At 55.6% G+C, this 57,671-nt stretch carries 54 protein-coding genes (1 of these 54 running past the window's edge); 26 read left to right on the forward strand and 28 right to left on the reverse strand.

Annotation, left to right across the window (positions count from 1 at the left end):
- Window positions 1-106: 106 nt before the first annotated feature.
- Entirely contained in the window at window positions 107-802 is a 696-nt protein-coding gene (locus QZ869_RS16865) for a helix-turn-helix domain-containing protein (protein ID WP_367115336.1), read from the reverse strand.
- Window positions 803-820: 18 nt separating this feature from the next.
- Between QZ869_RS16865 and QZ869_RS16870 the strand changes: the two genes are divergently transcribed.
- From QZ869_RS16870 to QZ869_RS16915, 10 genes are all read left to right on the forward strand, one after another.
- Window positions 821-1,183: a nuclear transport factor 2 family protein gene (locus tag QZ869_RS16870; protein ID WP_296106080.1), complete on the forward strand. Its 363-nt coding sequence runs from the start codon at window positions 821-823 to the stop codon at window positions 1,181-1,183.
- Entirely contained in the window at window positions 1,180-1,974 is a 795-nt protein-coding gene (locus QZ869_RS16875) for an alpha/beta hydrolase (RefSeq protein ID WP_296106081.1), read from the forward strand. Before QZ869_RS16870 ends, QZ869_RS16875 begins: the two co-directional genes overlap by 4 nt.
- Window positions 1,975-2,110: 136 nt before the next feature.
- Window positions 2,111-2,425, forward strand: a complete 315-nt coding sequence (locus QZ869_RS16880; protein WP_296106082.1) for an antibiotic biosynthesis monooxygenase — start codon at window positions 2,111-2,113, stop codon at window positions 2,423-2,425.
- Between the two features lie 199 nt (window positions 2,426-2,624).
- Complete coding sequence (locus tag QZ869_RS16885; protein ID WP_296106084.1) at window positions 2,625-3,824, forward strand: diguanylate cyclase; 1,200 nt, start codon at window positions 2,625-2,627, stop codon at window positions 3,822-3,824.
- A 398-nt stretch (window positions 3,825-4,222) separates the two neighbouring features.
- On the forward strand, window positions 4,223-4,684 hold the full coding sequence (locus tag QZ869_RS16890; protein ID WP_296018764.1) for a helix-turn-helix transcriptional regulator: 462 nt from the start codon (window positions 4,223-4,225) through the stop codon (window positions 4,682-4,684).
- Window positions 4,685-4,735: 51 nt separating this feature from the next.
- Window positions 4,736-6,691 (forward strand): hypothetical protein, encoded by a 1,956-nt coding sequence (locus QZ869_RS16895; RefSeq protein WP_296018762.1) that lies wholly within the window; start codon window positions 4,736-4,738, stop codon window positions 6,689-6,691.
- 30 nt (window positions 6,692-6,721) lie between these two features.
- Window positions 6,722-6,940 (forward strand): hypothetical protein, encoded by a 219-nt coding sequence (locus tag QZ869_RS16900; protein WP_296018761.1) that lies wholly within the window; start codon window positions 6,722-6,724, stop codon window positions 6,938-6,940.
- A gap of 44 nt (window positions 6,941-6,984) precedes the next feature.
- Entirely contained in the window at window positions 6,985-8,193 is a 1,209-nt protein-coding gene (locus QZ869_RS16905) for a YcaO-like family protein (RefSeq protein ID WP_296018759.1), read from the forward strand.
- Entirely contained in the window at window positions 8,190-8,909 is a 720-nt protein-coding gene (locus QZ869_RS16910; protein WP_296106086.1) for a TfuA-like protein, read from the forward strand. The genes QZ869_RS16905 and QZ869_RS16910 overlap by 4 nt, the downstream gene beginning before the upstream one ends.
- A gap of 104 nt (window positions 8,910-9,013) precedes the next feature.
- Window positions 9,014-9,265 carry a hypothetical protein gene (locus QZ869_RS16915; protein ID WP_296106568.1) on the forward strand — a complete coding sequence of 84 codons (252 nt, stop codon included), beginning with the start codon at window positions 9,014-9,016 and terminating at the stop codon, window positions 9,263-9,265.
- 774 nt (window positions 9,266-10,039) lie between these two features.
- Here the strand turns inward: QZ869_RS16915 and QZ869_RS16920 are convergent.
- Window positions 10,040-11,917, reverse strand: coding sequence for an AI-2E family transporter (locus tag QZ869_RS16920; protein WP_296106571.1), 1,878 nt, complete (start codon window positions 11,915-11,917; stop codon window positions 10,040-10,042).
- Window positions 11,918-12,983: 1,066 nt separating this feature from the next.
- Between QZ869_RS16920 and QZ869_RS16925 the strand changes: the two genes are divergently transcribed.
- Complete coding sequence (locus QZ869_RS16925) at window positions 12,984-13,751, forward strand: GntR family transcriptional regulator (RefSeq protein WP_296106088.1); 768 nt, start codon at window positions 12,984-12,986, stop codon at window positions 13,749-13,751.
- 133 nt (window positions 13,752-13,884) lie between these two features.
- Here the strand turns inward: QZ869_RS16925 and QZ869_RS16930 are convergent, their stop codons facing one another.
- The 14 genes from QZ869_RS16930 to QZ869_RS16995 all read right to left on the reverse strand — a co-directional run bounded on the left by QZ869_RS16930 (window position 13,885) and on the right by QZ869_RS16995 (window position 27,173).
- Window positions 13,885-14,652 (reverse strand): aspartate/glutamate racemase family protein, encoded by a 768-nt coding sequence (locus QZ869_RS16930; RefSeq protein WP_296106089.1) that lies wholly within the window; start codon window positions 14,650-14,652, stop codon window positions 13,885-13,887.
- Entirely contained in the window at window positions 14,649-15,422 is a 774-nt protein-coding gene (locus tag QZ869_RS16935; protein ID WP_296106092.1) for an aspartate/glutamate racemase family protein, read from the reverse strand. The genes QZ869_RS16930 and QZ869_RS16935 overlap by 4 nt, the downstream gene beginning before the upstream one ends.
- A gap of 55 nt (window positions 15,423-15,477) precedes the next feature.
- Complete coding sequence (locus QZ869_RS16940; RefSeq protein WP_296106094.1) at window positions 15,478-16,878, reverse strand: FAD-dependent oxidoreductase; 1,401 nt, start codon at window positions 16,876-16,878, stop codon at window positions 15,478-15,480.
- Window positions 16,879-16,935: 57 nt separating this feature from the next.
- Complete coding sequence (locus QZ869_RS16945; protein WP_296106098.1) at window positions 16,936-17,829, reverse strand: oxaloacetate decarboxylase; 894 nt, start codon at window positions 17,827-17,829, stop codon at window positions 16,936-16,938.
- 64 nt (window positions 17,830-17,893) lie between these two features.
- The gene (locus QZ869_RS16950) at window positions 17,894-18,595 is read right to left on the reverse strand and encodes an ABC transporter ATP-binding protein (protein WP_296018744.1); all 702 of its coding nucleotides are present in this window, start codon (window positions 18,593-18,595) and stop codon (window positions 17,894-17,896) included.
- Entirely contained in the window at window positions 18,588-19,328 is a 741-nt protein-coding gene (locus QZ869_RS16955; RefSeq protein WP_296106100.1) for an ABC transporter ATP-binding protein, read from the reverse strand. Before QZ869_RS16955 ends, QZ869_RS16950 begins: the two co-directional genes overlap by 8 nt.
- On the reverse strand, window positions 19,321-20,301 hold the full coding sequence (locus QZ869_RS16960; protein ID WP_296078528.1) for a branched-chain amino acid ABC transporter permease: 981 nt from the start codon (window positions 20,299-20,301) through the stop codon (window positions 19,321-19,323). The genes QZ869_RS16955 and QZ869_RS16960 overlap by 8 nt, the downstream gene beginning before the upstream one ends.
- Window positions 20,298-21,164 (reverse strand): branched-chain amino acid ABC transporter permease, encoded by an 867-nt coding sequence (locus QZ869_RS16965; protein ID WP_296106101.1) that lies wholly within the window; start codon window positions 21,162-21,164, stop codon window positions 20,298-20,300. Before QZ869_RS16965 ends, QZ869_RS16960 begins: the two co-directional genes overlap by 4 nt.
- 65 nt (window positions 21,165-21,229) lie before the next feature.
- Window positions 21,230-22,447, reverse strand: coding sequence for an ABC transporter substrate-binding protein (locus tag QZ869_RS16970; RefSeq protein WP_296106103.1), 1,218 nt, complete (start codon window positions 22,445-22,447; stop codon window positions 21,230-21,232).
- Window positions 22,448-22,501: 54 nt separating this feature from the next.
- Window positions 22,502-23,116: a 3-isopropylmalate dehydratase small subunit gene (gene leuD, locus QZ869_RS16975; protein WP_296106105.1), complete on the reverse strand. Its 615-nt coding sequence runs from the start codon at window positions 23,114-23,116 to the stop codon at window positions 22,502-22,504.
- Between the two features lie 12 nt (window positions 23,117-23,128).
- Window positions 23,129-24,550, reverse strand: coding sequence for a 3-isopropylmalate dehydratase large subunit (leuC, locus tag QZ869_RS16980; RefSeq protein WP_296106107.1), 1,422 nt, complete (start codon window positions 24,548-24,550; stop codon window positions 23,129-23,131).
- A gap of 61 nt (window positions 24,551-24,611) precedes the next feature.
- Window positions 24,612-25,535, reverse strand: coding sequence for a polysaccharide deacetylase family protein (locus QZ869_RS16985; protein WP_296106110.1), 924 nt, complete (start codon window positions 25,533-25,535; stop codon window positions 24,612-24,614).
- On the reverse strand, window positions 25,535-26,494 hold the full coding sequence (locus QZ869_RS16990; RefSeq protein ID WP_296106111.1) for a polysaccharide deacetylase family protein: 960 nt from the start codon (window positions 26,492-26,494) through the stop codon (window positions 25,535-25,537). Before QZ869_RS16990 ends, QZ869_RS16985 begins: the two co-directional genes overlap by 1 nt.
- A gap of 1 nt (window position 26,495) precedes the next feature.
- On the reverse strand, window positions 26,496-27,173 hold the full coding sequence (locus QZ869_RS16995; RefSeq protein WP_296106113.1) for an isochorismatase family protein: 678 nt from the start codon (window positions 27,171-27,173) through the stop codon (window positions 26,496-26,498).
- A 479-nt stretch (window positions 27,174-27,652) separates the two neighbouring features.
- On the opposite strand from QZ869_RS16995, the gene QZ869_RS17000 reads away from it, so the two are divergent.
- A complete protein-coding gene (locus tag QZ869_RS17000; RefSeq protein ID WP_296078536.1) occupies window positions 27,653-29,122 on the forward strand; it encodes a sensor domain-containing diguanylate cyclase in 1,470 nt (489 codons plus the stop codon).
- Window positions 29,123-29,143: 21 nt separating this feature from the next.
- Here QZ869_RS17000 and QZ869_RS17005 read toward each other — a convergent pair whose 3' ends face one another.
- Window positions 29,144-29,746 (reverse strand): pyridoxamine 5'-phosphate oxidase family protein, encoded by a 603-nt coding sequence (locus QZ869_RS17005; RefSeq protein ID WP_296106114.1) that lies wholly within the window; start codon window positions 29,744-29,746, stop codon window positions 29,144-29,146.
- A 25-nt stretch (window positions 29,747-29,771) separates the two neighbouring features.
- On the opposite strand from QZ869_RS17005, the gene QZ869_RS17010 reads away from it, so the two are divergent.
- The gene (locus tag QZ869_RS17010; RefSeq protein ID WP_296106117.1) at window positions 29,772-30,134 is read left to right on the forward strand and encodes a hypothetical protein; all 363 of its coding nucleotides are present in this window, start codon (window positions 29,772-29,774) and stop codon (window positions 30,132-30,134) included.
- Between the two features lie 114 nt (window positions 30,135-30,248).
- Here the strand turns inward: QZ869_RS17010 and QZ869_RS17015 are convergent, their stop codons facing one another.
- Entirely contained in the window at window positions 30,249-30,878 is a 630-nt protein-coding gene (locus QZ869_RS17015) for a TetR/AcrR family transcriptional regulator (RefSeq protein ID WP_296106119.1), read from the reverse strand.
- A gap of 144 nt (window positions 30,879-31,022) precedes the next feature.
- Between QZ869_RS17015 and QZ869_RS17020 the strand changes: the two genes are divergently transcribed.
- Complete coding sequence (locus QZ869_RS17020; RefSeq protein ID WP_296106122.1) at window positions 31,023-33,059, forward strand: NADH:flavin oxidoreductase; 2,037 nt, start codon at window positions 31,023-31,025, stop codon at window positions 33,057-33,059.
- Window positions 33,060-33,169: 110 nt separating this feature from the next.
- Here QZ869_RS17020 and QZ869_RS17025 read toward each other — a convergent pair whose 3' ends face one another.
- Genes QZ869_RS17025 through QZ869_RS17035 form a run of 3 tightly spaced genes read right to left on the reverse strand, consistent with a single transcriptional unit; the run spans window position 33,170 to window position 35,744 of the window.
- Entirely contained in the window at window positions 33,170-33,697 is a 528-nt protein-coding gene (locus tag QZ869_RS17025; RefSeq protein WP_296106124.1) for a flavin reductase family protein, read from the reverse strand.
- A complete protein-coding gene (locus tag QZ869_RS17030; RefSeq protein WP_296106127.1) occupies window positions 33,697-34,587 on the reverse strand; it encodes an aldo/keto reductase in 891 nt (296 codons plus the stop codon). Before QZ869_RS17030 ends, QZ869_RS17025 begins: the two co-directional genes overlap by 1 nt.
- Window positions 34,587-35,744 (reverse strand): LLM class flavin-dependent oxidoreductase, encoded by a 1,158-nt coding sequence (locus tag QZ869_RS17035; protein ID WP_296106129.1) that lies wholly within the window; start codon window positions 35,742-35,744, stop codon window positions 34,587-34,589. Before QZ869_RS17035 ends, QZ869_RS17030 begins: the two co-directional genes overlap by 1 nt.
- Window positions 35,745-35,847: 103 nt before the next feature.
- Between QZ869_RS17035 and QZ869_RS17040 the strand changes: the two genes are divergently transcribed.
- From QZ869_RS17040 to QZ869_RS17065, 6 genes are all read left to right on the forward strand, one after another.
- On the forward strand, window positions 35,848-36,552 hold the full coding sequence (locus QZ869_RS17040; protein WP_296106131.1) for a GntR family transcriptional regulator: 705 nt from the start codon (window positions 35,848-35,850) through the stop codon (window positions 36,550-36,552).
- Between the two features lie 188 nt (window positions 36,553-36,740).
- On the forward strand, window positions 36,741-37,817 hold the full coding sequence (locus tag QZ869_RS17045; RefSeq protein ID WP_296018705.1) for an ABC transporter ATP-binding protein: 1,077 nt from the start codon (window positions 36,741-36,743) through the stop codon (window positions 37,815-37,817).
- A 51-nt stretch (window positions 37,818-37,868) separates the two neighbouring features.
- Window positions 37,869-39,095 (forward strand): ABC transporter substrate-binding protein, encoded by a 1,227-nt coding sequence (locus QZ869_RS17050; RefSeq protein WP_296106133.1) that lies wholly within the window; start codon window positions 37,869-37,871, stop codon window positions 39,093-39,095.
- A 115-nt stretch (window positions 39,096-39,210) separates the two neighbouring features.
- Window positions 39,211-40,140, forward strand: a complete 930-nt coding sequence (locus QZ869_RS17055) for a carbohydrate ABC transporter permease (protein ID WP_296106136.1) — start codon at window positions 39,211-39,213, stop codon at window positions 40,138-40,140.
- Window positions 40,141-40,143: 3 nt separating this feature from the next.
- Window positions 40,144-40,998: a carbohydrate ABC transporter permease gene (locus tag QZ869_RS17060; protein WP_296038066.1), complete on the forward strand. Its 855-nt coding sequence runs from the start codon at window positions 40,144-40,146 to the stop codon at window positions 40,996-40,998.
- 60 nt (window positions 40,999-41,058) lie between these two features.
- Window positions 41,059-43,050: an alpha-glucosidase gene (locus QZ869_RS17065; protein WP_296018696.1), complete on the forward strand. Its 1,992-nt coding sequence runs from the start codon at window positions 41,059-41,061 to the stop codon at window positions 43,048-43,050.
- Window positions 43,051-43,101: 51 nt separating this feature from the next.
- Here QZ869_RS17065 and QZ869_RS17070 read toward each other — a convergent pair whose 3' ends face one another.
- A complete protein-coding gene (locus tag QZ869_RS17070; RefSeq protein WP_296106138.1) occupies window positions 43,102-44,127 on the reverse strand; it encodes a hydroxyacid dehydrogenase in 1,026 nt (341 codons plus the stop codon).
- A gap of 194 nt (window positions 44,128-44,321) precedes the next feature.
- Window positions 44,322-45,110: a DUF4394 domain-containing protein gene (locus tag QZ869_RS17075; RefSeq protein ID WP_296038072.1), complete on the reverse strand. Its 789-nt coding sequence runs from the start codon at window positions 45,108-45,110 to the stop codon at window positions 44,322-44,324.
- 206 nt (window positions 45,111-45,316) lie between these two features.
- Between QZ869_RS17075 and QZ869_RS17080 the strand changes: the two genes are divergently transcribed.
- The 6 genes from QZ869_RS17080 (at window position 45,317) to QZ869_RS17105 (ending at window position 51,008) form a co-directional block, all read left to right on the forward strand.
- Complete coding sequence (locus QZ869_RS17080; protein ID WP_296038082.1) at window positions 45,317-45,862, forward strand: sigma-70 family RNA polymerase sigma factor; 546 nt, start codon at window positions 45,317-45,319, stop codon at window positions 45,860-45,862.
- Window positions 45,859-46,563: a VirB8/TrbF family protein gene (locus tag QZ869_RS17085; protein WP_296106140.1), complete on the forward strand. Its 705-nt coding sequence runs from the start codon at window positions 45,859-45,861 to the stop codon at window positions 46,561-46,563. The genes QZ869_RS17080 and QZ869_RS17085 overlap by 4 nt, the downstream gene beginning before the upstream one ends.
- A gap of 272 nt (window positions 46,564-46,835) precedes the next feature.
- A complete protein-coding gene (ugpB, locus tag QZ869_RS17090; protein WP_296106142.1) occupies window positions 46,836-48,140 on the forward strand; it encodes a sn-glycerol-3-phosphate ABC transporter substrate-binding protein UgpB in 1,305 nt (434 codons plus the stop codon).
- A gap of 79 nt (window positions 48,141-48,219) precedes the next feature.
- On the forward strand, window positions 48,220-49,101 hold the full coding sequence (gene ugpA, locus QZ869_RS17095; protein WP_296106144.1) for a sn-glycerol-3-phosphate ABC transporter permease UgpA: 882 nt from the start codon (window positions 48,220-48,222) through the stop codon (window positions 49,099-49,101).
- A gap of 9 nt (window positions 49,102-49,110) precedes the next feature.
- On the forward strand, window positions 49,111-49,959 hold the full coding sequence (gene ugpE, locus QZ869_RS17100) for a sn-glycerol-3-phosphate ABC transporter permease UgpE (RefSeq protein WP_296018684.1): 849 nt from the start codon (window positions 49,111-49,113) through the stop codon (window positions 49,957-49,959).
- The gene (locus tag QZ869_RS17105; protein WP_296018683.1) at window positions 49,959-51,008 is read left to right on the forward strand and encodes a sn-glycerol-3-phosphate import ATP-binding protein UgpC; all 1,050 of its coding nucleotides are present in this window, start codon (window positions 49,959-49,961) and stop codon (window positions 51,006-51,008) included. The genes ugpE and QZ869_RS17105 overlap by 1 nt, the downstream gene beginning before the upstream one ends.
- A gap of 212 nt (window positions 51,009-51,220) precedes the next feature.
- Here QZ869_RS17105 and QZ869_RS17110 read toward each other — a convergent pair whose 3' ends face one another.
- The 5 genes from QZ869_RS17110 to paoC form a co-directional block, all read right to left on the reverse strand.
- The gene (locus QZ869_RS17110) at window positions 51,221-52,114 is read right to left on the reverse strand and encodes an NAD(P)-dependent oxidoreductase (protein WP_296106146.1); all 894 of its coding nucleotides are present in this window, start codon (window positions 52,112-52,114) and stop codon (window positions 51,221-51,223) included.
- 281 nt (window positions 52,115-52,395) lie between these two features.
- A complete protein-coding gene (locus tag QZ869_RS17115; RefSeq protein ID WP_296106147.1) occupies window positions 52,396-54,549 on the reverse strand; it encodes a catalase in 2,154 nt (717 codons plus the stop codon).
- A 260-nt stretch (window positions 54,550-54,809) separates the two neighbouring features.
- A complete protein-coding gene (locus QZ869_RS17120; RefSeq protein WP_296106149.1) occupies window positions 54,810-55,409 on the reverse strand; it encodes a nucleotidyltransferase family protein in 600 nt (199 codons plus the stop codon).
- Window positions 55,410-55,464: 55 nt separating this feature from the next.
- A complete protein-coding gene (locus QZ869_RS17125; protein WP_296106151.1) occupies window positions 55,465-56,388 on the reverse strand; it encodes an XdhC family protein in 924 nt (307 codons plus the stop codon).
- Between the two features lie 43 nt (window positions 56,389-56,431).
- Window positions 56,432-57,671, reverse strand: partial view of an aldehyde oxidoreductase molybdenum-binding subunit PaoC gene (gene paoC, locus QZ869_RS17130; protein ID WP_296106153.1) — the 3' portion only. It continues 959 nt past the right edge of the window; the window shows 1,240 of its 2,199 coding nt (coding positions 960-2,199); its start codon lies beyond the right edge, outside the window — the gene reads right to left on this strand; its stop codon occupies window positions 56,432-56,434.

Here is a 57,671-nt window from a genome sequence, read left to right on the forward strand (position 1 = left end):
AACGGGCCACCTGCTTGCCCGGACGGCTTGGCCGTATGCGTTGGCTACGGCACGCGCCGCCCGGACAATCAGTCGATCCCGTTTGAACCAACAGAACTGTTTCTATTTAACAAGGAAACGCTCTAGCGGGAAAAGAAAAACCGGAGAGTTGGGTGTGGAGCGCTTCTAGTACCGGGTCAGCAGATTGATCGATGTCTCTTCGAAGTCGTGACAAGACATGGTGACGCCATTCGGCGAGGTTCAAAATGCGTGGCGCCAGCCCCTGCGGGTGGAACGTCGCTCTCAACACATTTACGGGAGGCCTCAGCAGCCTCTCATCGATGCCGATCAGCATCTGCCGCGCGGTATCATTGGCAAGCACTAAGTTCCAGTGCCGATCGACGGCCAGCGCCGGAAAGGGCGCATGCGCTCGCAACACCGCTTCCACGGCAACCAAAGCGTTTTCCATGTCTGGAGAGGAGAATGCACGCTCTTCATAGATCGGGGCGAAGCCCGCGGTACGCAGTAGTTGATTTTGCTCTCTCAGCGGTAAGCGAAGTGCTTCCGCAAGACGCAATAGCACATGGCGGCTAGGAGACGCACGACCGCTTTCAATGAAACTGAGATGGCGAGTAGAGACCTCCGCTTCGCCCGCGAGATCAAGCTGGCTAAGTCGGCGTCTTGCCCGCCACATTCTTAATGCCTCACCAAGGGTAGTCGATATTGCTCTCATGTGGAGGAGACTAACGGTCTGGATCGTCGAAGTCATTACCTCGGAGGTAATCGTCTTCGTCCAGCGGCTACGGCATTCTTGGTTCGTCATCTAATATGGAGGCGGACAATGACAAATCCCGAATTGATGGCCAGTGAGTATCTCGCGCTCTGGAATGATCCTGACGCCACATCACGCGACCAGAGACTGGCCAACGCCTGGACACAGGGAGCTCGCTACGCCGACCCGATAATGGCAAGCGAAGGTTGGGAGGGCATCTTTGCAATGATCGCAGGTGTCCGGGCCCAACTTCCTGGCCACACCTTTACAATTCGGGGCGAGCCTGACGGGCATGGCTCATTTGCGCGGTTCTCCTGGACGCTCTCAGGCGAGGACGGAAGGCTGATCGCCACGGGGACCGACATCGTCCGCACAACGCAGGACGGTCAAATCGAAGAGGTCATCGGGTTCCTGGACAAGGAGTTCGTATGATGCCGGCATTTGTTTCACGCGGCGAAGGGCATTTTCTTCACGTCAGCGATTGGGGTGAGGGTCCGCCCGTGCTCTTCTTGGCCGGATGGGCTATGGACGGCCGAATTTGGGGCGAGACTAGGCTTCATCTCAATGACGCAGGTCTTAGGACTATCGCTTATGACCGAAACGGACACGGTCGTTCTACCGATCGAGCAAGCTACTCTTACGACACTTTGGCCGACGATCTCGCTGAGGTGCTGAGGTCTCTCGATCTTTCGAACGTGACACTTGTAGTGCACTCCGGTGCAGGTGGAGAAGCAATACGCTACCTTGCCCGGTACAACGACGACCGGATCAAAAGGCTCATTCTGGTCGGCGCAACTGGACCTAAAATCATTGGCGTCGGCGGGGTCACGCTGGAGACGATGGACAGTCTATGCGGAGAACTTAGCTCCAACCTGTCGGGCTGGATCGACGCCAATCTCGAACTCTTCGCTCCTGGCGCTCCTACACGCGTCAAAGACTGGATGGGCTTGATGGCTATGGATTGCTCTCGCAGAGCTTTAATCGAGTTCCAACGTACGATCGCACTCTGCGACCTCTCGTCGGAAGCCTGTGATTTGAAGCTGCCAGTCACGATGATCCACGGTGACCGCGACGTTTCCGCGCCTCTGGAGTCCAGTGGGCGCGTATACGCTGCAACGATACCCGGCGAGGAACTCGTCGTTTACGAAGGTGTCGCACATGGAATTATGGTCACGCACGCTTCAAAGCTTGCCGACGACATTCGCAGGCGGGTGTTGGCATGATCAATTCGGCCTTTAATTGCGCTAGCTGTCGGCATCGACTGTCAACGCTCTCACGGAATTCGATCCGAATAGGGTCACGCAGATACACTCTGCAAGTCGCCGCGACCATTATCGTCCTGTTTCCGGAGGCGCTAAAATGAGCTCACCCACACAACCTGAAACCTACGTCATCACCTTCCACGTATTCCGTGATCAAGTTAGCCGATTCCGCGCCCTGCTCGACCCGGTGCTGGACGCAATGCGTCATGAGCAGACGTTCGTGCGATCGACGCTACACGTCGATCCGGAGCGGAGAAACGTTTTCCAGCTTCATGAAACGTGGACAGATCGGGAAAACGTGCTGAACGTTCAGCTAAATCGACCCTATCGAGCGGCATGGCATGAGAACCTAGACGCTTTGTTGGTCGAGCCGCGACATATTGCGATATGGACCGTTGCGAGGTCTGACTGACCATCTACTTCTCCAAGCAGGCCTGTCGACGCACGCAGTCGATCATCCGTAAACCCTTTTGTCCGAATACACGCCTAGATTTATTTTCACTATCGAAAGCACGCCTAACGTTACGTCAACCATATCCGCGATATACGAGGCGAAGTAAGGAATCTTATAGAGACCAGCCGGTAAGCTTTGTCGTAAGGCGGACACAGCAATGCAGATCGATTTACAAACCCTTTGGTACTTAACCGTTGGAACGCTGCTGGTGTCAGCGTCCCTTCTCCTATGGGAAAGGCAGGCTCATCCGGTTCGCGCCCGCGTCCTGGGTGTTTTGGCCGCCGCACTCTTCTTGTTCATTTTCGGTTGTATGCTCGCGATGAACCGCAGCCACTTCCCGGTAGCGCTAGGCATGGCAGCTATCAACATCCTGATGATGTCAGGCTATCTTCTCGTCCTCAACGCAGTTGCCGGTCTCGATGGTCGACAATATGCCAGGTCGTCCGTAGCGACGCTAAGCTTTCTAATTACCGTCTGGGCGATCGCTGGAACACATTTTCCCGTCGTATTCTGGAACCACGTTTCTTCTGTCCCCATCGCGCTCACCTGCGGCCTGACAGCATGGATACTGCTACGTAGCGGTACAGTGCAGCAATTGCGCTCACGTCCAATTGCAGTATCGATTTCGGCCTTCCATGCCGCGTTCTATTTTGGCCGAGCCTTCATTGCCCCTGTTCTCATTGAGCGCTACGGGCAAGAAATTGTTTCCATCGTCGCGGAGGTGACGATGTACGAAGCCGTCTTGTACTCGGTGGCGATGCCGATGTCCTTTCTGATGATTATTCGAGAGGAGGAAAAGCTCAACCTGCTCCGCATGTCACAAACCGACCAGTTGACCGGTCTTGCAAACCGCCACGCCTTTTTCGAGCAGGCGGCTCGAATGCTGCGAGAGCGGTGTGGAGGCCCCGTCTCCCTACTTGCCTTCGACCTCGACCACTTCAAAGCGATCAACGACCGTCATGGACATCCAACCGGGGATAAGGTTTTGCAACTGTTCGCCGACGCAGCCCGTAAGGAAGCGGGCCCCGGCGCACTGCTTGTCCGGCTTGGCGGTGAGGAATTCGCTGCGCTTCTTCCGCATTGCGACCATTCCCAAGCTTTTAATCGCGGATCGGCCATCGCAAGCCGGTTCGCCGAGGCAACCGCTCAGGCAGAGGGCTTAAAGACTCGTGCGACTGTCAGTATCGGCCTCGCGGCACCGGACTGTCACGACCTCTCCGGGATGCTTGCAAGCGCCGATAGCGCGCTTTACCGCGCAAAAGCCCTTGGGCGGAACCGCGTCGAAACCGCTAGCCCAAACCAATTGCTGCTGCACTCCTTGGCCGATCCTTTGCGTGATCAGTTGCGGGCAATCTAGGACGAAACCTCACCATGCGATGTAGCGCCTTCGCATATTTAACTTGAGTATACATCAGCCCCTAGCCTATCTAGCGGATAGCCTTCCTACCTGATCTCCACTGGGTTACCACCTGAAAGAGTTTGCCACAGCGGCGCCTGTAACCCTGAGCCTTCGATAAGGAAATTAAGCCTACAGGCGGCCATGAACAGCGCCTCCATCGCCTACGTTATCGTTCGAGAGCGGCAGAGCACCATTTGCTAGACTTAAGTAATCTTGTTGAATTCTTGATCGTCCGCATACTAAAGATTGAAATTCTACCAAACTTCAATACAAGCTGGGGTGTAAAAGCGTGTTACCCCAGGTAGTCGGCCGCGCTTTCAGGCAACATAAAACCCGGTCGTGCGAGGAGTTCATCCATGGTCCCCAAAAGAAGTCCCGATGCGATCGATGTTTATGTCGGTGGACGTATACGAATGCGTCGCATCATGCTGAAGTTGAGCCAGACGCAGTTGGCAAACGAGCTTGGCGTGACTTTTCAACAGGTCCAGAAATACGAGAAGGGCACGAACCGTGTTGGCGCAAGCCGCCTGCAAAGGATCGCGAGTGTGCTCGGCGTCCCACCAAGCTTCTTCTTCAACCAGGAGAGTGAAGAGCGGCTCAATATGGCAGGGATCGGGGACTTTGAGGCGATGAGCTACGTGTCGCAATTTCTTCAATCTCGCGAGGGCATAGCCCTGAACCAGTCGTTCTTGAAAATTCCCGATGCAAACGTCCGCCAAAAAATTGTGGCACTCGTTAAAGCTATGGCTGAGATGGACGAACTTCTACCAGTTGCTCCTGAGGGGCGTTCATCGACTGAAGTCAGGTTGAACAGCTAGATCGCAGGTCCGTTTTTTAGGACAACCATCACCAAACTGTAGTGGGGAGCAATGGCGTTCAGGTTGCAGACACTTGGGGAACTGCGGCTTGTTGATCTTTCGGGGAATGCTGTTGCCTTCTCCGAAAAGGGTTTGATCATTCTTGCCTACCTGTTTGTCCACCCGCAACGCGCTCAATCGCGGACAGCGCTGTCGAAGCTGTTATGGGACGTAGTCGAGCCGACGCAAGCATATACCAATATGCGCAAGTCACTATCGCGGATAGACAGCCGCCAGCAGGAGTTGGGTCACCAATTTGTCGAAATTACCGCTTCCGATGTGAAGCTCAATGTCGAGGCGATTGAATGCGACGCCGAGGGATTGCAAGCTCCTCCTCATTCGGACGCGCTGATTGATTTGCGTGCATTGGTCGGCCTTTTCAGTCACGTCTTTCTCGAAAACATCGACAGCACTGGAGCCGCACTTTCAGCCTGGATTGAACAGCGAAGAGCGCAACACCTGTCCCGCTTACGGGAAGCATTGATCAGTGCGATACCGATAGCAAAATCGGCACAAGATATCGCGCTCGTCAAGGATGCGGCCCTGCGGATATTTCAGCACGACCCGGATGACGAAATGATCGTCAGCTTGCTCGCGGAGACCTATTCCACCGAGGGAAAGGTAGAGACCTTCCGAAACATCTACGATGGCCGAAAGCAAAAGCTGTGGGGCAACCTTACCCTCAGCCCCGACGTCCATGCACTGAACGTAGTCAAAAAGGTCTTTGAGAAGCAGCGCAGTCTCTTCCCTGCCCCGAAAAACGGGCTTGGGGATGCCTTGACCGCAAGCACACAAAACGGTCTTAAGCGGCCTATTCCGAGGCTTGTGCTCCTGCCACCGGCGGAGAGCCCCGCTGGCAGCCAACCTCTCTTTCCTTTAGCGAACGCACTTATTGAAGATGTCACCATCGCGCTTTGCGCCTTAACGTCAGTGTCTGTGGTCGCTCCTTACACGGCTGCCCAAATCGGACGGCATTCGGACAAGGCCAACACAATCGCCCAGCATTCCATCTCATACGTGCTTGATACTAGGCATTCGGGCCGCGGCGCTCAGAGCAGCCTCTTCGTGCAGCTGGTTTACTTTGCAAACGATGAGGTCATCTGGGCGGACCGCTACGACATGGACAACGACAGTCTGGCTGTCCAGCGTCGTCAGATAGCCCGCCGGATCACCATGGCGATCACCGGAGAGATAGAGCGCAACGAGCTGGCACGGGAATATTTCGAGCAAAGCCCGGTCGCATACCACCATTACCTGCTCGGACAGCGACATCTAAAGAACCTCGGTCTTCCAGATATTCGCCGTGCACGCAAAGAATTTCGATCAGCGCTCAATCACGCTCCCTATTTCGCGCCAGCATTGAGCGGTATTGCTCGAACATATTCAAGGGAATGGCTGATCACGGCACGTGGGGATGCTCAACTGCTGAAAGCGGCCGAGAAACATGCCAACAAAGCGATCGCGGCCGGGCAAGACATGGTTGGCGGCTATCGAGAACTCGGTGTTGCTAAGATGCTTTTAGGCGGCATTGATGAAAGTGTTGAGGCCTTAGAGCTGGCCGAGACTTTGAGCCCCCATTATGCCGACGTCGCCGCGGACTACGCCGACACACTTGTCCATGCGTCCAAGCCCGGCTTGGCGCTCGAGAAAATCGAAAAAGCCATTGAGCTTAACCCCCTGAGCCCTGATGTCTACCTTTGGACAGCAGCTGGCGCGAACTACTGCCTCGAAGAGTACGAACAAGCGTTATCCTATATCGAGCGCATGGCCGACAGGGGGCTAGCTAACCGCCTCTCCGCCGCAAGCTGGGCGATGATTGGCGACCAGAAACGGGCAAAAAGCTTCGTGCGCAAAGCTAGGGAAACCAATCCCGACTTCGATGTGGATACCTGGCTGACCGCCGTGCCGTTCAAGGAGCAATGGCAGAAAGATCACTATCGTGATGGCCTGCGAAAAGCAGGTTTTTGAAGCACATGTACCAAAAGAAGGATTTTCAGCATGGCAAGAGTCGTCGTCATCGGAACGCCAGGGGAGTCTGGCCTGTGGGTTGCAGATCTTGATGCGGGAACCGTCAAGCCGTTTCAGGCTCCGGCAGGAAGCGAGCTGGAGGCAGCGGGTAAACTGCGCGCTGGCGGAGCTTCGATCATCAAAGGCGTGGATTTCGCCGTCACCGTGAAATCATCTGACGACGCCTTCTCCGGTCATCTGGACGGATAATCTGGCAAATGACACGGCCTCGGGAGGATAGTGTTAACGATCAGATGCCGAAACTTCCTGAGGCCCCCTCTTCCACTTTTTCGCCCCGTCTCTGCACGCCCGAGGAGACGCTAGAACGCGTTGCATCCTTCCTGCCACGCTACGGGATCACTCGCGTATCTCGATTGACCGGTCTCGACAACATCGGTGTTCCCGTCTGGAGCGCGGTTACACCTAATGCTCGCTCGATCGTCATCCATCATGGTAAGGGCATCACTGATGCTGATGCTAAAGTTTCTGCGACGATGGAGGCGCTTGAACGCGCCATCGCCGGCAATCCATCAATCGCAACGATTACTGCAACACAAGCAACTCTCGAACTCGAAGGACGGGTTGTCGATAGCCTCGAGGGTCTCATCGCCCAAGGTCAGAACGACATAGGCGAGCACGAGATGCTTACGTGGGTTCGGGGGATAGATGTATTGTCTAATGCCGAAACCTGGGTTCCTTATGAGGCTATCATTCTGGATCGCACACCCGAAGTGGTCCGGTTCTGGCAGTCGTCGGACGGCCTTGCATCCGGAAATACGTTCTTGGAAGCAAGCTTCCACGGGCTGTTGGAACGCATCGAACGCGATGCGGAAACTTTGTGGAATATAGCGAACGCGGAACAGCGCCTTACCACCTGCCTCGATCCTCGCAGCTTTCTGGATCCAATCATAGATGGACTCCTCAGCAAGATTGACAACGCAGGTCTAGAACTTCGGCTGTTCGACATGACCAGCGACGTCGGCATCGCCTGTTTCGTAGCATTTTTGGGAGCAGCTTCAGTTACATCAAGAAGCCACTTGCGCTTTTTCGACGTGACCAAGGGAAGCGGTGCGCATCTCGATCCTGCGCGAGCCGCAATCCGGGCGATCACGGAAGCGGTTCAATCCCGCCTTACTTATATCAGCGGCGCAAGGGATGACATCTATCCAAAAACATTCGACCGGCCACTCCCTCGTGAAGTTCGGAACTATTTCAGAGCGGAACCGAGGCCCCTCCCTCCCCGCAAGGCGATAAGCCTTGGACCGATAGAAAACATGTTCCATACCGTGCTCAAGCATCTCAAAGCTGCATCTGTTGGTTCTGTCATCGTGGTTCCGCTGACACCACCGGACCTTCCCTTCTCAGTCGTCAAAGTCTTGGTGCCCAACCTCGAGAATCCGCCAGGAGAGCGGATGAGACGGTTCGGGGCGAGAGCCATATCGAAAGCGTTGTTTTCGCTATGAAGGTCGTCTTCGTCGGCCCCACGCTCCCGAACGCGGTCGATCTGGTTCCGACGAATGTCGAAGTCAGAGGGCCTGCCAAGCACCGAGATATCCTCGCCGCTGTTGGTGAGGGCGCGGCGGTGATCGGCCTGATCGACGGCAATTTTGAAGATGTGGCCCCAATCTGGCATAAGGAAATCCTGTTTGCTCTCTCTCAGGGCGTTCGCGTCTATGGCTCGAGCAGTATGGGCGCCTTGAGGGCTGCGGAATGCGCAGCATTTGGGATGATCGGGATTGGCAATATTTATAACCGTTATGCCAGCGGCGAGCTGTTTGATGATTCAGATGTAGCGCATGTCCACGGCCCAAAGGAGATGAACTATGTGTCGCTGTCTGAGCCCTTGGTGAATGTCTTGGCAACACTCGACGAGCTGTTAATGCGCCATGAGCTTGACCACGCGGAATTTGCGAGCCTCAGGACAAGCGCCGAACTCATATTCTTTAAGGAGCGAACTTACCGGGCGATCGTCGCCAAGGCCAATCTACCTGACCATTCATCGCGAGAAAGCCTGCAAGTGCTTTTGCGGACTAACGCTATCAATCAGAAACGGCGCGATGCGCTCGAATTACTGAACGCCATAGCGACGGCTGATGAAAGGCGACAAAAAGCCCCAACGGACTGGACCTTCGCCGAAACAGAACAGTGGCGAAAGATTCTCTACCGAGGGCGGTTGTAGTCCGATCCCGCACGGCACTCCAAGCTGTGTCACGCCTATGTCACGCGCAATTCCAAAGCTTCTAACCTATCATTCGTAGAAGTTAGATTTGGAATAAAGGCTTGATGATGCTCAACACTTTTGAAGAAAACACTGCCCACAACGGCGATATCGCACCAGAGTTGGTCTCGATTGCACGACTTGTCACTTATGCGCGCAACAGCGCCAAGGATCTTGACCTCGAATTTTCTACCTACTGCCTCGATTTGGCTTTAGGTTCGCTGGTTGAGGAGATCAGAAAACGTGGCGTGGTTGATACTGACCACGGGGACGAGGTCGAGTACACCCCAAGCGTCATCTCTGGGGCATCGCACTAGTTAGGCAGTCCAGGATTCCGGTCGTCCAGTCCGCACTCTCGTAGATCGACTCCGACCAGGGGTTTTTGGATAATACCTCTGGGACAGGAGCCGACAGGTACGAAATCAAAATGATAGCGATGGCCAGCACCGAATGGCCATCCGGCCCAACCCACCACAATCGGCTATTATCTTGCCGTGGCAATCGATGGTCTGATCACGGACATCGAGCATTTGGGTGAGGCCAGACGTATTGTCATTCTGCGCCCTGCGGGGCGCGCTGCCATTACAACTTCCGGGTGCCCATTGCTCGCGACCTTCCGACCGAGCTGCTGGTTTTTCGTCCATCTTTTCAACCTTTGCATAGAAGCTGTTGATTAGGCTAAAAAATTACCCGGCGGCTCTAGAGGCACGTCGAAGTTGGATCGATCCAAGTACCTAATTCCTTGGTGCAGATCTTATCTAGCATGTCCCGACGCGCGACCCTGTCCCAATCGAATAAGCACAACCTCACCAGCCAGACGCTTGTCCATGCTCGAAGCCATGCTGGACACAATGCATAATACCCCGTTCACGGACATTAGCGACGGGCGGCGACGGACGAGACATTAGTAATGAAGTCTTTACGACTGACGGCCGTGTGCTTTTGCCAGCCTCGTCAGCCGGATGATCATAGACCCTACCGGCGTTGACCAGAACATCCGCCTTTTGCGCATCACGAGGCCTCGCATCGCACCCAAAGAACAATCGTAGTTGAGGTACGGCAACCGAACGCGGCAGGCTTGTCGAAACTATTCACGCTACCAGCGGGCTGGACTTTACCTCGCGCGCCCGACCGACGCGTTTCGTAACTCTCAACGCAACCGCGTCTCCATCTAAAAGTGCGCCCCTAACACCATCTTCAATACCCGTCGCCACGAAATCGGCATCGATGTCCTCGGCAGCGATCAGGCTTTCTTTCTCGTCATCGATACCTGGTATGATGATCCCAACCCGCAGCTGCGGCTTCTGTCGTTTCAGGCGACGCACCGCCTGTCGGGCATGCGCCTTTGACTCTGGGTTGAGAAACGCGATGACGACTGTGTCTATGTCTTTAAGCGACAACAAGTTGATAGTTGATCCACTGACCGCCGTATGCTCGGCTTGGGACACTGTGGCGCCTTGTACAGCGAGTACCTGCGCAACCATAGAAGCTGCGGCATCGTCCATCGCACCTCTGCCACCAATGCAGAGAACAGACTTAGGTATTACCTCCGACCGAGCAGGTTTTTCAGTTGCTTCACATTCGGTGGTACCGGTGTTCTCGCGTTCCGCCTGTTCCTCAGTGGCAAGCTCAGCAAGGTTGCCAATAAGTGTCTGGGTTGTGGAGGCAAACAGCGCGATTTGCGCTTCAGTCATTACGCCTCGCTGACGGTCAAGTTCACCGAGTTTAAGCGCTGGAAATCCCACTTTTTCGTAGTAGTCGATGAGGTCCTCCGCTTCTAGAAAATCTTCTGCGTTATCGGTTGCTTCGTTTGGATCTCCGGCAAGAAGTCGCTGATATAGCTTCTCCTGAGGCTGTAGAACTGGCTCATTTCCAAGAAGAACATCCAAAAAGCTGAACTGCGGTACGTGGCGTCCAAGGACCACGAGACAAACTGTAAGGGGTGTCGAGAGCATTAATCCCACGGGGCCCCAAAGCCATGACCAAAATATTGCTGAAACGATGATAGCAAGGGGGGATAGGCCTGTATGGCTTCCATAAAGCCAAGGCTCGACAACATTGTTGCTCACCAACTCGGTTATTATGAATAGCGTTGCGACCCACGCCACCAGAGACCATCCGGGCGCAATCGCGAGAGCCAGAAACATTGGCAAAATCATCCCGATCACGGGACCGATATAGGGAACGAACCTTAGTACGAGCGTCAGCACTCCCCAGAGAATTGCGTTCGGAATCCCGAGCAGCCACAGCCCTATTGCAATAGGGAGTGCGTAGAGCGTATTCACGACAAGTTGCATCAAGAGATATTTGCCAACACGCTTTCCAGCATCCTGAAGCGCGGCTGTCGTTCGGTGCAAATCACCCAAACCGACAAGCCGGATAAACCGATCGCGCAACTCTTCCCGCTCCAATAGCATAAAGATCACGAGCACGATGACCAGACCAGCCGTCGCGAAGGGACTGATGAGCGGAAGAATAAAGTTGCCGAGTGTCTGTACCGGATTGGAACGCGTGATGATTTCCACAGGCATTGGGTCACGCTTGGACGATTGAGGGATCCCGTCTTCCTTACTCTCTTCGGCAGTGTCCTGCATTTCCAAACCGATGCGCTCGACCACCTTGCTGACATGCTCAAGTACACCGTTACCGGATCCCGCGTGGCTTAGAGCCTGCACCTTTGAGACGATGTTCCGTTGATAGGTGGGAATATTGTCCGCCAAGTTCGCAACCTGTCCGGCAACTATAAAGCCAAATACCGCGATAACAAAAAAAGCGCTCGCGACTGCCATGAGAACTGCGGCAATCTTGGGGACACGACGCTTTCGCAGGAAGCTTACGATCGGTGCTAGGGTGAAGGTCAGCAGCAGAGCGAGTGCGAGTGGAATGAATACTTCTTGGCCGACGTAAAGAGTTATAGCGACGCCGATGAGGACGATTGTCGTCCGACCGGAAAGGGTCGGAGCCGCGATCGCACCCGAACTGATTGGGAATGCTGCCTCTGGAACTGCCTTTTTCACAATAGAACTCACGCATTCCCCCTCGTTTGAAAGTGCTACCGTAAATTCCGGCCTAGCGGTAAACGCATCAAAGACAAAACTGATCGGCCACCGTGAAAAAATCTACGAGAGGGAAACCAGCGCTCATATTGTTTCGGAATACACGGCGCTCGTAGACGCTGGCGTTATCCTCGTAGAGGTATCATGAACGAACTGTAACCAGGGCGTGAGTGATTGACGTGATTAGTCAATCCTAATCGTATGGCCAGGCGCGGCACAAGCAAGATTTATCCGCTGCATATCGTCGGCATTAGGTCCCACAGGATTTGAACCAGAGCCGTTGTGTTTCGACACTCTCATACGTCGAGATGTTGACCAATCCGATAGCTCATTTGCAATGCTCCAACCCTCGCTCAATGAAACAGGAGTGATCAGGGGCAGTTTGGCATCAAACGTTTCTGCGCCGATAAACGACCGCTTTCCAGCCGGAACCAATCTCTAGCGCAAATCCCATAACGCCAACTTGCAGCACCCGAAAGAACATCGTCATCTCTCGCATTTGGCAACACTGGCGCCGGGGCCGAAGCACCAAATCGGCGGCGTCGGATTTGCGATGCGCATTCCCCAATTCCCCTCCCCCAAGTCCAAAGTCGGACATCGCGCTACGATGCTGAATTCGCGCATTTGTTGCCGACTTACGGTTCAGACCAAGTATAGCCGCGCAGACTAAGACGACCATCACGGGAAGGTGCGCAGCCGAGCGGTTGCGCCACCAAATGCACCGCTCGGGTACCAGGTTTCATTCAACCGATGACCTTGTGGAAAAAAGCTTAAAGATATATCATTAAGCCTAATAGAACAGTGCGCTTCTTTTGCGTTTAAATGCCAAAATCTCGGCAGACAAACGACAAGAGGGCATCACTTGAATTGCTTCGTTGAGCGCCCTCCGACGCGGCTTCTTTTAAATTTTTGTATCTCGCCGGGCTTCACCGAAGTTAATAGCCTGATATGATTGATACAAGAAAATCGGAATTCCCCCATGGCCAACGCCAATTCGCCGACACCTCTCTACTACCGAGTCTACGCCGTTATGCGAGAGAGAATTATTCGGGGCTATTATCAGAGCGAAACACCAATACCGAGCGAAGCCGAGCTGGCTGAGACTTTTTCTGTCAGCAGAATTACGATCCGAAAAGCAATGGAAATGCTCACCAAGGAGCGCTTGGTCACACGTAGCCGTGGACGAGGTACATTCGTCAGCGACCGGTCGAAGGAAAACCAACTTAACCGCGCCGTTGTATCAAACATCGACGGCCTTTTAACGTACTTGAACACTGTCGGAGAAAGCACAAGACTGAAAGTGGTCAGCCTTGATCGCGGGGAAGCGCCGCCACGCATTTGCGCTAGCATGAATGTAGCACCACAAGCCGAGTTGGTGCGTTCTGCGAGGGTGCGCGCGCTGGATGGTCGTCCATACTCTCTGTCGATAGCCTATCTGTTGCCGGAAATCGGAGGCTCGCTGAAGCGTAAGGATTTGGCGACAACGAACATGATCGATCTCGTACAGCAAACCGGTGCTGTGGTCGAAAAAGTCGAACAGACGCTAACTGCAACGCTCGCGGACGACTATGCTGCCAAGCATCTCAATATCCCCGTAGGTGCGCCACTTATGCTTGTCACGCGCTTGTTTTTCGATAAAGCAGGCAAGGCTTTTTACGCAGCTGAAATTTTTTACTGCGCTGATCGCTACGAATACCGCGTATCGCTCACGCGCGAGGATGGAAAGAACTTCGCCATCGGCAAATAGCACGCTCATAAAGCTACTCTGAGGCGCAGCCATCCACTCCCAGTTTCCGACCCGCACATCGACGCCACGTCGTTATCTGCAAATCAGCCTTATGCGCCCCACCCTATCCAGCGAGCTTGAAAAAAAGACGTCCTCAATTAGCCTCGACAAGGGCTCCCGAATTCATCATCGCGTGAAGCAAGTCAAGGCGCGGCTCCACCGGAGAAGGATATGCCTCGCGACCGTGGGTCAGGCCTAGCGCCAGGAAAGTTTCGACGAGCTTGTAGGTGAGCGGACCAGGGTTAACGACTGGCACGGGAAGGTTGGCGGACAAGTACTCTCCCGCCTGATGCATCGTGGTGGAACCAAGGCAAATAACGTCGGCGCCATCTTCCTCGACGCAACGCATCGCAACATCGCGCATGCGTGGGAAAACCGTATCCGTCTTGCCGTCAAGCAGGTTTGAAAAATCTGGCGGCTGGTCAAAACTGCGGACTGACGCGCATTGCCTCTCGAAGCCATATTCACGAATTGCTTTACGATATCGCGGCAGGGCTGGCTCCCACTGCGCGAGGACAGAGAACTTGGCGCCGAGCGTCAGCGCGTATAGCATTGACGCCTTCCCCGCGCCGATAACGGGAATGGAAAGCACCGATCGCAGCATAACCATGCCGCTATCCGACATCGTATCGATACAGACCGCGTCGAAGCCCTCGGCCTCGGCATTACACCCCGCCTCAAAGATCGCGAGATCCATCAGTCCCCAATCGTGCGGTGACATGAAGGATGAGGGCCCACAAGTGACGGGACGATAAGTAAGTTCCCATTCCTGCGGTAAAGGTACGTATCGCGACTGCGCTTCGCGATTGCGAACGCCTTCCGCATCAAGAGCGAACGGTACAATGACGAGAATACGGGTCATGGCTTGCTCCCCAGAAACGCGGCGCCGGCTGCGCCGATGGCGCGGATCATATCGTATTTGGGTACAAGCGGCGCAGGCCATGTGGCCTTGCTATGAGTGAGCTTGAGATCAAGCGCAATCGCGGCAAGCTTGTAGGTCAGGGGGCCAGGATTGATGACCGGCACGCCAATACGCTCGGAAAGCCAGGAGTGTGCTTCGTGCATGGTCGTTGACCCGAGGATCAGAACGTGCGCGCCATCCTCCTTGACGCAGTTCTGCGCCGCCTCCAGAAGCAGCGGAAACACCGCGTCTTCCTTGCCCGACAGCAGGCTCTTATTGTCTGGGATAACGCCAATGGAGCGCATTGATGCGCATTTATGCTCCATGCCAAGCTCACCGAGCGTCTTGGTGTAGAGCATCTTCCAACGATCCCACATCATCAAGATGGAGAATTTATCGCCAAGCATCTGCGCGACCAGCATCGAATGCCGCCCGGGCGCGATGACGGGAATGGACAAGACAGATCGCAGCATCGACATACCGCTATCCGACATCGTATCGATGCAGACAGCATCGAATCCTTCCGTCTGAGCATCCAGACCGGCATCGAGAATGGAAAAATCGGCAAGCGCCATATCGTGCTGGCTGGAGTAATTCTTTGGGCCCATGCGTACGGGGCGATAATGGAATTCAATCCCGGGACCGAGATCAACTGCCTTCATCTGTGCTTCACGACGGGCGAGATCCTCTTCTCCCATCGAAAACGGTACAATGACCATGACCTTCTTCATGAAATCCTCCTTGAGACGATTGACGCGCCACTGCGAAAACACAGTCCTGTGCCTTTTACATTTCAGCAGCGACGCGGGCGGCACTGATGCCAGCCAAACGACCGAAGCCCGTGGCAGATAATAGGCCGTTGCCCGAGAGATAACCGTAGTTTGAATCGCCGGAGACGCCACGCGCAGCTCCCCCTCCCGCGAAAAGGTTTGGCAGCGGTGTGCCATCGTCACGCAGCACACACGCAGCGTCATCGATAACCAGGCCACCCTGCGTGTGAAACAGCGCCCCGTTGACTTTCACCGCATAATAAGGCGGCTTCAGCACCTGATCGGCGGGAAAACGTCGCCCGAAACGATCCGGCTCACCCGTGCGAGCCGACGCTTCGATCGCATCAAACTCCCGGTTTAAGTTATCGGCAGGAACTCCGATGGTCGCCGCCAATTCGTCCAGTGTATTTGCTGTCTTTACTGCACCTAGCTTACGGATCTCACGGTAATCGTAAAATCCCATCGCTGCGTCGTCTCCGCTGGCATCGTAGATGTCCCAGGCAACATGATCCGGTTGCGCCGCGACCTCACAGCCATGTTCGGAGTAACCGCGCATCTCATTGGAGAAGCGTTTTCCCTTCGTATTGATAAGCACGCCACCCTTTGTGATGACGGCCCAGGTCAATGGTAGCGAATGTGGGTGCGCAACAGACCCATGGCCCTGATAGGCGCCCATGTCGGCAACTGCCGCTCCTATCTCGATCCCCCACTTGATGGCGTCCCCCGTATTGGAGAGGTGGCCGCAGCATTCGGCATCGGCGATTTCGGGAATATAGCGGCGCACCATCTCCGCGTCGCCAGCAAAGCCGCAGCAGGCAAGAACCAGGGCTTGGCAGCCAAGCGTCTCAAGCACGCCATCCGGACGGCGGAAACGCACACCCTTTATGCGATGAGTATCATCGACATAAAGATCCTCGACCGAAGCGCCCGTCACAAGATCGATACCGGCATTTGAAACAGCGGAAAGCAGGGATTGCTCCAGATCCGCTCCCGTACGGCTTTTCGGCCCATGCATGCGCATTCTGGAATGACCGGGATAGGTGAAGCCAGTTACCAGTTCGAACTCGACTTGATGCTTATCCATCAGCCAGTCGATCATCGGCCCTGCCGTTCTGGCCAAAACCAGCGCCTGATCATGCGGTGTGCGATCATGGGTCTTAGCAACGAGGTCTCGCGCAAACAATTCCGGGCTGTCTTCGATGCCGGCGTCCTTCTGCAATTTCGTGCAGGGAGCCGGGATGAGGCCTGCGGAAAGAGACGTAGAACCGCTGGGATTTTCGTCCCGTTCCAAAATGAGAACCTGCTGCCCTTCATCATGGGCCGCAAGCGCAGCAACCAGACCACAGGCGCCGGCACCCACGACGACGACAGGTATTTCGAAGTCGAACTCCACGCCTTCAGCGCTTAGAACTGTCATGTCACGCACCTCTGCTCGGTAATAGTCGAAAGGCATGGAAACCTTCCTTCGTTAAAGTCAGTACCCTGTGCGGCTTGCTTCCGGTGTGCCGTAACGGGCTTCGAGTTCTTGCACTTCGGCCATGCGCGCTGTGTCGAAGAATTGCTTGAAGTTCATGACGTGGGGCGCGACAGAGGCGATCGTCTCTTCGGTTTTCAAGACTTCCAGCGTCTTGCGGGCTGCCTCGCAGGCCGACAGCAGCAACCAGTTGGGATAGATAATGAGTTTGAAACCCAGCGCCTCAATCTCCGAACGAGTGAGGAAGGGTGTCTTGCCAGAAGTCGCCATGTTGTAGAGGAGCGGAATGCCGGGGAATCTCGGTGCGATGTGTGGCAGATCGTCCGGACCGGGACTTTCGATGAAGATCACGTCGGCACCGGCCTCGCGGAACAGCTCACCGCGGTCGAAGGCAGCATTGCGGCCTTCCAGGGCCAGTGCATCTGTGCGGGCAATAACCACGAAATCCGGATCGACGCGGGCATCCACAGCCGCTTTTATCTTCGCTACCATGTCGGCTGCGGGGATCACCTGCTTTCCGGCAAGGTGGCCGCAACGCTTTGGCAAAACCTGATCCTCGAGATGAACGGCAGCAACGCCTCCGCGCTCATAGAGCTGGATTGCCCGCCGCACATTGAGAGGACCGCCGAACCCGTTATCGGCATCAGCAATCAGCGGCACATCGGAGGCATCGGCAATGCGAGTGGCGTTATCGACCATTTCCGTCATCGTCAACAATCCGACATCGGGAAAGCCGAGCCGCGTTGCCGATGTACCAGCACCGGTCATATACATGGCATCGAAACCTGCCTCCGCGACAAGGCGGGCATACATGGCATCCACGACACCTGGAGCCATGAGGGCTCTCTCGCCTGCAAGCAACTGCCGCAGACGCTGGGTCCGAGTGAGAGACATAATCTTCTCCAATTCTTCTAAAATTTTGGAGCGCTCCGGCCGCACCATCGGCCGGGACGCGGATTTACATACCGAGATAGGCCTTGCGCAGTTGCGGATCTGCAAGCAGCGTGGCTGCCTCGCCCTGCATGACGAAACGGCCCTGTTCGATGACATAGGCACGCCCGGCAACGCCGAGCGATTGCATGACGTTCTGCTCCACCAAAAGCACTGCAACACCATCGGCATTGATTTTGGTAATCAGCCCAAACATCTCTTCCACCATGATCGGCGACAGGCCGAGTGACGGCTCGTCGAGGATCAATAGTTCCGGCTCGGACATCATGCCGCGACCAATTGCAAGCATCTGCTGCTCGCCGCCCGAAAGCGTCCCAGCCGACTGAGGCAAACGCTCTTTCAAGCGCGGGAAAATCGCGCAGATACGCTCGAAGTTTTGCTTGACGTTGTTGCTTGCCCGCCGGAACGCGCCAAGCCTGAGGTTGTCAGCCACCGAGAGGTTGGGGAAGATCTTGCGACCCTCTGGTACATGCGCGATCCCGGCTGCCACGACATCGCGTGGCTTGCGTCCGGTAAGCGTTTCGCCCTTGAAGGAAATGGATCCTGCACTCGGCCTGATGAAGCCGGAAATCACATTGTTCAGTGTAGTTTTGCCGACCCCGTTGGAGCCGAGAACAGCGACGACTTCGCCTCTCTCGATACGCATGTCGACACCCTGCAGAACAGCCATCGAGCCATAGCCTGCCTTGATACCGGAAACCTCAAGCACGGCTTTCCTCCTGCAAACGGGCAGCGGCCCCATGCCCCAAATAGGCCTCCACAACCGATGGATCCTTGACCAGTTCGCGAGGCGGGCCGTGAGCAATCATCTTTCCCTGGTTGAGGACGTAAGCCGTTTCCGCAAGGCTCATCACCGCCTGCATGACGTGCTCGATCATCAGAAAAGTATGCCCTTCGTCCCGAAGCTGACGGATGACAGCGACGATTTCGTTGATCTCAGATGGGATGAGGCCTGCCATGACCTCATCGAGCAGCAGCAGTTTGGCGCCGGTGGCAAGAGCGCGGGCGAGCTCCAACCGCTTCCGTCCGGCGATGGTGAGCGACGACGCAGGCCTGTCCAGCATGGTGCCCATGCCAAGGCGCTTGCCGACGTCACGCGCAATTGACATGGCCTCTTGCCGCTTGTGATGATGCAGATAGGCACCGACAGCAATGTTCTCTTGTACTGTCAGACCCGCGAAGGGCTGCACGATCTGAAACGTACGGATCATACCGAGTTGGCAAATGCGGTGCGGCGCAAGACCGGTGATGTCCTGACCAAGAAAGTGAACCGTGCCTTCATTAGGTTTGGTGAAACCCGCGATCATGGTGAAGCATGTCGTCTTGCCCGCGCCATTCGGCCCGAGCAGACCGACGATCGAACCTTCCGGGACGTCGAGGGATGCGTCGCTGACCGCCTTCAACCCACCGAAACTTTTGGAGAGATTACGGACCTCAAGCATTGTCGCTCTCCTTTTTGCCGCTGGCGCCGATCTTGGCGGCGAAACCCACCAGACCTTGCGGCAGGAACCTCAGCGCGCAGATCAACACGATGGCGTAAAGCACGAAGTTCAATCCCGGCGCGTTCGGCAACAGGTGCTTGGCGCCCTCGCCAAGAAGATGCAGTCCAAGAGTTCCGAGAAGCGGGCCCCACACGGTACCTGCACCACCGATGATTGGCCCGATCAGCGCCTCGATGGAGATCGCGGTGCCGTAAACGACATTGCTGTCAATGAAGAGCCAGAGTTGGAGATAGAGAACGCCGGCCAGGCCGCCAAACGCGCCCGAAATCGCCATGGCCTGAACCTTCACCTTGTAGGTATCGATACCAAGCGCCCGGGCGGCGTCCTCATTTTCGCGGATGGCGACAAGATAGGCACCAAAGCGCGAGTATTTGATGAGGGCCGTGAGCGCCATGACAAGCGCCACCACAATTAGCAGAGCGGTATAGGCCACGCTACGATCGCTGAACTGGAGAGTGGCAAATCCCGGATTCAACTTTAGCTGCAATCCGCTGCCGCCACCGGTAAAGTCGAAGGAGGATGCACAGATGCGCAACACCTCGGCGAAGGCAAGCGTGACGAGCGCGAAGTACGAGCCTCTCAATCCGTAGCGGAAAGCGAGCGCGCCGATAAAAGCGCCCGCCGCCGCGCCGGCAAGAATACCCGCACCAAAGCCGACCCAAGCGTTGAAACCATACTGCACCTGGAGGATGGCCGAAGCGTAGGCACCCGTGCCGTAAAGTGCCGCATGGCCAAAGGACGACAGACCGCCAAAGCCACCTGTAATATTCCATGAAAGTGCAACGACAGCGACTATCAGTGCATTGATCGTGAACCCCATCCAAACCGGCGAGGAGGCGAAATAGATACCGAAAAGATACGCGACCGCCGCGATAATCAATGCGATCTGGCCAGTGGATTGCGACTTCATCATGCTGCCCTCCCGAAGAGACCGGATGGTTTGAAAAGGAGGATCAGAATGAACGCCAGGAAGATACCGATCTGACCGAGGCTTTCTCCGAGGAAGAGGCCACAAAGCGATTCAATGATGCCGAGCACCAGACCGGCAACAAGCGCACCGGGCAAGCTGCCCATTCCACCGAGAACGACGGTGGTGAAGGCGACCAGCACAAATGTGTAGCCGACCTGCGGCGTGACGTAGAACGTCGGGAGAAGAAGACACGCGGCAAGCGCGACGCAAGCCGTGCCGATACCGAAGCAGATTGCATAGGTATGATTGACATCGATGCCGACCAGTTCAGCGCCGCGCTTTTCAATCGCCACTGCGCGGATGGCGGAGCCGGTGCGCGTATGGGCCATAAACGCCCATAGCATCGGCGCGACCACAAGAGCAGCCACAAAAGCGATAACTCGGCCCAACGGAATAAAGGCACCAAACAATTCTACTGTGTCATACACATACGGGATGTCGATGCTGCGTGTATTAGACGTCCAGAAATACAGCGCGAGGTTCTCGATGATAATCGAGACAGCCAGCGTGAGAAGAAGGACATTCTGCTCTGAGCCGCTGCTCATCGGACCGATCAAGCCGCGCTGCAGCGCATAGCCAAGTCCGAAAAACACTGGCAGGACGATTGGAATAGCCAGGTAGGGATCGAGCCCAAAGTAGCTATTGAGAAAATAGACCGCATAAAGCGCCAGCATCAGCAGGCTGCCATGGGCAAAATTGATGATGTGTAGAACACCATAGATCAGGGTAAGGCCAAGCGCGACCAGCGCGTAAACCGCTCCCATCATAAGCCCGCTCACCACGGCCGGTAGGATCAGTGTCGACATCCGGGATGCCTTTTCTCGTCCGTCGAACGCTCCCGCCGAACGGGCGGGAACGTTCGATGCTGGTTTCACTTCGGGGCGGGAATCGGGAACACGGCCTCAGCAGTGGCGTATTCCTTCGGGAAGACCAGTTCGATGGTCTCTCCACGCACCTGCGTATTGACAGGTTGCGAGCTCACGTTGTCGCCGTTGACGAACTTCGTAGGGCCGTAAGGCATGATCGACTTGTCGAAGGTAGATGCGGCAAGAGACTCAATTATCTTCTGACGATCCGTCGATGCGGCACGCTCCAGCGCATCCGCTATAAGTTGGATAGACGCATAAGAGACCATGATATCGTAGGTCATGTCGAGTTTGGCGTCTGCAACAGCCTTGGCCAACTCCTTGGACTCGTCCTTATTCGGATCGTACCAGTGATTGCAGTCCATCACATATTGGGCAATCGAGTTGTTCTCCCGAACGAACTTGATGTTAGAGGCGGCCCCACCGAGAATCGAATAGATGGCCTTCAACGCCACGCGCTGCTGCTGGATCGCCTTTGCCATCAGCGTGTATTCGTTGAGATAGTTAGACGGGATCAGAATATCGGCCTTGGAAGCTTTAACACGAAGGGCAATATTGGAGAAATCGCGCTGGGGAGTCGGGTGAGAAATGGTATCGACGACTTCGATACCCTGCTTTGGCAATTCGGCTGCCAAAATTTTCGCCATGCCCGAGCCAAAAGGACCGTCTTCATGAACGATCGCGGCCGTCTTGACCACTTTACCCGCCGCTTCGTTGAGCTTCTGGAGGTTGCCGAGCGCGACGCTTGTGCATTTGTTGATGCCCGGCGTGAAGCGAAACACGTTTGTCAGCCCGCGTGAAACGATCGTTTCTGCCGTGCCGATGGAAACGACCTGCGCGAGATTGTATTTTGCCGCAGCCTGTGTGGATGCCAAGCCGAGAGCGGATGAAGAAGAGCCGGTGAAGGCACAGATTTCCTGGGATGCAAGCGTATCAACGCCTGCAGCGGCGATTTCGGGCTTGCTCTGGGCATCGACCACGACGAGCTCGATTTTTGCACCGCCGAGGCTCTTGATGCCGCCGAGCGCATTGATTTTCTCGACCGCGAATTTGGCGCCGGCCGCACTCTGCGTACCATTATAAGCGAGCGCACCTGTCAACGGCTCCAGAACGCCGATCTTGACGGTGGGTGGTGCGGCTCTCAACAGCCCTGGCATGGCGAGCGTGGCAGCAACAGCGCCGGAAGCCTTCAAAAGTGTTCTACGTTTGACGTCAAAATCCATGTTTCAGTTCTCCCTTTTATTATGACGGTCCCAAGGTGAAAGCTGGCTCGCCCGTCAACGATCCAGCCAGCCATGCGAGGCTATCCGTATCCTTTCGAATGCTTCGATCTGCTCCAGATAGGTGAATGTCATCTCGATCTCGTCGAGCCCCTGCAAAATGCAGTCACGGGCAAACGCGTCGATAACGATCGGATGCGTGCCTAGATCTCCGGGCAAAATCAGTTTCAACCCAGCCAGATCGACCGTAACCTTCGCATCTGGAAAGCGCGCCAGGTGATCGGCGAGCGCCTGACAGCGCCCGGCTTCAAGTCGAACAGGTACAAGCCCGTTTTTTAGAGCGTTATTGTAGAAGATGTCGCCGAAGCTCGGCGCGATCACCGCCCGGATGCCGTGATCGACAAGTGCATAGACAGCGCCTTCGCGCGACGATCCGCAGCCAAAATTGTCTTCAACGAGCAGAATGGTCGCCTTGTCCGCGCCGGGGCGATTGAGCGGAAAGCCAGGATCGAGTTCTCCTGTTTCATCGCGACGAATGTCGTGGAACAGGAACTGTCCATAGCCCTGCGCGCGATCAGCCTTCAAAAACCGGCCCGGCAGGATCTGGTCGGTATCGCAATTGACGCCTGGAATAGCAATAACGATGGAGGCTTCCCTGGTGAAGGCTTTCATAGTTATCCTCCCTCAGATCCGGCGTACATCGGTAAGACAGCCACTGATCGCCGCGGCAGCCGCCATCGCGGGACTGACGAGATGCGTACGAGCGCCCGGTCCTTGCCGACCGACGAAATTGCGGTTGGAGGTCGATGCGCAGCGTTCACCCGGCCCAATAACATCGCCATTAATTGCGGCGCACATGGAGCACCCCGATTCACGCCATTCGAAACCCGCATCGATCAAGGCTTGCGCCACTCCCTCGGCCTCGGCTTGCTTTTTCACCTGCGTTGACCCGGGAACGACAATCGATGGAATAACGGCCTTGCGGCCTTTCAGAACCGCCGCCGCCGCCCTCAGATCTTCGATACGGCTGTTGGTGCAGGAACCGATGAACACCTTGTCCAGCTTCAATCCGTCCAGTGCGATGCCCGGCTTCAGATCCATGTACTCCAGCGACTTAGCGGCTGACTTACGCTTGTCGGCATTATCGAAAGTCGCTGGATCCGGCACGCGGCCATTGATCGCAACGGCATCTTCCGGGCTGGTGCCCCATGTGACCATCGGTGCAATATCTGCACCGTTCAACGTGATTTCACGATCGAAAACCGCCTCATCGTCGCTCACGAGCTTGCGCCATCCGGCAATCGCCGCATCCAATTCTTTCTCAGACGGTGCATAATGACGCCCCCGCACATAGGCGAAGGTGGTATCGTCCGGCGCTACCATGCCGAAACGCGCAGCCGCCTCGATCGACATGTTACAGAGCGACAGGCGTCCTTCGATCGAAAAGTCCCGCACCACCTGCCCGGCGAACTCAATCGCATGGCCACCCGCGCCTGCCGCGCCAATCTTGGCGATCAAGGCCAGCATCACGTCCTTGGCGGTAACGCCCTGCCCCAGCCTCCCGTCGATCGTTACACGCATCGTTTTAGGGCGGACCTGCCAAAGCGTCTGGGTGGCAAGGACATGGGCATTTTCCGATTGGCCAATGCCAAATGCGATAGCCCCCAAAGCACCTTGAGTGGAGGTATGGCTGTCAGAACAGACGATTGTCAGGCCAGGCAGAGTTATGCCCTGTTCGGGCGCGACCACATGGACAATACCCTGTTCCCGGCTCGATATGCCGAAATGGCGCACGCCTGCCCATTCCATGTTCTCGTCGAAGGTGTCGATCATCTTGGCGATGGCCGGGTTTGCAGCATCGCTGGAACTGCGGCCAAGTGTTGGGACATAGTGATCGGCGACGCCAAAAATCTGCTTTGGGCGACGTGGTTTCAGGCCGCGCCGTTTTAAATCGGCGAAAGCGTGAAAGCTTCCCTCGTGGATCATATCGCGGTCGATATAGAGCAGCGAAGGCCCGGAAGGATGGCGCAGAATTTCATGCGCGTCCCAAATTTTGCCCAGCATTGTGCGTGGTGCGCTCATCTGCGCCATGATCGTTGTTCCCATTGACTTCGGCTTCCCGCCTTATGATGACCGGCGCCTATCAGGCGCCAATCTTTTGCGACAATCAGCCTTGATCGCGGAATGCATTGGCGATCTCGCCGGCCGGCGCATTCCAGACACCGTCATGTGAGACGATATAGTCCAAGGCCTCACGCAGATATTCGATGCGGTAAGGCATGCCGGACACCCAGCTGTGCAAAGGCAAGCTCATGACGCGCCCGCCATAATCGGCGCTCTCGCGGTACAGCACGTCAAAACGATCCTTGACCTGCTGCACCCAGTCAGCCTCGGACTGGAAGTATTCGTCTGCAACTACTCGGTCATCCGTCTCATAAGCCATCGGCATGGCAAGCAGCGGACCATGGCTTGTCTTCATTTCATAAGGCAGGTCGTCATTAGCCCAGTCGAGCCCGTAGGTGACGCCGTTCTTCGCCAGAATATCTGGCGTATTGAAGCCTTGGGCGCGGCCCGGCGACAGCCAGCCTTCGACCTTTTGCCCGCTTTCCTGGCGCAACAGAGCCAAAGCCTCGGCAATAATCGCTTGTTCCTCGTCTTCGCCAAGGCTGGAATGATGCACCTTGCCCATGTCGAGACCATGAGCGACGATTTCATGCCCACCATCGATAACGGCTTTGATGAGTGCTGGATAACGTTTGGCAATGATGCCGTTGATAGCGACACTGGTCTTCAAGCCCTTATCGCCAAGCAGCTTCAGGACGCGGTAGATACCGACCCGATTGCCGTAATCACGATTGGTGTAATAGCGGAAGTCCGGATAGGGCATGGACAAGGCACCAGGCGCCTTGAATGGTTTGGAAGGCATGTCGAGCGGAAAATACTGGACATGCGTCACGATCGACAGCGCGATGCGAGCACCGTTCGGCCAAACGATCGGTTTGCGCTGAAACATATCAGACCATTCGTAACGGTCATGATCCATACCATAGCGACGCGCGGGATATTCGAGATAGCTGTCGGGCATCGGCATCAGCGTGCTCCCTCTGCTGCATGGTGAGGTGCGTTATGTGCGGTCATCGCCGCGCTCATGGCGTCATAAGCACCAGATGCGTGATAGGCTTCGGCTATTTCACGCCCTGTCGTCTGCCAGACGCCCTCATGACCTGCGATGTACTCAATAGCCTCGGCAAAGGCATCGATGCGGTGCGGTTGGCCGACAAGATAGGGATGCAGCGGAATGCACATGACTGTACCGCTGTCGTCGCCTTCCTCATAGAGCTGGTCGAACTGCCGCTTGATGATTTCGCCATAGTGGCGGGGCGTCACCTTCTGCGTGTTGTAAACGATGACATCGTTCATCTCGAGCGAATAGGGCATCGATATCAGCTTGCCGGACTTGACCTTGACCGGCATCGGCTGGTCGTCATGAAACATATCGCAGGTGTATTGGATGCCGGCTTCCGCGAGAATGTCCATCGTCCAGAAATTGTTGGACAAGGCGGGAGAGAGCCAGCCTGCCAGCTCCTGGCCTGTATGATTGCGCACAGTTTCGAAAGCGTCGCGTATGATCGCGCGCTCCTGGCCGATATCGAGATTGTAGACATAGCGCGTATTGTAAATGCCGTGCGAGAAGAACTCCCAACCGCGATCGGCGCAGGCCTTGATGATTTCTGGATGGTGATCGCACAGCGCAACATTCAGCGATACCGAGCCGCGAAAACCCGCCCTGTCCATCGCAGCCATCATGCGCTGCCATCCCGCGCGGTTACCGTAATCGCGGTGCGAATATTGCAGCACATCCGGATTCGGGCGGGCCCAGGGGGTGCGGGTTGGGTTGTTCGGCGGATCATATTCGTAGAATTCAATATTCGGCGCGATCCATACGGCAATTTTTTTATTACCGGGCCAGACAATCTTTGGCCGGTTCGGCCACGGCAGATAGTCGTAAAGACCGAGATCGGAACGCATGGGATTTGCTTCGGCAGCCATCTTAACGCTCCTCGGGCTTATAGGCCTCGTACCACGCGATAGCCTCGGCAACCGGAATCACATCGCCGTATTTGACCGATATGTCGTAGAGGTTGGCGAAATGCGGGCTTTCATGCTTATCCGCCACGGACTCTTCCGGAACGACCACGCGGTAACCTCGAGAGATGGCATCAACCACACAGGCACGAACGCAACCGGATGTAGACCCACCAGTCAAAACCACCGTGTCGCACTGATGCCAAACCATGAGCGACTGCAGATTGGTTTCGTGGAACGGCGATGCCATGCGCTTGTTGATAATGATGTCCTTGACATGATCGATTTCGAGCCGCGGATCGAACTCGGCGCGCCGCGATCCAACCTTGATGTTCTGGAGCGAATCCGGCGTATCGGTGCGCGTTCCCCACACGCCGCAATCCTCGCCGGAATCCATATAGGCAACATACGTCCACGTCGTTGGCAGACCCTTTTTACGTGCGAGACCGGAGAGTGTGTTGACGTATTCCAGCTGCTTCGGATCGGTCTCATAGGCCGTGACGAATTCTCCGACTTGGGTGTAGGCACACTGAAGATCGATATTGATCAACATTGGCTTGCGCCCAAAGCCGAAACGCTTGCGGGTGGGATTTGCCCTGGCGTTTTCAAAGAGCTGACGCGCCGTAAGGGACGATGTTTCCATGAGAATTCCTCCGTTCTCATTTGCGACTGGCCGTAGCTGCGAACCGAAAAATTCAGGCGCTCAAACCATTCAATTACTCATAATGTTATTACTTTATATCTTTTGTAAAGACGGAAATTTTCGAAATTTGAAGCCGATCCACCAACGCACGCGAGATACTGGGGAGCTCAATTTTCCCGTGTTGCAGCCAGCAAAAACAAAGACAGTGCTGCACATCTCGTTCAGCAAGTGGGCGCTCTGCCCCAGATATGATTGAACTCGGCGGTGTGAGAATATGGGATGACTGCGGTGTACCAGCAGCGGTTATGCTCTATCGAGACCAGCGGATACAAAGCTTGAGCGGCCGACGCTCATTCGCGACCAGCCACATACCCGTTTGAATCCGCACTTGGCATATATTAAAGCACCAGTTACCTGTTGCCCCTAAGGTTGAGTTGAGCTGGTTACTCACCTCCTCCGGCTTCAGATCAGGAAACCCGATGACCGATACTCTAGATTCCGATATCTTCAACCTTGCGCCGATTGCCATGTGGATCGAGGATTTCAGTGGAGTGCAGGAGCTGTTTCACCATTGGCGAGCCGAAGGTGTGACGGACATCAGATCCTTTCTAAAGCATGACCGGGATCGGGTTATCGCCTGTTCGTCGCGGATACGCGTCCTTAGCGTCAATGCAAAGACACTGCAGCTATTTGAGGCAGAAAGCCTCGAACACCTGACAGCTAATATTACTGCAATCTTCCGCGATGACATGCTAGATACGCATATCAATGAGTTGGCGGCGCTTTTTGATGGTGAGACGACGTTTTCGAGCACCACAGTCAATTATACCGTCTCCGGCCGAAGGCTTGACATCCAGTTGCGCGGTACCGTCCTGCCTGGCCATGAGAAAACGCTCAGTAGGCTTCTTTTAACGACCGAAGACATCACTGATCGCGAGGATGCCCGGCGTGCCGAAGCGCTGCAGCGGCGCCAGGCTGAAGGCGTTTTTGAGCATTCGCCAGTGTCGCTTTGGGTTGAGGATTTCAGCAGGATCCGCACCCTTATTGAAGACATCCGTGATCGCGGCATCAGCGACTTCCGAACATTCATGGACGTTCACCCGGAGTTTGTACGCCAGTGCATGAGTGAGATCAGGGTGATCGACGTCAATCAGGCGACCCTTGATCTATTTTGCGCAAAAGACCGCTCCGACCTTCTGCAGCGGATCGGCGACATTTTCCGCGACGACATGGAGAAGCCATTTAGAGAACAGTTGATGGAGCTTTGGAACGGGAGGCTTTTTCATCACCGCGAAGTCGTCAATTATGCGCTGGATGGTTCAGTCCGTCACATCCTGCTGCATTTTTCCGTGTTTCCCGGCTACGAAAGTGATTGGTCGCGCGTCCAGGTGGCCCTCGCCGACATTACAGCACGCAAGAAGGCTGAAGCCTATCTCGAGTATCTCGGCAAACATGACGTCCTGACCAAACTCTACAATCGCGCTTTCTACGCCGACGAGATGAACCGGCTTGAACGTAAATCGCTGCGTCCCGTCTCTGCGATCATCATCGATCTTAACGGCTTAAAAGAAGCAAATGATCAGCTGGGGCACGATGCGGGGGACGGACTGCTGCGCCGCTTTGGCGAGATTCTCAACGGCGCCGTCGCTACACCGAACCACGCATGCCGCATCGGCGGAGATGAGTTCGCGATTCTCATGCCCGGCGCCGATGCGAAAGCCGCTGGCACGATGATGGAAACAATCACCGAACTCCTCAGAATTAACAATCAGTTTTATTCAACTCTACCGTTGAGCATGTCCTACGGCGTCGCCACAAGCGAGGCCGATGAGTCAATGGAATCAGTCGTTAAGCGTGCCGACGCGCTCATGTACGAGAACAAGAAGGCACATTATGTAGCCATTGAACTCGGAGGCGAAATGCCGTTAGCCAAGACCCGAACACTTTAGAGGATCGAAACAAAAGGCCACCTATGCGATGGGCTTGGTTCTTCCACCGGTCCACACGTTTTCGGATCGGGCAAAATTGTATTGAAGATGCTCTTCTTTGGAAATATCCAGAAATTCGGCAGCACAGAGCCTCACTTTCACAAGAGCAAAAGCCGCTGGCGGGATCGAGCCCCGACGAGTTGGAGCGCCGCTCTCTTCAGGAATTTTATCGTCGGCGTCCGGGCTTTCAACACAGGGGAAAAAGGAACGGCGAGTGCGATCGCTGAGCTTCGTCCACTGTAAAAGTCGTTCCTGTTCGTCGCTCACAACATACGCTTGGCCAGAAAGCCTGATCTGGCTCCACGTTGAAGCGTCGTAACCAACGAGAGAAACCTCGTTATTGAGAAGGATTTGAGCCACCTTCCGAGAAGCGGCTTCCGTCACAAAAAACAGTTCCCCCGGAGTCCTTCTAAACTGTCGCAGAACAATCGTTCTGACAGCCGGCTTATTGGCCTCATCCATACTGGCTAGCTGAAGCAGATTGAACGGAGAGCCCGACTTCACTCCGTCTTCGAGTGCCGACCAGATATGAAGGAGCACTCTGCCCGCAGACGCGCCAGCGTCAAACTCTCCATCGTGCTTCATACGGTCGACCTCCATGAACATTGTTATGCGTAAAGAAATCTGCTTGCCACGATGGGCACAGGGAGAAGCTCAATCCGCGCGCTTCGCCTTGCTCTTGTTCCAGCACCGCCATGCTTCAGACAAAACGATCAGATTAAAGCACTACATGGAAATCATCGGAAACAATATGCCCGAAGACGTGTACTCATTTCTGATGATTGGAGCAGCAGGGCTCGTCGCGGTTTGGTTCGCATTCTTCATCATAAGAAAGCTAGTGACCGTTGCAGTGATCGCCGTTGTTGTCATCGGCGGCTTGATCGCGTGGCACAATCCGGCCGCGCTTCGATCCGCGCAGGACTTTGCGGTGACAGCATACGATCAATTGCGATACCGAACGACGACAGACTAAGCATAACGCCGTCGCCGAAGACGAAACGCCGGGTATGTAAAGGCGAGCTCAATCGACCCGAGTCCATAATGATGCGTGGTCCGCCATCTGGTATTCCGCGCGCGGCACGCGCCTTCAATCTGGCTTATAGCTGTGACGAGCAAAAAATCGTTCGAGGTCGCGTTGCTCCGGGGCTTGCCCAGTGTAAATCTCGATGTACTCTGGGATCCGCTTCATACGCACTGAGATACTCTCTCTTGTCTGCATGGAAATGTAGCCGATTTGGACGAGATAGCTGGTCCGCGCGCGAACATCGGCATGATTTTCCGACTGACCGAAACGGATGAACATCTGCTTCAATGCCTCAAGCCGGACTTCATCAGCCGCCTGCACTTCCGCTCGTATATAGTCGGATGTCAACGCCCAGCTTCGCACTGCGAACTCGAACGGCGCATCGAAAAGACCGTTATCGACCCAGCAATCGAAAACGTTGAACATCGCCTCGACGACGCTCTCCGCATAGGCTTGCGTTTGCCTGACGATGTTTCCAGTATTCTTCTGGCGCCAACGCTCGATCAGGGCATCCAGAAGCTCTTCGCGATCTTTGAAGAACCAATAGAAGCTTGTCCTCGAAAGATTCAAACGCTTCGCGAGCGGAAGAATCTTTACCGAGTCGACACCGGATTCGATCAGCAAATCGTAAGCAGCGTCCAGCCAACCTTCTTGCGATCCTCTCCAACCACTTTCGTTTAATGTCTGCTCCATGGTCAACTATCTAACAAAACGAAATCTAGAAAACAACGGGAAATGTACATCGGTGAACACACAGGGTTCCACCGTGTTTTCAAAGTTGACATAGGTGTACATTCGAGTTTAGCGTCAGTCGCATTTCCAGCCTGGAGACGCGCCATGTCTAACGATCCTCTTCTTCAACCATTGCAGTTGAAACATCTCACGCTGCGCAATCGGATTATCGTCACCTCACATGAGCCTGCCTATCCCGAGGACGGAATGCCGAAAGAGCGTTACCGCGCCTACACGGTGGAAAGAGCGAAGGGCGGAGTGGCGTTGACCATGACGGCTGGCTCCGCCGCTGTCTCAAAAGACAGCCCGCCCGTTTTCAACAATCTGCTGGCCTACAAGGATGAGATCGTCCCTTGGATCCGTGAGATGACGGACGCCGTACACGAACACGGCTCGGCCATCATGATCCAGCTGACTCACCTTGGTCGCCGTACCCGATGGGACAAAGGTGATTGGTTACCGGTCGTTGCGCCATCGCATCACCGCGAACCAGCTCATCGCGCCTTTCCCAAGAAAATCGAGGATTGGGATATCGAGCGGATCATCAAGGATTTTGCCGATGCTGCCGAGCGCATGAAAGCCGGCGGCATGGATGGCGTCGAACTCGAAGCATACGGTCACCTTCTAGAACAATTCACCTCACCGCTCACCAACGAGTTGGACGGCCCCTATGGCGGCTCACTCGATAATCGTATGCGGTTCTGTTTCGACGTGCTCAGCGCGATCCGAAAACGCGTCGGTGACGATTTCATCCTCGGAATACGCTACACGGCCGACGAACGCCTGCCCGGCGGCACCGGATCGGACGAGGGCCTGGAGATCTCAAGGCGCCTCAAGGACAGCGGACTGATCGACTATCTCAATGTTATCCGAGGCCATATCGACACCGATCCGGGCCTGACAGATGTCATTCCGATTCAGGGCATGGCCAACTCGCCTCACCTGGATTTTGCCGGACAGATCCGTGCAGCCACTAATTTTCCGACCTTTCATGCGGCGAAAATTCCCGATGTCGCAACGGCCCGTCACGCAATCGCATCTGGCAAGATCGATATGGTCGGCATGACCCGCGCTCATATGACCGACCCGCACATCGTGCTGAAGATCATGGAGAAGCGCGAGGACGATATCAGACCCTGCGTCGGCGCCAATTACTGTCTCGATCGAATCTATCAGGGCGGAATGGCATTCTGTATCCACAATGCTGCCACCGGCCGCGAGGTAGATATTCCCCACACCATCCCGAAAGCTGATAAACGCAAAAAGATTGTGATCGTCGGCGCAGGCCCAGCCGGTCTCGAAGCTGCACGTGTCTGCGCGGAACGTGGGCACGAGGTGGTTGTCTTCGAGGCGGCCAACAATGCCGGCGGACAGGTACGTTTGACTGCGCAGAGCGAGCGTCGTCGCGAGATGATCAGCATTATCGACTGGCGCATGAACCAGTGCGAAAAACTCGGCGTTCAGTTCCACTTCAATACCTGGGCTGACACCGAAATCGTAACAGCCGAAAGGCCGGACGTGGTGATCATCGCAACCGGCGGACTGCCGTACACCGAAATCCTGACGTCTGGAAACGATTTGGTGGTGTCCTCTTGGGACATCATCTCGGGTGACGTCAAACCGGGCACAAACGTTCTGATCTACGACGACGCTGGTGATCACGCAGCACTCCAGGCCGCCGAGACCGTGGCGAAGGCCGGTGCGAAAGTTGAAATCATGACGCGCGATCGCGCTTTCGCGCCGGAGGTCATGGGCATGAACCTGGTGCCCTATGTCAGGGCACTTCAAAAGCTCGATACCACCTTCACGGTCACCTACAAATTGACTGCGGTCGAACGCAGCGGCAACCAGTTGATCGCTCACATCGGCAGTGATTACGGTGGCGTGGATAAGCGCAAGACGGTTGATCAGGTGATCATCAACAATGGAACACGCCCGCTGGATGAGCTCTATTTCGAGCTGAAGCCCTTCTCCGTCAATGGCGGAGAAATATCGCATAGCGCGCTGATCGCAGGCGAACCACAATCGGTGGTGCGTAACGACAGTGGCTCGTTCCAGCTCTTTAGGATTGGAGATGCGGTAGCCGCCCGCAACACCCATGCCGCCATTTACGACGGCTTGCGAATCGCAAAGGACCTTTGAGGGAAATTCTCGTAGAAACGCTTACGGCCACGTTTGCAAGCGCAGCGTGGCCGTAAGGACTGTTGACGTGTCGCGAACTATAAAACGTTCTGATCTGTGACCTGACGCTCTCAGGCGCTGATCGTAAAGCGCCCGAACGCACCGCGTGCAAAGCACAGAGGCTCTCCCTCGCGGTGGGCGGCGCGCAGCACCCGGCCAATGATGATGGAGTGGTCACCGGCATCGTGGACGGAGGCCTGCGCGCATTCGAAACGGCTGAGTGTTCCCGGAATAATCGGCACACCTTCTAAGTTCAGTTCCCAGTCCAGCTCTTCGAACCCCTTACCGCCACGGGTGAAGCGAGAGCAAAGAGCGTCCTGCTCTGCATCCAGAACGTGAATAGCAAAGTTCGTCGCGCCAACAAAAAGGTCGTGACGTGTTGAGGTCTTTGCTGGCGACCAGAGCACGAGAGGCGGGTCGAGAGACACGGAGGAGAAGCTATTGACCGTCATGCCCGTTGGGCCGTTCGGCGTATGCGCCGTCACGACCGTTACGCCCGTCGGGAAATTACCGAGTGCATTGCGGAAGCTGCGCGACGTCGTCGCATCGGGCACAAACCGATGTTCGTTATGCGTGTTCAAACTGTTGAGCGACGTCATCAGGGCACCTCACGACCGTTTGCAAGCGTGTAAAGTTCAAACCATGTCTGGCGATCCATCTCGACTTTCTCAGCATCGGAGATGGTAGCGATACGCGAGAGATTATTCGTGCCCATGACAGGCAGAATTTTTGCCGGATGCTTCAAAAGCCAAGCGACAGCGACAGCAGCCTTATCGACCGAATGCTCCTGAGCAATGCGCTCGAGCGCCTCGGCCAGCGCACCTTTGCCGCTCATCAGCGAGCCGCCGCCAAGAGGCGACCACGCCATGATCGGCAGATCTCGCTCCTGTAGATAGGCAAGGTCGCCATTGGTGAAGGGCGACGTTTCAGCGAGGCTGATTTCGATCTGGTTGGTGACCAGTTCTTCGGTCATATTCGACTGTAGAAGTGAGAAATCCCACGGCCTGAAATTCGAAACGCCGACGCTTCTTACCTTGCCGGAGGCAACCAGTGCGTCGAGTGCTTCTCCGGTTTCTTCCGGATCGAGCATCGGGTCTGGACGGTGGATCAAGAGGAGATCGATCCGGTCGGTGTTCATATCGCGAAGCGACGTCTCGACCGACTCGGTAATATGCTTTGCCGATGTATCGTAATGCTTGACCCGCGCGGATGAGTGCCGGCCAGCTGGCGCGACGATACCGCACTTCGTCACGATTTCGATTTTATCGCGCAGCGTCGGATTCTGGCGAAGGCCGCCGCCGAGGATAGCTTCTGCGGTGTACCCACCGTAAATGTCCGCCTGATCCATCGTAGTGATGCCCTGCGCAAGGCAGGCTTCAATCTTCGCCTGCACATGGTTAGGCGACGTGTCGGCATCGTCACCGATGCGCCACATGCCGTAAACGATGCGGCTGAAGGAAAGGCCGGATGTGATGTCTATGCGTTGCATTAGTGGCGCTCTCCATTGCCAAGAGGTGTTGCAGGTGTTTGTGCTGGAACGCGACCACGCGCGTGTGGAAGCGAGCAGGTCTTCATTTGCGGCAGAACCTTCTTGCCGAAATGTTCAGCCTCATCAAGGTGCGGATAACCCGAGAAGATGAAAGCACGAATGCCCATTTTCTGGTAATCTTCCAGCTTGCTCAAAACCTGGTCGGTCGAGCCGACCAGTGCTGCGCCGCAGCCCGAGCGGGCGCGACCGACACCCGTCCAGAGATGGGGCTCGGTATAGCCGAATTGATCGGCCTGCTCGCGCGCTTTGGCCTGATGGGCAACGCCGAGCGAAATGCTGTCATGTGCTCGGGCGCGGATCTGGCGACCATATTCGTCATCGAGTTTCGATACCAGATGCTCAGCATACTCATGCGCTTCGGCTTCTGTGTCGCGCACGATCATATGAACACGAAGACCATAGTCCAGTGTGCGTCCATGAGCTTCGGCGCGCGCATGTACCGCACGCATCCGTTCGGCCAGTTGCTCCTTCACTTCTGGCCACATGAGATAGACATCGCACTGCGCACCACAAAGCTCCAGGGCATCTGGCGAGTACCCGCCGAAGTAGAGCAGCGGACCACCATCCTGCTGATAAGGCCGTGCAGGCTCGGTAGACACGTTCTTGAACTGGTAGATTTCGCCCTCGTGGTTGATCTCGTCGCGCGTCCAGGCTTGGCGAAGTATTTCAACGACTTCATGGCTGCGCTTATAGCGGTAGGCGCTATCGGCTACCTCACCGGGAAAGTCCGAACTGATGACGTTGAGCGTGAGACGACCCTGCAACATGTGATCGAGTGTTGCAACAGTACGCGCCAGCATGATCGGCTGCATTTCACCACAACGAATAGCCGCCAGGAAATTGATATCCCGCGTGATCGGCGCGCAGCCGGCGACAAAGCTTAGCGTGTCCTGGCCAACCTGATACGAAGACGGGCATAGGATGTTGCGAAATCCAAGCTCTTCGGCCTTTTTGACGATCGAGGAGCAATGATCCCAGCTTGAACGCAGGCGACCATCGGGGACGCCCAGGAATTCATAGTCATCGGAACAAAGAGCCGAAAACCAGGATACCTCTGCAGCATCGAGGTCAGCTGAGGTGACAGGCACAACGGTCATAAAATTCCTCCCAAAACGTCTGATGCCTATTTCAATATCATCCGCCTTGATGTAAATCAATGATGTATCAATTTTTTATGCCGCGGGAGGAAAGGCGTTGAAAATGAAGAGCTCCAGGGGAAGTTTGCCCATGTATCTCCAGATTGCAGAGACGCTAGTGCGCGATATCGCAGCCGGCACATTGATCGATGGCGAAAAGCTTCCGCCGGAACGCGATATGGCGAAGGATCTGGGGATCGCAGTTGGCACGCTACGCAAGACGCTGTCCGAACTTGAGAGCCGCGGATTGCTGGAGCGAATTCAAGGCTCGGGCAACTATATTCGTGCAGTCAACGATCCGCAAAGCGTCTATGCCATGTTTCGCCTGGAGTTGATCGAGGGTGGCGGCCTGCCTACTGCGGAGATACTGAGCGTCAGTCGCGAGAAGAAGGATGAAAGCCTGCCCGCTTTCGGCCTTTCGAAGGAGGGTCACCGGATCCGTCGTTTGCGTAGGATCGGCGGCAAGATCGCTGCGATTGAAGAAATTTGGCTCGATGGCTCCTATATCGATTCGATTGTGCCCGAAGACCTCTCCGAGTCCCTCTATCTTTACTACCGCACCCGTCTGAACCTCTGGATCGCCAAAGCCGAGGACTACATCGATCTTGGCCAGGTCCCAGATTGGGCGCCCTCCTCCTTCCGCCCTTCGCCTGGCGACCCACTTCCTCACGTGCTGCGCGTCAGCCACTCACACGAAGGTCAGAAAGCCGAGGTGTCGCACACATGGTATGACCACGCCGTGGCACGCTATGTCAGCAGACTGCGCTAACGAGGCCCTCGTAAAGATCGATACGCCTAATATCGCGGGCGAAGCGAAAAAATATCCCGAGATTCCAAGTCAAAACAGAACAAAAAAATGCGCCTGCAATAAAATTGATACACTATTGATTTAATTTTTTTCGCAGCTATGATTTTTGTCAAGGAACTCGTCGGCAAGGACGAGCTTGGGAGGAATGAATGGCTTCTGTAAGCCTGCGTAAATTGGAAAAGAGCTACGGCGCTCTGCGAATCGTCAAAGGCATCGATCTCGAAATCGCCGATGGCGAATTCGTTGTCTTCGTCGGTCCATCCGGCTGTGGTAAGTCCACTACCCTTCGCATGGTAGCAGGCCTGGAATCGATCAGCGGTGGAGAGATCCGGATCAGCGACACTGTGGTAAACAACCTGCCGCCACGCGGTCGGGATATTGCCATGGTCTTCCAGGACTATGCCCTGTATCCGCACAAGACTGTACGCGAGAACATGGGCTTCAGCCTCAAGGTGCGCGGTGTTCCGCAAAACGAGGCAAACGAGCGGATCAATGAAGCTGCCGAAATGCTCGGTATCGGACATCTTCTGGATCGTCGTCCCGGTCAACTATCGGGCGGACAGCGCCAGCGCGTTGCCATGGGGCGCGCCATCGTGCGCCGGCCTCAAGTGTTTCTTTTCGACGAACCGCTGTCGAATCTCGACGCAAAGCTGCGCGGGCAGGTCCGGACTGAGATCAAGCGCCTGCACCAGCAGATCGGCACGACGATCATCTACGTGACCCATGATCAGGTCGAGGCGATGACGCTTGCGGATCGTATTGTTATTCTCAAGAACGGCGAGATCGAACAGGTCGGCACTCCTGATGAGGTTTATAACAAGCCCCAGAGCGTCTTCGTCGGTGGTTTTGTCGGCTCGCCTGCCATGAATTTTGCTCGCGGGCATCTGTCCGGAGGCAAGGTTCTCCTGGGCAATGGTGACAGCCTGTCATCCGCAGCCATTCGCCTCGGCAAGGCGGCTGCATTGGATGGACGTGAAATACTCGTTGGCATCCGACCGGAACATTTCGGCGTCGTCTCCGATGACGCAGCCGCTGTTTCTGCCCAGGTTCAGGTCGTGGAGCCGCTTGGCTCCGATACGCTGGTACATTTCAACATCGGCAGCGATATGCTTACCGCACGCATGGCGCCGGACGCCCGGCCCACAGTTGGCGAGACGATCCGCATCGGTATCGATCCGTCTCGTATTCATGTGTTCGACGCAGAAAGCCAGCGCGTTATCAATTAAAAAAGGCAGCTGAGAAGAATCGCTGCAAGTAAGTTCAATGGGAGGATGGAAATGAATCTGAAGATCGTGACTGGCGCTTTGCTTGCGCTCGGCCTGACAACATCATTGGCGACCGCCGCCGACTTGAAAGTGTATATTTCTAGTCAGCACCAGCCACAACTCTGGCGTCAGGTGCTCGATAAATTCGAGACAGCCAATCCTGGCACAAAAGTTTCGATCGAAACCGGCGGCAACACGTCGGAGGCGCAGGCGCAATACCTCAACACCATCATGTCCGCCAAGGACCCGTCGCTTGACTTGCTGATCCTTGATGTCATTCGCCCTGCACAATTTGCAGCGGCAGGCTGGACCGTGCCATTCGAGGGCAAGGACATGTCGTCCTATCTGCCCGCCTATGCCGAGGCAAACACGGTCGATGGCAAGGTTGTCGCTCTGCCGGCCTTCGCGGATTCCATGTTCCTCTATTACCGCAAGGATTTGCTGGACAAGTACGGCATTGCACCGCCCAAGACCTGGGATGAGTTGACCGCTGCGGCCAAGAAGGTCGCGGACGGCGAGAAAAACCCCAATCTTCAGGGCCTGTCCTTCCAGGGAAAAGCCATCGAAGGCGCAGTCTGCACCTTCCTCCTGCCCTACTGGAGCCAGGGCAAGAACCTTGTTGAGAATGGCAAGCTGACCTTCGACAAGACGGCGGCCGTAAACTCGCTCAAACTATGGAAGAGCTTTGTCGATCAGGGTGTTGCCAAGAAGAATATTGCCGAAGTAGCAACGGACGACACCCGCAAGGAATTCCAGGCCGGCAACGTCCTATTTGCGGTCAATTGGTCCTATGCCTGGGCACAGTCGCAGGGCAAGGACTCGGCGGTTGTCGGCAAGGTCGGCGTTGCGCGTCTGCCTGCGGTTTCCGGCGGCGAACAGACGACCTGCCTCGGCGGCTGGGAATGGGGCGTTTCGGCCTATTCCAACCATAAGGATGAAGCCCAGAAGCTTGTCGAGTATCTTTCCAGCGAAGACTCTTCCAAATTCATGGCTGCCAACGGATCGCTGCTGCCAACCTATCCCGCTGCCTATAAGGACGACACCGTTCTGAAGGCAGCTCCCTGGTTTGCCGATGCGCTTCAGGTTGTCGAGACCGCCAAGCCACGTCCGGTAACGCCGCGCTACAATGAAGTCAGCGAAGTTATCCGTACGACAGTCAACGCTGTGCTGGCAGGTGTCACCACGCCCGAAGAGGGTGCCACCCAGATCGAAGCCCGGCTAAAGCGGATCATCCGCTAACGCGTATAATGGTTTCGCGATGGTCGCACGCGGCTGTCGTTTTATTGGGAGTGCTTGGCTTGACCGGCACCCCCACCCTAATCAATCTGACATTCCTTTGGGAGATGCGACGGTGATGACCTCGTCTCTGCACCTCACGCATAGTGCGGAAAAACCAGCCCCGCGCTGGACGAATTGGCTCGACCTCGGAGACCGTGCGCTCGCCATTTTACTGCTCGCTCCCGCGGGCATTCTGCTGGCACTGATCATCGTCTATCCCGTATTCAAGCTTGGCTATACCAGCCTCTTCAGCCTGTCCTTGACGTCCGGCCTGCCAGCGGAGTTTGTCGGTCTCGACAACTATCGGCTGATGCTTGAAGATCCGGCCTTCTGGGAAACCACATGGAACACGGTGCTGATAACGCTGATCACCGTGCCGGGCGCCCTCCTGATGGGACTTGCGCTAGCGCTCCTGGCAAACCTGCCTTTTCGCACACAATGGCCGGTGCGCCTGTCGCTCCTGATACCCTGGGCTCTGCCGCTGTCTTTCGCTGGCTTGATCTTCGCCTGGTTTTTCCACTCTGAATATGGCGTCGTCAACGATGTGTTGAACCGCTTTGGCTTCGAAGGCATCATATGGTTCAACTCGCCCGGATGGGCTTTTGCGGCGATCTGCCTGACGATCATCTGGAAGACCTCGTCCTTCATGGCGCTCATCATTCTTGCCGGTCTTCAGACCATTCCACGCTCGCTCTATGAAGCAGCCGATGTCGATGGCGCCGGCAAAATCCGCCAGTTCTTCGAAATCACACTCCCTCTGCTGAAGCCTGCTATTATCGTGGCATTGATTTTCAGAACCATCACAGCACTTCAGACATTCGACATTCCCTACATGATGACCGGCGGTGGCCCAGGAACGTCCACCGCAACCCTTGCCATGTATATCCATCAGAACACTGTATCCTTCCTCGATCTTGGCTATGGATCGGCGCTGGCGATGGTGATGTTCGCACTCTCAATGGTCGTGACGGTAATCTACCTACGCGCTATCAGAACGAAGGATTGAGCCATGAGCACCCTCACCCACTCAGGCTTGCCCTCCATTCTGTCCGGGCGCCCACTTCGGCTGTTTGCTGCAGCCGCTCTTTTGATCAACGGCATGTTCCCGGCGCTCTGGATTCTCTTCACCTCTTTGAAGACAGAGGCCGAATTGACGGCGAAGCCGATCACATGGTTTCCGCATGCACCGACCCTGGCCAACTACATGCAGGCATTCTCTGATCAGCCGCTGCACATCTTCCTGTTCAACAGCTTCATGGTGGCGCTGCTTTCCACCTGCCTGACCCTGTTCGTCTCGGTTCTGGCGGCTTACGCGCTGGCACGGCTCAACCTGCGCTATCGTGGGTTGATCCTTTCCGCCATCATCGCGGTATCGACGTTTCCGCTGGTGACGCTGCTCGTTCCACTTTTCGAAATCATGCGCACCTTGAATTTGCTGAACACCTGGATTGCGCTTGTCCTCCCCTACACGGTTCTGTCGCTTCCAGTATGTACGTTGATGCTGGTCTCTTTCTTCGAAGGCATCCCGCGCGATCTGGAAAATGCAGCAATGATCGATGGCTGCACGCGCATTGGCGCCTTGTTCAAGGTTGTTGTGCCATTGTGCGCGCCAGGCGTCTTTACCGCTGGTATCCTTGCCTTCGTCAATGCGTGGGACGAGTTCCTTCTGGCGCTGTCCTTCAATTCCAATCCTTCTCTGCGCACGCTTCCGGTGGGAATTCAGCTCTATCAGGGTGAGTTCGCCTTTCCGTGGCCGGTCATTTCCGCAGCCCTCGTCGTTGGCATCGTGCCTGTCGCCATCCTCATCGTGATCTTCCAGGAACGCGTTGTTTCCGGTCTGACCGCGGGCGGTATCAAGGGTTAGCCGACAATCGCCCCATTCTAGAGACGTTCTGCGAACCCTTCGTTATTGAAAGAATTTGCAATGCACTTGCGCAACATGGCCGACGGCTTCGAACTGACCATCAACGGCACACCTGTTCTTCGCCACACAACTGAAAGCCCGTCCATTTTCGTTGGCAAGGGCCAAGAGCGCATGGACATGTATCGGGGCAATTTCGATATCGAAGATTACGTCGTAGAGCGCGTAGCCCTGCGCCATGCGGCTGTCGACGGTGACAACATTGTCCTTTCGGCAGATGAAGGGCAGCCCCCGAAGCTTCGCCTGCACATTGCGCAAGACACGGTGCGTATCGAAACACTCGATCCGTCCATCAACCGCTTCTGGCTCCGCACGGTCGCTGAAAAGGATGAATGCGTCTGGGGCGGCGGAGAGCAGATGTCTTATTTCAACATGCGAGGGCGCAAATTCCCGCTCTGGACCTCGGAGCCGGGCGTCGGACGCGACAAGACAACGGAAATCACCTTTAAGGCCGATGTCAGCAGTAAGGCGGGTGGCGACTATTACCACACCAACTACCCGCAGCCGACCTATATCTCCTCCCGCCACTATGCCCTGCACGTGGAGACCACGGCCTATTCGGTATTCGACTTCCGCCGCGACACCTTCCATGAGATCGAAGCCTGGGCTGTACCAGAGCATCTGGAGTTTTTCGCAGCCGACACTTTTAAAAACCTGGTCGGACAACTATCCGCCCGCTTCGGTCGCCAGCCGGAACTGCCGGACTGGGTGTATAATGGTGCCATTATCGGCCTGAAGGATGGCGAGCAGTCTTTCGCCCGACTGGAAAGAATCCGCGCAGCAGGCGTCAAGGTGTCGGGCCTTTGGTGTGAAGACTGGGTTGGCCTGCGCCACACCAGCTTCGGCGCCCGACTGTTTTGGGACTGGAAAGCCAATGAAGAGCGCTACCCGGCTCTTCGCCAGAAGATCGCTGAACTTGCCGATAACAACATCCGCTTTCTTGGATATGTGAACCCCTATCTCTGCGTCGATGGCTCGTTCTTCCCGGAGGCGGAAGCAAAGGGCTATTTCGCTAAGAATGACGCGGGTGAAACTGCCCTTGTGGACTTCGGCGAGTTTGATTGTGGCGTGGTGGATTTTACGAACCCGGACGCCATGGACTGGTTTGCAGAGACCATTATTGGCCAGAACATGCTGGACTTTGGCCTCTCCGGCTGGATGGCGGATTTTGGCGAATACTTGCCGATCGATATCCATCTTTCCAACGGCGTCGATGCCAAGCTCATGCACAATGCCTGGCCGACAATTTGGGCGGAAGTGAATGCCAAAGCAGTGGCAAGCCGCGGGAAAATTGGCGAAACACTGTTCTTCATGCGCGCAGGCTTCACCGGCGTTCAGGCTCACTGCCCACTCCTATGGGGTGGTGATCAGTCCGTCGATTTCACCCGCCATGATGGACTCGTGACCGTCATGTCGGGCGCGCTATCCTCGGGCCTGTTGGGCAACGCTTATCATCACTCCGATATCGGCGGTTACACCAGCCTCTTCGGCAACATTCGTACTGCCGAACTCATCATGCGCTGGGCAGAGATGGGAGCGTTCGCGCCGGTGATGCGCACCCATGAAGGCAATCGGCCACGCGACAACCTGCAGATCGATCAGGACGAGGCGGTGCTCAAACACTTCGCCCGCATGACGTCTATCTACGTTCACCTCGCCCCCTATCTGAAGGCTCTCTCGAAAGAAGCAGCCGAAACTGGTCTTCCCGTACAACGTCCGCTCTTCCTGCACCACGAGGAAGACCGCAGGACATATGAGATTCAGGATGCCTATCTCTATGGAGCCGAACTTTTGATCGCGCCGGTATGGCAGGCCGGGCAGAATGAGCGCACTCTGTATCTGCCTAAGGGCGCTGAATGGGTGCATGTCTGGAGCGGTGCGACACATGACGGCGGGCAGGAAGTGACTGTAGCAGCACCTCTCGGCCAACCGCCCGCATTTTTCCGCAAGGATGCTGAAAATGCCGGACTTTTTGCCGGCATCCGCACCATTTGAACCTGGGCGTTCTGCGCAGGCCATCGTTATTTATCGCCGATTGCCTTGTCTTCAGGATACCGACACCGGCTTCGACCGCAACATGGCGGCCGTTGCCGGATCGGCACGTCGGCAAAGCCTCGGCGGCAGGCCCTTCATGATCAGCTCGGCATCGGCGACAGCCATAGAACCCAGGGCATAAAACGCATCGCGCGTCCCTCCTGTCCGGTGCGCCGAGAGAAGAACTCCGTTGGCCTGGCGAACGGGATCATCCGCTGCAACGGGTTCATCCGGAAAAACGTCTGTCGCGACCTTAATGCGACCGGACTGCGCGGCTTCTATCATCGCTGGGAAATCGACGACGGCAGCGCGGCTCATCAGCAAGAATGCCGCACCCGGCCTCATCATGGCGAATTCCTTCGCGCCGATAAAGCCCTGGTTCTCGCTGGTGACGCTGGCGAAGACGAACACCACCTGACTTTCGCGCAAGACTTCCTCAAGGGTCGAGGCCTCGCAATCCAAACGCTCGATGATTTCATTTGGAAGCCATGGATCGAACACGCGCACCGTGTTCCTGAACGGGCGAATAAGTTCGCGAAGCTCTCGGCCAAGATCTCCGAAGCCAATAAGACCGACCGGGGCTCCTGCGAAACGGAAGGTTTCCTCATTGCCTTCGAGCCCGTAGCGTTCAACACCCTGACGAAAGTCGCGGTCCGCAGCAGTGACGCCACGCGCCAGATCCAACGCCATCGCAAGCGAGGCTTCCGCGACAGGCGAGGCAAATGCCGATGCTGGTGTGATCACCCATATCCCACGCTCGACGCATGCCTGATAGTCGATGTTCGGCAGAAAATTGGACTCAACGTTGATAATCGCCTTTAGCCTTGGCGCTCTATCCAAACGCTCGCGCGGCATGTCTGTCTGGCCGAAAATCATTACCGTATCGGGAAGATACCGCTCTACTTCATCGGAACTCATCGGGCGATCTTCCGATACGACAACGTCGCCTAGTGCTTCAAGGCGCGCCCGGACGGACGGCTCCATGATGAGATCGAGTGTTCTTGGCAGTGGATCGACCAGAATGATGCTGCGGCTCATCATATCCTCCCTCGAGAATCGCTAACTGGTCGGAGATTAGCGCGAAACGCCATGCCGCGTACAAGCGATCGTTATAGGCGCTCTTCGCCCAAATCTCATAGAGCGCAAGCAATACTGACCTATCGATCTGCTGGAACCCCTCAGCGCGCGGCTGGACAGAGCAGGCAGGCGATCGCTGCCTGCTCTGTTTGTGCTTACATGGCGGGCAAAACCGCAATGTCGCGGACGTCGTTATCGAGACCGGAAACTGCTCCCACCTGCGTTGCAGCACCCGTTTCGAGGTTGACGGTGTAGAGCGTCTTGCCCGCAACGAGGTAAGCAGCATTCTTGCCGCCTTCCATGCCCTGGATATCAAAAGCGTAGGTTGAAGGCTTATCCTTGATTCCAAGTTTGCCGATGGCTTTGAGGGTTCCGTCATTCGGCTTGGTCTGCTGAACCAATGCGCCAATGGTGGCGTCGATATCATACATCGCAGTCTTTTCTGGCTTACCAATGGAATTGGTGTAGGCGGCTGCGACAATATTTGGAGTTTCGCCCTTATGCATATCGCCGTCCTCATAGGCTAGCGCGCCGTCCACTGTCACCGCTCCCGTATCGGGATGGACACGATGGTTTGTCGTGCCGGTCATGAAGCGGAGACGGTCTGCCATCGGATTGAAATCAACGATGACCGGCGCCTGCGTCATGGTCAGCATCTTATCCATTTTGGCGACTTCACTTGCTGCGCCCGTTTCCAGGTTGATACTGACGATACGATGATCCGGCGTTACGCCTATGACCATCTTGTTGCCAGGTCGATAATCGATGCCGACGAGTTTATCGACGCCGGTAACGTCCATCTTCTTGGTAACGGAAGGCTTTTCCGTATCGAACATGACGAGCGTCTTGTCCCCGCTCAATCCCAGGACGGGTGCTGCGAGCGCTGATGTCGTCGTGGCAATAACAGATATTGAGGCGGCTAGAGCAAAGCGAATGGTCTGCATGTTTTTCTCCCAAGCGTTCAAAATTGAAGAAGGCCTCATCATCTGGCTATCGACCTTCCATACTTGAGACACATCGGGAGATGCGATTGGATGCAGACTTCAAAAATATTTTTAACGAATGCATCCATGCGCCATCGGTGCGAGTATAGCTTTACATGAGGCACTGATAATCCAAGCCTCTGATCTGGGAGACGGGTTTGACATTGATGGGCACTGGGTCAGTCGATCTCGACAAGGCGCTGAATGGCTGCGCGCATGGTGACCGGCTTGCATTGCGGCAAATATTCGATCAGGAGGCGGGGAGACTCGTCGCCATTGCGCAGCGCATTGTCAGGCGTCGCGAGCTTGCCGAGGAAGTCGTGCAAGAGTCCTTCATACGCATATGGACCCACGCGCATCAGTATAGACGCGAAAGCGGCTCGGCCCGCGGCTGGATCTATGCCATCGTCCGAAATCGAGCGCTTAACACGCTGCGTGACGGAAAACGCGAACAGAATGTCGAGGATGTCGAAACGCTGCGTGACGATCATCTGACGGATGAAATCGTAGCGGCGTGGCACAGGCTCGACCGCAACTCACAGCTCTATGAATGCCTTGGTTCGCTAGATGAAACGAAACGGCAAGGCATACTTATGGCCTATGTCAGCGGTTACTCTCATGGTGAAATTGCTGGAAGACTGCGCCTGCCACTCGGCACAACCAAATCATGGATCAGGCGTGGACTTCTAGCGCTGCGGGAGTGCATGGCATGACTTATGACCGCGCGGATATCCCCAACCTGGCTGACGATTATGTCCTGGGCCTGCTTGATACAAACGAAGCGAGAGAGATCGAACATGCCATGGAACGTGATCCAGAAATGCGCGCCGCCATTGCGGCAAGTCGAGACCGCTTCCTACCACTTGATCTGAGCGCAAACCCGCAACCGGTTAGCGCCGATCTTTGGCAGCGCATCGAGGCCGCACTACCAAGCCAGGATAATCACAGTCCAGTGACCGTGCGGCAGGTAGCAAACGACAATAGCGCTCGTCGCTGGAAGTTTGCCACATTTGCTTCATTAGCAGCGACTTTGCTGATGGCGGTCGGTCTCTTCTACACCTTGACCAGATCCGTTGAACCGCTCGTCATCGCCGTCCTTGTCAACGACAAGGGAGAGATACAGGCCGTCGTGGAGGATTTTGGCAACGACGAGGCTTCTGTGCGATTACTCGCGGATTTCGCCGTTCCGCGTGACAAGACAATTCAGGTTTGGACACTTCCCTCCCGCGATGTCGGCCCCGTCTCCCTCGGTTTGCTTGACGATGGGCGTTCGTCTAGCCTGCAGGCGCGGTCTCTTCCCAAACCGCGGGCTGACCAGCTGTACGAGCTCACACTTGAGCAGGCAGGCGGTTCACCGACCGGCCGACCAACCGGGCCGATCCTCGCAAAAGGGTTTGCTCGCATGCCGCGTTGACGCCTGTACGCTACAGCAGACTTCTCAGGATCGTGTGGCCAGCTATCAGCAATACGTAAAGACACCGCCCAGCTCGCTGTCTTTTGCTATGCTGAGGCTTGTACACAACCACGCGCAACCGACTGTCATAATTTCGTTGCACGTTCACTTGTTTTCGTTTTGAATGTAAGTCGCTTCGAATGAAGCATGGTAGCGCCGGTTCTGGGAGGTTCGGGCGAAACGAATATTGGACAGCGTGTTGCTGGACCATTTGTAAAATTTAGGGAGGCACCATGTCCACGAAACGTATCGCTGCATTGGCGGCGGGCTTTGCTATTTCGCTTTCTTTTGGCACATCTGCGTTTGCGGCCACGGAATTGCAATGGTGGCACGCCATGACCGGCGCGAACAATGAAGTTGTCGATCAACTTGCCAAGGAATTCAACGCGAGCCAGAGCGATTACAAGATCGTACCGGTCTTCAAGGGCACCTATCCAGAAACGCTGAATGCTGGCATTGCTGCATTCCGATCCAAGCAGCCGCCAGCCATCATCCAGGTGTTTGACGCAGGCTCCGGTGTGATGATGGGAGCAGAAGGCGCGATCGTTCCTGTCGCCGACGTCCTCAAGAAGGGCGGTTACGACTTCAATAAGTCTGACTATCTCGCGGGTATCGTTGCCTATTACTCGAAGCCAGACGGCACCATGCTGTCCTTCCCCTACAACTCCTCCTCGCCGATCCTCTACTACAACAAGGATGCCTTCAAGAAGGCTGGTCTCGACACGGAAAATCCGCCGAAGACATGGCCAGCCGTATTCGAGGCAGCTCGCAAGATCAAGGAAAGCGGCGCGGCACCTTGCGGCTTCACGTCGACCTGGCTGACCTGGATTCAGACCGAAAACTTTGCGGCCTGGAACAATGTTTCTTACGGCACCAACGAGAACGGCCTTGGCGGAGGCACGGTGGAGCTTAAAGTTAACTCGCCGCTCTACGTCGAGCACTTCCAGGCCATTGCCGACCTCGCCAAAGACGGGACTTTCCGATACGGCGGTCGCACATCTGAGGCAAAGCAGCTCTTCCTGTCCGGCGAATGCGCCATAATGACGGAATCCTCCGGCGGTCTCGGCGATATCGTGAAGTCGGGAATGAATTACGGCATCGGTCAGCTTCCTTACTACGAAGGTCATGGACCGCAGAACACCATTCCCGGCGGAGCGAGCCTCTGGGTCTTCGGCGGCAAGAGCGACGCAGAATATAAGGGCATCGCCCAGTTCTTCCACTTCCTGTCGCAGACGGAAATCCAGGCACGCCTTCATCAGGTTTCGGGTTATCTGCCGGTGACCAATGCCGCTTATGATGCAACCAAGGCTTCCGGTTTTTATCAGAAAAACCCTGCGCGTGAGACTCCCATCCTGCAGATGACGGGCAAGGCTCCGACCGAAAACTCCAAGGGCGTGCGCCTGCCAAACCTGCCGCAGGTTCGCGATATCATGAACGAGCAGTTCGAAGCCATGCTCGCTGGCAAGCAAGACGCCAAGACCACGCTCAATCAGATCGTCGAGCGTGGTAACGCCGCTATCGCAGCTGCGTCCAAGTAATCGCGACATACCGAAGCCATTGCCCGTATCGAAAGATGCGGGCAATGCTTTTTCTTTGGCCGGCTGAGGAGCATCAACCTTGCACACGGTTCACTTCCCGAACAAAATCCTGCCCTACCTCCTGTTGGCACCCCAGATCATCCTGACGTTGATTTTCTTCTTCTGGCCCGCAAGCCAGGCGATCTATCAGTCGATGCTGAAGGAAGATGCTTTCGGGCTAAAAACCACCTTCGTCGGTCTTTCCAATTTCTCCGACACCCTCTCAGATCCAAACTACCTACACGCACTCCAGGTTACGATTGTGTTCAGCGCATTGACGGCCCTTGTTTCGATGGCCGTGGCGCTGCTTCTTGCAACGGCGGCCGATAAGGTGATCCGCGGCCAGACTTTTTACCGCACGCTGCTCATCTGGCCCTATGCTGTTGCCCCCGCGGTTGCCGGCATGTTGTGGCTTTTCATGTTCAACCCGGCCATGGGCACGCTCGCTTATCTGCTTCGATTTACGGGCTTTCAGTGGGACCCGTTGCTGAAGGGCGACCAAGCGATGGCCCTGATCGTCTTTGCAGCGGCGTGGAAGCAGATCAGCTATAACTTTCTCTTTTTTGTCGCCGGCTTGCAGGCCATTCCGAAGTCGCTCATCGAAGCCGCCGCAATTGACGGCGCGCGCGGCAGCAGACGCTTCTGGACCATCATCTTTCCGCTTCTCGCGCCGACGACATTCTTCCTTTTGGTCGTCAACACGGTCTACGCCTTCTTCGATACGTTCGGGATCATCCATGCCGTGACAGGCGGAGGCCCGGCAAAGGCCACAGAAACGCTGGTCTACAAGGTTTATAATGACGGCTTCGTCAACCTGAACCTCGGCTCATCCGCCGCCCAGTCCGTGATCTTGATGATCATCGTGATCGGTCTGACGGCCTTCCAGTTCCGCTTCGTCGAGAAGCGGGTTCATTACGGCTGAGGATCGGACATGATTGAAAAACGCCCCATCGCCAGTGTCTTTGGCCATCTCACCCTGATCATAGGCATCATCATCGTTGCCTTTCCGATCTATTACACCTTCATCGCTTCTTCGATGACGTCTCAGGACATCATTCGTCCACCCATGTCGTTGCTGCCGGGCGGCCATCTAGCCGAAAATTACCGGGAAGCTCTTTCCGGCGGCGTCGAGCGGGTCGTCGGCGTCAGCCTCGAACGTCTTCTGTTCAACTCATTCGTGGTCGCGATTGCAATTGCAGTCGGAAAGATCATCATCTCTTTCCTGTCCGCATTCGCCATCGTCTTCTTCCGCTTCCGTTTCCGGATGTTTTTCTTCTGGATGATCTTCATCACCCTAATGCTACCGGTGGAGGTCCGCATCCTGCCCACGTACAAGGTGATCGTCGATCTCGGTCTGATTGACACCTATGCCGGTCTCACACTGCCATTGATGGCGTCTGCCACCGCAACCTTCCTCTTCCGCCAGTTCTTCCTGACGATACCGGGAGAACTCGTGGAAGCGGCGCGTATCGACAATGCAGGTCCCTTCCGCTTCATGAAGGATATTCTCCTTCCCCTGTCCAGCACCAACATCGCGGCTCTCTTCGTCATCCTCTTCATCTATGGCTGGACCCAATATCTCTGGCCGCTTCTGGTGACGAACGACGCCAAGATGAACACGATCATCATCGGTCTGCGCCGCATGGTCGACTTCACCGACGCATCCACTCCGTGGAATTACGTTATGGTTACGGCGATCCTCGCCATCATCCCTCCCATCATCGTTGTCGTCCTGATGCAGCGATGGTTCGTCAAAGGTCTTGTGGAGACAGAAAAGTAATGGCCCAGATTGTATTGAACGACGTCCGCAAGATGTATGGCAATGTCGAAGCCATCAAAGGTGTCTCTCTGGAAATTGCGGATGGAGAATTGGTGGTCCTCGTCGGCCCATCCGGCTGCGGAAAATCGACGCTGCTGCGCATGATTGCCGGCCTGGAAAGCATCTCTGGTGGAGAAATCTCCATTGGAGATCGGGTGGTCAACCAGTTGGAGCCGTCCGAGCGGGATATCGCAATGGTGTTTCAGAACTACGCGCTCTATCCCCACATGACGGTACGCCAGAATCTTGCCTACGGCCTGAAGAACCGCAACACACCGAAAGACGAGATCGACCGCCGCATAGAACGTGCCGCCAAGGCGCTTGAGATCGAACAGTTTCTGGAGCGCAAGCCCCGCCAATTGTCCGGTGGCCAGCGCCAACGTGTGGCTATGGGTCGCGCCATCGTCCGTGAGCCCGCAGCCTATCTCTTCGATGAGCCACTGTCGAACCTAGATGCAAAGCTCCGTGTGCAAATGCGCGTGGAAATCAAGCGTTTGCAGCGGTCACTTGCCACGACCAGCGTCTACGTCACCCATGACCAGATGGAAGCTATGACGCTGGCCGACAGGCTCGTCGTGCTCAATGCTGGGCGCATCGAGCAGGTCGGCACACCGATCGAACTTTACGAGCGCCCAGCGACGACCTTCGTGGCTACCTTTATCGGCTCACCTTCGATGAATCTCTTGGCAATGTCTGCTCCGACAGGCAACTGGTCGCTGAGAGCTGATGCAGCTGTGCCGAGCAACGCTACAACGCTCGGCATCCGCCCCGAGGATCTCCACCTGATGTCCGAGGTCACCGAGGACGCCGCGCTCACCGCCTCCGTCAAGGTCGCCGCTGTGGAGCTTGTTGGAGCTGAAAGCTATGTGCATGGCGTACTGGCTGATGGAGCCGACATCGTCTTCCGGGTAGCAGGACGCTCTCGAATCGAGATGGATGATGTCGTTCAGATCGGCGCGAAAGCGTCCGATCTTCATTTCTTCGGCTCCAATGGTGCGCGTCTGGACTAGTCAACTGTTGCATCAGCGTTGAACCGACCCGGTCCACCGGAAACACTTCACAAACACGGCGGGTTCACTCCACGAGCCCGCCGTTTCGTTTCACCCTGTCAAACAGGATGGTCTAGATCATCAGCCTGGAAACCGCATCGGGTTACGTCAAAGCACGGCCTATAGACATTAGGAGGTGGAGCGTCTTGTGATTTCAACAGGACGCACCACCCTTATCGTGCGACGTAGCGCTTCCACGGATGCTCTTCCTTAAATCCGAGAACCTCGCGGGCTTTACGGTTGGAAAGCGGAGCCTCGTCTTTGCCAAGCTCTCTGGTGACAGGAGTGTTCGGGCAGTATTTCGCCAGGAATTCCGCTGTCGGGAGGTCAGCTGTAATCGTGTCGTTCACTGCGTTGAACACCTGGAATCCCAGACCGTCCTTCTCGATGCAAAGATGAACTATTGTGCCAAGATCGCGCGCATCTATATAGCTCCAGGCATTGCGCTTCCGAGACATTGGATTGTTAAGAAAGCCTGGGAAGTTGCTGTATTCATGCGGTTCTATGACATTGCCGATGCGCAACGCGTAAATATCGGCGCCATAGCGCATGGCGAAAGCCCGGGCTGTCTTTTCGTTCACGAGTTTCGACAGACCGTAGCTATCCATCGGATCGATGTCATAGTCTTCTTCCAGGGGGAAAGAGTGGAAGTCCTTGTCGCCTTCGGCAAAGCAGACGCCGTAGGTGGTCTCACTTGAGGCAATGATGACCTTGCGCACACCAAGCTTCATGGCTGCTTCAATAACATTGTACGTGCTGACGACATTGGCCTCAAATGTCTTGTTGTCCGGCTCGATCAACACGCGCGGTATAGCGGCGAAATGGACTACAGCATCAGGGGCTGATGGCGGGGCACCATTCTCAAAGCCATCGAAACCGAAATGTGTCGTCAATGCGTTGAAGGCCTGGCCGCTGTCGGTAATATCCGCAATTAGCGTGTTCACGCCCGGATGATCAAAGGGTTTTAGATCGACATTGAGAATCGAATAGCCTTTCTCCAGAAGCTTTGGAATGGCATGTCGGCCTGCCTTGCCTGTGCCTCCGGTGAAAACGATACGCTTGGTCATGTCTGGCCTCCTCTGGCATTTCACACTTACGACGTGGCTACTACGCGAAGATTTCCATTTTCACGTCTCCTGTCCAGGCCGCATACCTCCGCATATTGTCACACATCGCAATCGGGGTCGCGGCGAAGCGCAGCGCAGGTGACAGACGTTTCACTGAGGACCGTGAAGAGACAGACTATGGATGGTGAAACAATAAAAACAAACTGGCGCACCTCTGTACACCGCCCTATCGACAGCGCAATTGAGGCGGCACCGGGGGTGTCGCCTCAATTATCATCCACTTAGGGCAAGTCGCGAACGTGGGGCTCGCGATCCCAGTGTCGTTTCGTGCCGACCTTAATAAATTCGTCCACGGGAACTACGCCGGCGTCGGGTTCGACATTCGCCTTATCCAGGAGGATCTTTGTGGCTGGACAATAGCCGATGGTCTTACAGTGACTATAGGCGTCCATGAACCACTGAATCGCAGCAGACTCCTTGGCCAATCGTTTTGCCGCATCAGGCGAAAGGATCGAGGTGACTGCGTCGAAAAGAAACGAAGGCGAACCGGCCAGTTGTCCATCCGCTTGCACGACGCCACCTTCGAGTTGAACACCTCCGACCTTGCGGGCGACAAGAAAAGGCGTACCGCCAGCGTTTTTGATGTCCTTCAACAGCTTGTCGATCGAAGTCTTGTTTGAACCATCATCCACAAGCACTCCGACCTTTCGACCTTTTAGGGTCTCCAGCGCGTTCTTCTGTATGGACAGAGCGTCCGAAGCTGGCATCTCGACGGGCTGCTTTTGCGCCATCGATTTCTCCGGCAGTTCGATCCCCAGGCCATCCGCCACACGGCGCGCGAGTTCCTCATCGACATTGCGAAGGTTCGACACAACATTGCGTCTGACATGTGCCAACTGAACCTTGGAGAGCTCGAAAACGATGGCCGAGATTATGTGGGTCTGTTCATTTTCTGTTTGCGATCGGTAGAACATCCGGGCCTGGCTGTAGTGATCCGCAAAAAGCGCGTCTCTTTGGCGAAGCTTATGTGCTGGATCGTTACGCTCATCGTTTGTCTCAAACGTTGAAAAGCCGGTCGATCTCGTGGGCCTTGGGCCGCTGTCTTCACCTGCCTGTTCGAGACTATTCGGCTCGTAATTGGCTCGCCCCTTCGGGACCAGTGTCTGCATCATCCCGTCACGCTGGAAATTATGAAACGGGCATTTGGGTGCATTGATGGGAATCTGATGGAAGTTCGTCGTCCCGAGACGTGACTTCTGCGTGTCGAGATAAGAGAACAACCGCCCCTGCAAGAGTGGATCATTGCTGAAATCGACGCCTGGAATGATGTTGCTTGGGAGAAAAGCGACCTGCTCCGTTTCGGCAAAAAAGTTATCGACGTTCCTGTTCAGCGTCATCCGGCCAATGATCTCTACACGAATATCTTCTTCAGGAATGAGCTTCGTCGCGTCGAGGACATCATAGGGCTGCTTTGAAGCCCATTCTTCATCGAAGACCTGTACGCCGAGGTCCCAGGACGGAAAGTCCCCTTGGTCAATCGATTCAAAGAGGTCTCGGCGCTGGAAATCGGGGTCTGCGCCCGCGATTTTTACCGCCTCATCCCATGTGGTGGAAGCTAGTCCCAAAGTGGGCTTCCAATGAAATTTGACGAACTTGCTCTCGCCCTTATCGTTCACAAGCCTGAACGTATGCACGCCGAAACCTTCTATATGCCGGAACGATCTCGGGATTGCACGATCCGACATCGCCCACATGATCATGTGCATCGATTCCGGCATCAGGCTGACAAAGTCCCAAAAGGTGTCATGTGCAGAGGCGGCCTGCGGATAGCCGCGGTCTGCTTCCATTTTCACGCTGTGAATAAGGTCCGGGAACTTGATAGCATCCTGAATGAAAAACACCGGAATGTTGTTGCCGACCAAGTCCCAGTTTCCACTATCTGTGTAAAACTTAACGGCAAAACCTCTGACATCGCGCGGCGTATCCACTGAACCGGCGCCACCGGCGACTGTCGAGAAGCGAACGAATACCGGACAGCTCTTTCCTTCTTCCTGAAAGATGGAGGCTTTCGTCAAATGGGGAATGGCTTTCGTACATTCAAAAACACCATGTGCGCCAGAGCCTCTGGCGTGAACGATGCGCTCGGGAATACGCTCGTGATCGAAATGGAAAATCTTTTCCCGAAGAACGAAATCTTCGAGCAGCGTAGGACCCCTGCTGCCAGCCTTCAAACTGTTCTGATTGTCTGAAATGCGATGACCGAAATTGTCGGTGAGATACGCGCCATCTCCTGCGTCATTGTTCTCGATCGTCTGATGCAACTCGTCACCCTCGCCGCGATTGTCTTCGAAGGCGGGTTGACCAGATCCTGGAGCTTGATCGCGCAGGGAGTTGCTGTTGCTTGGCGACATGCCACCTTGCTCACGCTCGGTCATCTTGTATCCTTCAGGGTTGGAGAGATTGAAGCTGCGGGCAGTGCCTGAGGCGCGCCTGTTTTAGTCACTCAAAAATTAGAATGACTCTCGCGCTCGCAGGTTCCACGTTTGATAAAGGAAATAGAGAGATCGCCGTTTGCAACGCGTTTGGTGCTACAAAGACGAAGCAGGACGCAACAAGCGGGCTGGATACGCAGACGGTGGCCCGACCCAATAAGTCCGAGCGCTTTTTGATCTTGTTTTGATGGCAGAACGGTCGATCACGACCGTAGAATGCCACCGGCGGAGGCCACTGCGCATGGTGTATCCACATCAGAAAGCGCTGCCCTGCCGAGATCGACCAACTGGGTCGTGATGTCGGCATAGCGCAAAACTGATCTGGCGCCCTCATCGCCGCGTAACTCTCGCATACGTTGATACAGGAAGGGAGGAACGATAACGGGATGCCCTGGATGGCTTGCGTGAGAACCGCGCACTACCTGCTCCCCACCGGATCGGACGAAAACATCAACAAGCCGATCGATATGGTCAGATGTGACCTCGGGCATATCGGCGAGCATTACGAGCACACCGGCACAGCGCCGAAGGCTCTCATGAGCAAAACCATGCGCGAGCGAAGCGCCCATTCCCAGAGAGAAATCGTCACAATGGGAGATGGACAGCGTCAATCCTCGAAGCGCCTGCTCGACGTCTGAAGATCGATAGCCGACCACCGCAACAATGTTCGAAAGCCTTGAGTGAAGCATCGTCTGGGCAGACTTGCGGATGAGCGGCACACCGTCGAATTCCGCCAGCAATTTGTGATGACCTTCCGTCCTGCTGGATCGGCCTGCTGCCAGAAGAACGCCGCCTATCTCCATAACCTGTTCATCCGTTCTTTCATATGGATGCCGTGACGCGAGTGTCGCCTGCCGCTCACGCGAAAACCTCAAGCCTCGCCGCTGCTATGTCGGCTAGCACCGAAAGCGCAAGCGACGTGGCGTCCCTCGTAGGGCCAAATAGACCGATGGGGGCACGAATGCGGTCGTAACACTTGGATGGCACGCCTGCCGAATGCAGTCGTTCAACACGGCGGCGATGTGTGCGCGTGCTGCCAAGTGCGCCTATGTAAAAGGCTGGTGAAGCCAGTGCCCTGTCTAGTAAATCCATCTCCAGATCGAGATCGTGATGGAGAAGAACCACAGCGGTAAAAGGATCGATCTTCATCAACTCGATGTCCTTGGGCGAAGATACAAGTTGAACATCGAAACCGGACGCCTCAGCAAGACGATTAACAGCCTCGGCTTCCACTGTCTGCCCGGAGACCACCAATCCCGTCCGTGGACGATAGACGGATAGAAAGCGATCTTTCTGCCATCCTGATCGGGATGGAAGGTTAGCGCTTTGCTCAAGCGTCTGCGAACTTGGATCATAGCTCAGTGCAACCGATTTTCTCGCACTCAGGTGTCGAAGCGTATCCTCAAGTACATCGCTATCGCGAAGGACGTGGATCGCGATGGTCACGCCCCCACCGCATGGTAGGGCGATGTCGAAGAAGGGTGATCCTTCGCCAAAGGTAACCACTGCGTCCGTGCCGGCCTCAATAGCCAGGAGCGCCTCCGTCGCCACTGCCGCCTCGACGCATCCACCAGAGACGTAACCGCAATACTCTCCGGTCACTGAAACCGCCACATGTGAACCAAGCGCACGCGCTGCCCCTCCGCGTATTTCGGTCAGCGTCGCAAGGGCGGCTTTTCCGTGGCGGGTCGCCTTTGCAGCAAAACGAATGATCTCTGCGGGATCGTCGGATTTGCCAGCTCTGACTGGCACAGGCAATGCCACGGAAAGCGTATCAGTCAAATTAGTCCCCTTCTCGCCGATAGCACTTCTTCTAACGACGCAGTTACGCGAGTTCCGGCAACCTGCCGATCAATTTATCTAAGGTAATGGGGTAATTGCGAACCCGGATGCCAGTCGCGTTGTAGACGGCATTGGCAATTGCTGCAGAAACGCCGCATAATCCCAGTTCTCCTATTCCCTTCGCCTTCATCGGCGACGAGTAAGGGTCGGTTTCATCCATGAAAATGACGTCCTGATGCGGAATGTCCGCATGAACCGGTACTTCATAGCCCGCGAGATCATGATTGACGAAGAAACCGTGCCGGGTGTCCACAGCAAGCTCTTCAGACAGAGCCCCGCCGACCCCCATAGTCATGGCGCCGATAACCTGACTACGAGCGGTAATCGGATTCAAAATTCGTCCTGCTGCACAGACTGCCAACATGCGGCGGATGCGCGTTTCGCCGGTTGCCATGTCGACGCCGACCTCGACGAAATGTGCGCCAAACGTAGATTGCTGGTGGGTTTTCGTAAGATCACCCCATTCCATCGTATCTTCGCCGATCAGCCCCTCATCGCCCGCGGCTTCTGCCAACGACACTGTGCGATTTCCAGACCTGACCTCGCCATTTTCGAAAACGATATCAGCAGAGTTGAAGCCGAGCTTAATTGCGACTGCTTCGCGCAGCTTCACACAGGCGGCGTAGACGCCTGAGGTTGATGAATTTGCACCAAATTGCCCACCGGATCCTGCAGAGACAGGAAAACGGGAATCGCCAAGCTGAACGTCTACCTGGTCAATCGAAACGCCCATCATCTCGGCCGCTGTCTGAGCTATGACCGTGTAGCTGCCGGTACCGATATCCGTCATGTCCGTTTCGACGGTGACGCGGCCATCCCGGTTGAGTTTGACTTTCGCTCCGGAAGGCATGACGAGGTTATTGCGAAATGCAGCGGCAACGCCCATTCCGACCAACCAGTTGCACTCGCGGCGCTCTGCGACGCCAGAACGCTTATCCCATCCGAACTTCTCTGCACCCAAATTAAGGCAGCCGACGAGGTCGCGATAAGAGAACGGACGCTCAGGGTTTTCCGGATCGACCTGAGTGTCATTCTTAATTCTGAACTCGATCGGATCCATCCCGAGCTTTTCCGCCATCTCGTCGATTGCGATTTCGAGTGCCATCATCCCCGGTGCTTCGCCCGGCGCGCGCATGGAATTTCCTTCTGGAAGATCGAGTGCCGCCAGTTTCATTGCTGTCATACGATTTTCGCCCGCGTAGAGCAGGCGTGTCTGTGAAACG

This window comes from uncultured Agrobacterium sp., from assembly GCF_913777885.1.
In the GTDB taxonomy this organism is placed as follows: domain Bacteria; phylum Pseudomonadota; class Alphaproteobacteria; order Rhizobiales; family Rhizobiaceae; genus Agrobacterium.

Coding starts and splice junctions, on each gene's coding strand:
- QZ869_RS16865 (WP_367115336.1), bottom strand. CDS start 802: ATGACGAACCAAGAATGCCGTAGCCGCTGGACGAAGACGATTACCTCC.
- QZ869_RS16870 (WP_296106080.1), top strand. CDS start 821: ATGACAAATCCCGAATTGATGGCCAGTGAGTATCTCGCGCTCTGGAAT.
- QZ869_RS16875 (WP_296106081.1), top strand. CDS start 1,180: ATGATGCCGGCATTTGTTTCACGCGGCGAAGGGCATTTTCTTCACGTC.
- QZ869_RS16880 (WP_296106082.1), top strand. CDS start 2,111: ATGAGCTCACCCACACAACCTGAAACCTACGTCATCACCTTCCACGTA.
- QZ869_RS16885 (WP_296106084.1), top strand. CDS start 2,625: ATGCAGATCGATTTACAAACCCTTTGGTACTTAACCGTTGGAACGCTG.
- QZ869_RS16890 (WP_296018764.1), top strand. CDS start 4,223: ATGGTCCCCAAAAGAAGTCCCGATGCGATCGATGTTTATGTCGGTGGA.
- QZ869_RS16895 (WP_296018762.1), top strand. CDS start 4,736: ATGGCGTTCAGGTTGCAGACACTTGGGGAACTGCGGCTTGTTGATCTT.
- QZ869_RS16900 (WP_296018761.1), top strand. CDS start 6,722: ATGGCAAGAGTCGTCGTCATCGGAACGCCAGGGGAGTCTGGCCTGTGG.
- QZ869_RS16905 (WP_296018759.1), top strand. CDS start 6,985: ATGCCGAAACTTCCTGAGGCCCCCTCTTCCACTTTTTCGCCCCGTCTC.
- QZ869_RS16910 (WP_296106086.1), top strand. CDS start 8,190: ATGAAGGTCGTCTTCGTCGGCCCCACGCTCCCGAACGCGGTCGATCTG.
- QZ869_RS16915 (WP_296106568.1), top strand. CDS start 9,014: ATGATGCTCAACACTTTTGAAGAAAACACTGCCCACAACGGCGATATC.
- QZ869_RS16925 (WP_296106088.1), top strand. CDS start 12,984: ATGGCCAACGCCAATTCGCCGACACCTCTCTACTACCGAGTCTACGCC.
- QZ869_RS16930 (WP_296106089.1), bottom strand. CDS start 14,652: ATGACCCGTATTCTCGTCATTGTACCGTTCGCTCTTGATGCGGAAGGC.
- QZ869_RS16935 (WP_296106092.1), bottom strand. CDS start 15,422: ATGAAGAAGGTCATGGTCATTGTACCGTTTTCGATGGGAGAAGAGGAT.
- QZ869_RS16940 (WP_296106094.1), bottom strand. CDS start 16,878: ATGACAGTTCTAAGCGCTGAAGGCGTGGAGTTCGACTTCGAAATACCT.
- QZ869_RS16945 (WP_296106098.1), bottom strand. CDS start 17,829: ATGTCTCTCACTCGGACCCAGCGTCTGCGGCAGTTGCTTGCAGGCGAG.
- QZ869_RS16955 (WP_296106100.1), bottom strand. CDS start 19,328: ATGCTTGAGGTCCGTAATCTCTCCAAAAGTTTCGGTGGGTTGAAGGCG.
- QZ869_RS16960 (WP_296078528.1), bottom strand. CDS start 20,301: ATGATGAAGTCGCAATCCACTGGCCAGATCGCATTGATTATCGCGGCG.
- QZ869_RS16965 (WP_296106101.1), bottom strand. CDS start 21,164: ATGTCGACACTGATCCTACCGGCCGTGGTGAGCGGGCTTATGATGGGA.
- QZ869_RS16970 (WP_296106103.1), bottom strand. CDS start 22,447: ATGGATTTTGACGTCAAACGTAGAACACTTTTGAAGGCTTCCGGCGCT.
- leuD (WP_296106105.1), bottom strand. CDS start 23,116: ATGAAAGCCTTCACCAGGGAAGCCTCCATCGTTATTGCTATTCCAGGC.
- leuC (WP_296106107.1), bottom strand. CDS start 24,550: ATGGGAACAACGATCATGGCGCAGATGAGCGCACCACGCACAATGCTG.
- QZ869_RS16985 (WP_296106110.1), bottom strand. CDS start 25,535: ATGCCGATGCCCGACAGCTATCTCGAATATCCCGCGCGTCGCTATGGT.
- QZ869_RS16990 (WP_296106111.1), bottom strand. CDS start 26,494: ATGGCTGCCGAAGCAAATCCCATGCGTTCCGATCTCGGTCTTTACGAC.
- QZ869_RS16995 (WP_296106113.1), bottom strand. CDS start 27,173: ATGGAAACATCGTCCCTTACGGCGCGTCAGCTCTTTGAAAACGCCAGG.
- QZ869_RS17000 (WP_296078536.1), top strand. CDS start 27,653: ATGACCGATACTCTAGATTCCGATATCTTCAACCTTGCGCCGATTGCC.
- QZ869_RS17005 (WP_296106114.1), bottom strand. CDS start 29,746: ATGAAGCACGATGGAGAGTTTGACGCTGGCGCGTCTGCGGGCAGAGTG.
- QZ869_RS17010 (WP_296106117.1), top strand. CDS start 29,772: ATGCGTAAAGAAATCTGCTTGCCACGATGGGCACAGGGAGAAGCTCAA.
- QZ869_RS17015 (WP_296106119.1), bottom strand. CDS start 30,878: ATGGAGCAGACATTAAACGAAAGTGGTTGGAGAGGATCGCAAGAAGGT.
- QZ869_RS17020 (WP_296106122.1), top strand. CDS start 31,023: ATGTCTAACGATCCTCTTCTTCAACCATTGCAGTTGAAACATCTCACG.
- QZ869_RS17025 (WP_296106124.1), bottom strand. CDS start 33,697: ATGACGTCGCTCAACAGTTTGAACACGCATAACGAACATCGGTTTGTG.
- QZ869_RS17030 (WP_296106127.1), bottom strand. CDS start 34,587: ATGCAACGCATAGACATCACATCCGGCCTTTCCTTCAGCCGCATCGTT.
- QZ869_RS17035 (WP_296106129.1), bottom strand. CDS start 35,744: ATGACCGTTGTGCCTGTCACCTCAGCTGACCTCGATGCTGCAGAGGTA.
- QZ869_RS17040 (WP_296106131.1), top strand. CDS start 35,848: ATGAAGAGCTCCAGGGGAAGTTTGCCCATGTATCTCCAGATTGCAGAG.
- QZ869_RS17045 (WP_296018705.1), top strand. CDS start 36,741: ATGGCTTCTGTAAGCCTGCGTAAATTGGAAAAGAGCTACGGCGCTCTG.
- QZ869_RS17050 (WP_296106133.1), top strand. CDS start 37,869: ATGAATCTGAAGATCGTGACTGGCGCTTTGCTTGCGCTCGGCCTGACA.
- QZ869_RS17055 (WP_296106136.1), top strand. CDS start 39,211: ATGACCTCGTCTCTGCACCTCACGCATAGTGCGGAAAAACCAGCCCCG.
- QZ869_RS17060 (WP_296038066.1), top strand. CDS start 40,144: ATGAGCACCCTCACCCACTCAGGCTTGCCCTCCATTCTGTCCGGGCGC.
- QZ869_RS17065 (WP_296018696.1), top strand. CDS start 41,059: ATGCACTTGCGCAACATGGCCGACGGCTTCGAACTGACCATCAACGGC.
- QZ869_RS17070 (WP_296106138.1), bottom strand. CDS start 44,127: ATGAGCCGCAGCATCATTCTGGTCGATCCACTGCCAAGAACACTCGAT.
- QZ869_RS17075 (WP_296038072.1), bottom strand. CDS start 45,110: ATGCAGACCATTCGCTTTGCTCTAGCCGCCTCAATATCTGTTATTGCC.
- QZ869_RS17080 (WP_296038082.1), top strand. CDS start 45,317: ATGGGCACTGGGTCAGTCGATCTCGACAAGGCGCTGAATGGCTGCGCG.
- QZ869_RS17085 (WP_296106140.1), top strand. CDS start 45,859: ATGACTTATGACCGCGCGGATATCCCCAACCTGGCTGACGATTATGTC.
- ugpB (WP_296106142.1), top strand. CDS start 46,836: ATGTCCACGAAACGTATCGCTGCATTGGCGGCGGGCTTTGCTATTTCG.
- ugpE (WP_296018684.1), top strand. CDS start 49,111: ATGATTGAAAAACGCCCCATCGCCAGTGTCTTTGGCCATCTCACCCTG.
- QZ869_RS17105 (WP_296018683.1), top strand. CDS start 49,959: ATGGCCCAGATTGTATTGAACGACGTCCGCAAGATGTATGGCAATGTC.
- QZ869_RS17110 (WP_296106146.1), bottom strand. CDS start 52,114: ATGACCAAGCGTATCGTTTTCACCGGAGGCACAGGCAAGGCAGGCCGA.
- QZ869_RS17115 (WP_296106147.1), bottom strand. CDS start 54,549: ATGACCGAGCGTGAGCAAGGTGGCATGTCGCCAAGCAACAGCAACTCC.
- QZ869_RS17120 (WP_296106149.1), bottom strand. CDS start 55,409: ATGGAGATAGGCGGCGTTCTTCTGGCAGCAGGCCGATCCAGCAGGACG.